Annotated in this window: 52 protein-coding genes, 8 tRNA genes and 1 rRNA gene (1 of these 61 running past the window's edge); 51 read left to right on the top strand and 10 right to left on the bottom strand. The window is 31.0% G+C overall.

Annotated features, from left to right (window positions below):
- The 4 genes from CLHOM_RS14115 to CLHOM_RS14100 form a co-directional block, all read left to right on the top strand.
- A protein-coding gene (locus tag CLHOM_RS14115; RefSeq protein ID WP_052222333.1) for an ABC transporter permease crosses the window boundary here: on the top strand, positions 1 to 656 show its 3' portion. The gene continues 109 nt to the left of window position 1, outside the view; only the last 656 of its 765 coding nucleotides appear in the window; the start codon falls outside the window, past its left edge; its stop codon occupies positions 654 to 656.
- Positions 657 to 673: 17 nt separating this feature from the next.
- Positions 674 to 1,687: an ABC transporter substrate-binding protein gene (locus tag CLHOM_RS14110; RefSeq protein WP_052222332.1), complete on the top strand. Its 1,014-nt coding sequence runs from the start codon at positions 674 to 676 to the stop codon at positions 1,685 to 1,687.
- Positions 1,668 to 2,420, top strand: a complete 753-nt coding sequence (locus tag CLHOM_RS14105; RefSeq protein WP_052222331.1) for an ABC transporter ATP-binding protein — start codon at positions 1,668 to 1,670, stop codon at positions 2,418 to 2,420. Before CLHOM_RS14110 ends, CLHOM_RS14105 begins: the two co-directional genes overlap by 20 nt.
- A 104-nt stretch (positions 2,421 to 2,524) precedes the next feature.
- Positions 2,525 to 2,722 carry a hypothetical protein gene (locus tag CLHOM_RS14100; protein ID WP_052222330.1) on the top strand — a complete coding sequence of 66 codons (198 nt, stop codon included), beginning with the start codon at positions 2,525 to 2,527 and terminating at the stop codon, positions 2,720 to 2,722.
- 1 nt (position 2,723) lies between these two features.
- Here CLHOM_RS14100 and CLHOM_RS14095 read toward each other — a convergent pair whose 3' ends face one another.
- Complete coding sequence (locus tag CLHOM_RS14095) at positions 2,724 to 3,335, bottom strand: DUF3298 and DUF4163 domain-containing protein (RefSeq protein WP_052222329.1); 612 nt, start codon at positions 3,333 to 3,335, stop codon at positions 2,724 to 2,726.
- Between the two features lie 176 nt (positions 3,336 to 3,511).
- Between CLHOM_RS14095 and CLHOM_RS14090 the strand changes: the two genes are divergently transcribed.
- The 5 genes from CLHOM_RS14090 (at position 3,512) to CLHOM_RS14070 (ending at position 9,880) form a co-directional block, all read left to right on the top strand.
- A complete protein-coding gene (locus CLHOM_RS14090) occupies positions 3,512 to 4,999 on the top strand; it encodes a spore germination protein (RefSeq protein ID WP_052222328.1) in 1,488 nt (495 codons plus the stop codon).
- A 5-nt stretch (positions 5,000 to 5,004) separates the two neighbouring features.
- Positions 5,005 to 6,153, top strand: a complete 1,149-nt coding sequence (locus CLHOM_RS14085) for a Ger(x)C family spore germination protein (protein WP_052222327.1) — start codon at positions 5,005 to 5,007, stop codon at positions 6,151 to 6,153.
- Between the two features lie 11 nt (positions 6,154 to 6,164).
- Complete coding sequence (locus CLHOM_RS14080) at positions 6,165 to 7,247, top strand: GerAB/ArcD/ProY family transporter (protein WP_052222326.1); 1,083 nt, start codon at positions 6,165 to 6,167, stop codon at positions 7,245 to 7,247.
- A gap of 121 nt (positions 7,248 to 7,368) precedes the next feature.
- On the top strand, positions 7,369 to 9,168 hold the full coding sequence (locus CLHOM_RS14075) for a heme NO-binding domain-containing protein (protein WP_052222325.1): 1,800 nt from the start codon (positions 7,369 to 7,371) through the stop codon (positions 9,166 to 9,168).
- 46 nt (positions 9,169 to 9,214) lie between these two features.
- Entirely contained in the window at positions 9,215 to 9,880 is a 666-nt protein-coding gene (locus CLHOM_RS14070) for a phosphatase PAP2 family protein (RefSeq protein ID WP_052222324.1), read from the top strand.
- 17 nt (positions 9,881 to 9,897) lie between these two features.
- Here the strand turns inward: CLHOM_RS14070 and CLHOM_RS14065 are convergent, their stop codons facing one another.
- Entirely contained in the window at positions 9,898 to 10,782 is an 885-nt protein-coding gene (locus CLHOM_RS14065; RefSeq protein ID WP_052222323.1) for a radical SAM protein, read from the bottom strand.
- 80 nt (positions 10,783 to 10,862) lie between these two features.
- Positions 10,863 to 11,921 (bottom strand): YkvI family membrane protein, encoded by a 1,059-nt coding sequence (locus tag CLHOM_RS14060; protein WP_423230641.1) that lies wholly within the window; start codon positions 11,919 to 11,921, stop codon positions 10,863 to 10,865.
- 138 nt (positions 11,922 to 12,059) lie between these two features.
- Here CLHOM_RS14060 and CLHOM_RS14055 point away from each other — a divergent pair, with 138 nt between their 5' ends.
- Together CLHOM_RS14055 and mnmL are read left to right on the top strand one after the other, a co-directional pair.
- Complete coding sequence (locus CLHOM_RS14055; protein ID WP_052222321.1) at positions 12,060 to 13,172, top strand: hypothetical protein; 1,113 nt, start codon at positions 12,060 to 12,062, stop codon at positions 13,170 to 13,172.
- Positions 13,173 to 13,244: 72 nt separating this feature from the next.
- Positions 13,245 to 14,192, top strand: coding sequence for a tRNA modification radical SAM protein MnmL/YtqA (gene mnmL, locus CLHOM_RS14050; RefSeq protein ID WP_052222320.1), 948 nt, complete (start codon positions 13,245 to 13,247; stop codon positions 14,190 to 14,192).
- 14 nt (positions 14,193 to 14,206) lie between these two features.
- Here mnmL and CLHOM_RS14045 read toward each other — a convergent pair whose 3' ends face one another.
- From CLHOM_RS14045 to murC, 7 genes are all read right to left on the bottom strand, one after another.
- Entirely contained in the window at positions 14,207 to 14,863 is a 657-nt protein-coding gene (locus CLHOM_RS14045; RefSeq protein WP_052222319.1) for an HAD family hydrolase, read from the bottom strand.
- Positions 14,864 to 14,899: 36 nt separating this feature from the next.
- On the bottom strand, positions 14,900 to 15,424 hold the full coding sequence (locus tag CLHOM_RS14040) for a phosphatase PAP2 family protein (protein WP_052222318.1): 525 nt from the start codon (positions 15,422 to 15,424) through the stop codon (positions 14,900 to 14,902).
- 126 nt (positions 15,425 to 15,550) lie between these two features.
- Entirely contained in the window at positions 15,551 to 16,897 is a 1,347-nt protein-coding gene (locus CLHOM_RS14035) for a [Fe-Fe] hydrogenase large subunit C-terminal domain-containing protein (RefSeq protein ID WP_052222317.1), read from the bottom strand.
- A gap of 123 nt (positions 16,898 to 17,020) precedes the next feature.
- A tRNA-Pro gene (locus CLHOM_RS14030) sits at positions 17,021 to 17,096 on the bottom strand.
- A gap of 42 nt (positions 17,097 to 17,138) precedes the next feature.
- Complete coding sequence (locus tag CLHOM_RS14025) at positions 17,139 to 17,741, bottom strand: hypothetical protein (protein WP_052222316.1); 603 nt, start codon at positions 17,739 to 17,741, stop codon at positions 17,139 to 17,141.
- 186 nt (positions 17,742 to 17,927) lie between these two features.
- Positions 17,928 to 18,239 carry a hypothetical protein gene (locus tag CLHOM_RS14020; RefSeq protein WP_052222315.1) on the bottom strand — a complete coding sequence of 104 codons (312 nt, stop codon included), beginning with the start codon at positions 18,237 to 18,239 and terminating at the stop codon, positions 17,928 to 17,930.
- A gap of 276 nt (positions 18,240 to 18,515) precedes the next feature.
- The gene (murC, locus tag CLHOM_RS14015; RefSeq protein WP_052222314.1) at positions 18,516 to 19,895 is read right to left on the bottom strand and encodes a UDP-N-acetylmuramate--L-alanine ligase; all 1,380 of its coding nucleotides are present in this window, start codon (positions 19,893 to 19,895) and stop codon (positions 18,516 to 18,518) included.
- A gap of 235 nt (positions 19,896 to 20,130) precedes the next feature.
- Here murC and purR point away from each other — a divergent pair, with 235 nt between their 5' ends.
- From purR to CLHOM_RS13815, 40 genes are all read left to right on the top strand, one after another.
- On the top strand, positions 20,131 to 20,949 hold the full coding sequence (gene purR / locus CLHOM_RS14010; protein WP_052222313.1) for a pur operon repressor: 819 nt from the start codon (positions 20,131 to 20,133) through the stop codon (positions 20,947 to 20,949).
- Positions 20,950 to 21,037: 88 nt separating this feature from the next.
- Positions 21,038 to 21,334, top strand: coding sequence for a septation regulator SpoVG (gene spoVG / locus CLHOM_RS14005; protein WP_052222312.1), 297 nt, complete (start codon positions 21,038 to 21,040; stop codon positions 21,332 to 21,334).
- Positions 21,335 to 21,540: 206 nt separating this feature from the next.
- Entirely contained in the window at positions 21,541 to 22,914 is a 1,374-nt protein-coding gene (gene glmU, locus CLHOM_RS14000; RefSeq protein ID WP_052222311.1) for a bifunctional UDP-N-acetylglucosamine diphosphorylase/glucosamine-1-phosphate N-acetyltransferase GlmU, read from the top strand.
- Between the two features lie 68 nt (positions 22,915 to 22,982).
- Complete coding sequence (locus CLHOM_RS13995; protein WP_052222310.1) at positions 22,983 to 23,939, top strand: ribose-phosphate diphosphokinase; 957 nt, start codon at positions 22,983 to 22,985, stop codon at positions 23,937 to 23,939.
- A gap of 148 nt (positions 23,940 to 24,087) precedes the next feature.
- On the top strand, positions 24,088 to 24,774 hold the full coding sequence (locus CLHOM_RS13990) for a response regulator transcription factor (protein WP_052222309.1): 687 nt from the start codon (positions 24,088 to 24,090) through the stop codon (positions 24,772 to 24,774).
- Positions 24,775 to 26,187 (top strand): sensor histidine kinase, encoded by a 1,413-nt coding sequence (locus CLHOM_RS13985; RefSeq protein WP_052222308.1) that lies wholly within the window; start codon positions 24,775 to 24,777, stop codon positions 26,185 to 26,187.
- A gap of 22 nt (positions 26,188 to 26,209) precedes the next feature.
- Positions 26,210 to 27,418: a S1C family serine protease gene (locus CLHOM_RS13980; protein ID WP_052222307.1), complete on the top strand. Its 1,209-nt coding sequence runs from the start codon at positions 26,210 to 26,212 to the stop codon at positions 27,416 to 27,418.
- Between the two features lie 128 nt (positions 27,419 to 27,546).
- Complete coding sequence (pth, locus tag CLHOM_RS13975) at positions 27,547 to 28,116, top strand: aminoacyl-tRNA hydrolase (RefSeq protein ID WP_052222306.1); 570 nt, start codon at positions 27,547 to 27,549, stop codon at positions 28,114 to 28,116.
- Positions 28,117 to 28,136: 20 nt separating this feature from the next.
- The gene (gene mfd / locus CLHOM_RS13970; protein WP_052222305.1) at positions 28,137 to 31,622 is read left to right on the top strand and encodes a transcription-repair coupling factor; all 3,486 of its coding nucleotides are present in this window, start codon (positions 28,137 to 28,139) and stop codon (positions 31,620 to 31,622) included.
- 53 nt (positions 31,623 to 31,675) lie between these two features.
- Entirely contained in the window at positions 31,676 to 32,695 is a 1,020-nt protein-coding gene (locus CLHOM_RS13965) for a peptidylprolyl isomerase (protein WP_052222304.1), read from the top strand.
- 143 nt (positions 32,696 to 32,838) lie between these two features.
- Positions 32,839 to 33,390, top strand: coding sequence for a stage V sporulation protein T (gene spoVT / locus CLHOM_RS13960; protein ID WP_052222303.1), 552 nt, complete (start codon positions 32,839 to 32,841; stop codon positions 33,388 to 33,390).
- A 125-nt stretch (positions 33,391 to 33,515) separates the two neighbouring features.
- Positions 33,516 to 35,045: a putative polysaccharide biosynthesis protein gene (locus CLHOM_RS13955; RefSeq protein ID WP_052222302.1), complete on the top strand. Its 1,530-nt coding sequence runs from the start codon at positions 33,516 to 33,518 to the stop codon at positions 35,043 to 35,045.
- Positions 35,046 to 35,074: 29 nt separating this feature from the next.
- Positions 35,075 to 36,529 carry a bifunctional methyltransferase/pyrophosphohydrolase YabN gene (yabN, locus tag CLHOM_RS13950; RefSeq protein ID WP_052222301.1) on the top strand — a complete coding sequence of 485 codons (1,455 nt, stop codon included), beginning with the start codon at positions 35,075 to 35,077 and terminating at the stop codon, positions 36,527 to 36,529.
- 90 nt (positions 36,530 to 36,619) lie between these two features.
- Positions 36,620 to 36,895, top strand: a complete 276-nt coding sequence (locus CLHOM_RS13945; protein ID WP_052222300.1) for an HU family DNA-binding protein — start codon at positions 36,620 to 36,622, stop codon at positions 36,893 to 36,895.
- Between the two features lie 63 nt (positions 36,896 to 36,958).
- Positions 36,959 to 37,231, top strand: coding sequence for an RNA-binding S4 domain-containing protein (locus CLHOM_RS13940; protein ID WP_052222299.1), 273 nt, complete (start codon positions 36,959 to 36,961; stop codon positions 37,229 to 37,231).
- An 88-nt stretch (positions 37,232 to 37,319) separates the two neighbouring features.
- Positions 37,320 to 37,610, top strand: coding sequence for a sporulation protein YabP (gene yabP, locus CLHOM_RS13935; RefSeq protein ID WP_052222298.1), 291 nt, complete (start codon positions 37,320 to 37,322; stop codon positions 37,608 to 37,610).
- Between the two features lie 7 nt (positions 37,611 to 37,617).
- A complete protein-coding gene (yabQ, locus tag CLHOM_RS13930; protein ID WP_052222297.1) occupies positions 37,618 to 38,013 on the top strand; it encodes a spore cortex biosynthesis protein YabQ in 396 nt (131 codons plus the stop codon).
- A gap of 78 nt (positions 38,014 to 38,091) precedes the next feature.
- Positions 38,092 to 38,361 carry an FtsB family cell division protein gene (locus tag CLHOM_RS13925; protein ID WP_052222296.1) on the top strand — a complete coding sequence of 90 codons (270 nt, stop codon included), beginning with the start codon at positions 38,092 to 38,094 and terminating at the stop codon, positions 38,359 to 38,361.
- Positions 38,362 to 38,414: 53 nt separating this feature from the next.
- Positions 38,415 to 38,819, top strand: a complete 405-nt coding sequence (locus CLHOM_RS13920) for a S1 domain-containing RNA-binding protein (RefSeq protein WP_052222295.1) — start codon at positions 38,415 to 38,417, stop codon at positions 38,817 to 38,819.
- Positions 38,820 to 38,977: 158 nt separating this feature from the next.
- Positions 38,978 to 39,066: transfer RNA gene (locus tag CLHOM_RS13915), tRNA-Leu, on the top strand.
- Positions 39,067 to 39,069: 3 nt separating this feature from the next.
- Positions 39,070 to 39,145 (top strand) — tRNA-Met (locus CLHOM_RS13910).
- Between the two features lie 8 nt (positions 39,146 to 39,153).
- Positions 39,154 to 39,230 (top strand) — tRNA-Met (locus CLHOM_RS13905).
- A 21-nt stretch (positions 39,231 to 39,251) separates the two neighbouring features.
- Positions 39,252 to 39,340, top strand: a tRNA-Leu gene (locus CLHOM_RS13900).
- 4 nt (positions 39,341 to 39,344) lie between these two features.
- Positions 39,345 to 39,420, top strand: a tRNA-Met gene (locus tag CLHOM_RS13895).
- A gap of 25 nt (positions 39,421 to 39,445) precedes the next feature.
- Positions 39,446 to 39,522: transfer RNA gene (locus CLHOM_RS13890), tRNA-Met, on the top strand.
- Between the two features lie 214 nt (positions 39,523 to 39,736).
- Positions 39,737 to 42,133, top strand: coding sequence for a stage II sporulation protein E (spoIIE, locus tag CLHOM_RS13885; protein ID WP_052222294.1), 2,397 nt, complete (start codon positions 39,737 to 39,739; stop codon positions 42,131 to 42,133).
- 119 nt (positions 42,134 to 42,252) lie between these two features.
- Positions 42,253 to 43,644: a tRNA lysidine(34) synthetase TilS gene (tilS, locus tag CLHOM_RS13880; RefSeq protein WP_052222293.1), complete on the top strand. Its 1,392-nt coding sequence runs from the start codon at positions 42,253 to 42,255 to the stop codon at positions 43,642 to 43,644.
- Positions 43,645 to 43,648: 4 nt separating this feature from the next.
- Entirely contained in the window at positions 43,649 to 44,188 is a 540-nt protein-coding gene (gene hpt, locus CLHOM_RS13875) for a hypoxanthine phosphoribosyltransferase (RefSeq protein WP_052222292.1), read from the top strand.
- A 66-nt stretch (positions 44,189 to 44,254) separates the two neighbouring features.
- A complete protein-coding gene (gene ftsH / locus CLHOM_RS13870) occupies positions 44,255 to 46,132 on the top strand; it encodes an ATP-dependent zinc metalloprotease FtsH (RefSeq protein WP_139205672.1) in 1,878 nt (625 codons plus the stop codon).
- 163 nt (positions 46,133 to 46,295) lie between these two features.
- On the top strand, positions 46,296 to 46,682 hold the full coding sequence (locus tag CLHOM_RS13865; RefSeq protein ID WP_052222291.1) for a thioesterase family protein: 387 nt from the start codon (positions 46,296 to 46,298) through the stop codon (positions 46,680 to 46,682).
- 71 nt (positions 46,683 to 46,753) lie between these two features.
- Positions 46,754 to 48,424, top strand: a complete 1,671-nt coding sequence (locus CLHOM_RS13860) for a formate--tetrahydrofolate ligase (RefSeq protein ID WP_052222290.1) — start codon at positions 46,754 to 46,756, stop codon at positions 48,422 to 48,424.
- A gap of 125 nt (positions 48,425 to 48,549) precedes the next feature.
- Complete coding sequence (locus tag CLHOM_RS13855; RefSeq protein ID WP_052222289.1) at positions 48,550 to 49,329, top strand: type III pantothenate kinase; 780 nt, start codon at positions 48,550 to 48,552, stop codon at positions 49,327 to 49,329.
- A gap of 8 nt (positions 49,330 to 49,337) precedes the next feature.
- The gene (dusB, locus tag CLHOM_RS13850; RefSeq protein WP_052222288.1) at positions 49,338 to 50,303 is read left to right on the top strand and encodes a tRNA dihydrouridine synthase DusB; all 966 of its coding nucleotides are present in this window, start codon (positions 49,338 to 49,340) and stop codon (positions 50,301 to 50,303) included.
- Between the two features lie 77 nt (positions 50,304 to 50,380).
- Positions 50,381 to 51,217: a hypothetical protein gene (locus CLHOM_RS13845; RefSeq protein WP_052222287.1), complete on the top strand. Its 837-nt coding sequence runs from the start codon at positions 50,381 to 50,383 to the stop codon at positions 51,215 to 51,217.
- Between the two features lie 160 nt (positions 51,218 to 51,377).
- Positions 51,378 to 51,857, top strand: a complete 480-nt coding sequence (greA, locus tag CLHOM_RS13840; protein WP_052222286.1) for a transcription elongation factor GreA — start codon at positions 51,378 to 51,380, stop codon at positions 51,855 to 51,857.
- A gap of 48 nt (positions 51,858 to 51,905) precedes the next feature.
- Complete coding sequence (lysS, locus tag CLHOM_RS13835) at positions 51,906 to 53,438, top strand: lysine--tRNA ligase (RefSeq protein WP_052222285.1); 1,533 nt, start codon at positions 51,906 to 51,908, stop codon at positions 53,436 to 53,438.
- An 85-nt stretch (positions 53,439 to 53,523) separates the two neighbouring features.
- Positions 53,524 to 53,598, top strand: a tRNA-Asn gene (locus CLHOM_RS13830).
- A gap of 288 nt (positions 53,599 to 53,886) precedes the next feature.
- Positions 53,887 to 55,278: a glycine--tRNA ligase gene (locus CLHOM_RS13825; protein ID WP_052222284.1), complete on the top strand. Its 1,392-nt coding sequence runs from the start codon at positions 53,887 to 53,889 to the stop codon at positions 55,276 to 55,278.
- 349 nt (positions 55,279 to 55,627) lie between these two features.
- On the top strand, positions 55,628 to 57,007 hold the full coding sequence (gene murD, locus CLHOM_RS13820) for a UDP-N-acetylmuramoyl-L-alanine--D-glutamate ligase (protein WP_052222283.1): 1,380 nt from the start codon (positions 55,628 to 55,630) through the stop codon (positions 57,005 to 57,007).
- Between the two features lie 543 nt (positions 57,008 to 57,550).
- A 16S ribosomal RNA gene (locus tag CLHOM_RS13815) occupies positions 57,551 to 57,671 on the top strand; the annotation flags it as partial.

The raw sequence follows: 57,671 nt of genomic DNA, 5'->3' as shown, positions 1-57,671 counted from the left end.
TATTGCCTTCTCCTACAGATGTGATAGATGCTTTATTTAAAATACTTCCAGCTATAAAAGGACATATATTTGTAACCTTAAAAGAAGCAATTTTGGGATTTGTCATGTCCATAATTATTGCATTAGTTTTGGCTATTTTAATGGATAATATTAAGCTAATAAGAAAAAGCCTATATCCAATACTAATTGTTTCTCAAACCATACCAACAGTTGTACTAGCTCCATTATTTGGAATGTGGTTTGGATTTGGTCTAACACCAAAAATCATTGTAGTAATATTGATATGTTTTTTCCCTATTGTTATAAGTCTTATGGATGGATTAGATTCTGTAGATAAGGATATGATCAATCTTTTGAAATTAATGGGAGCAAGTAAAATCCAAATATTTAAGCTGGTAAAGCTTCCAGCAGCAATGGTGAATTTTTTCTCTGGTCTTAGGATTGCAGCTACTTATAGTATTATGGGAGCTGTTATTGGAGAGTGGGTTGGAGGAGATGCAGGTCTGGGATTTTATATGATGAGAGTTAAAAAATCCTTTGCTATTGATAAAGTATTTGCAGTCACAATAATAATTATCTTATTGAGCATGTTATTATTCGGGGTACTATATTTTATTGAAAGATTGCTTACCCCATGGAATGAAAAAGAAAAATAATTTAGGAGGAATGGACTATGAAGAAAAAGATTATTGCATTAGCTGCCATAGCGATATTGTCCTTAGGAATAATTGCTGGATGTAGTAAAAAGGCAGAAGATAACAAGGCTGCTAAAGAGCCAAAAGAGCTGCAAAAGGTTACAGTTGTATTAGATTGGGTGCCTAATACTAATCACACTGGATTATATGTTGCAAAGGCTAAAGGCTTTTTCAAGGAAGAAGGACTAGATGTAGATATAATACAGCCTTCACAGGAGGGAGCAGCAGCTCTTATAGCAGCTAAAAAGGCTCAATTTGGAATAAGCTATCAAGAAGAGGTTACTTATGCAAAGACCGCAGAAAAGCCACTTCCTATTAAGGCTATAGCTGCCATAATTCAACATAATACCTCTGGATTTGCTTCTCCAAAGGATAAAGATATAGCAACTCCAAAGGATTTTGAAGGTAAAGTATATGGAGGTTGGGGATCTCCTTCAGAAGAAGCTATACTTAACGCTTTAATGCAAAATGCAGGAGCAGACTTTAAGAAACTTAAGATGGTAGATGCTGGTTCAGATGACTTTTTTACTGTAACTAAAAAGAACATAGATTTTGAATGGATTTTCTATGGTTGGACTGGAATAGAAGCAGAATTAAAAGGCTTCCCAATTAATTATATTGAATTAAGAAAACTAGATAAAAGAATGGATTACTATACTCCTTTAATAATAGCTAACGAAGAGGTTTTAAAGGATAATTCAGAGCTTGTTAAAAAGTTCTTAAAGGCGACTACTAAGGGATATGAATATTCAATTGATAATCCAGAAGAAAGTGCCAATATACTTGTAAAAGCTGTACCAGAAATAGATGCAAAGCTTGCTGTGGCAAGCCAGAAGTACTTAGCTAAAGAATACAAGGCTGATGTCAAAAGATGGGGAGAAATGAAAGAGGAAGTTTGGAATAACTATACTCAATTCCTATTTGAAAAGAAGCTTATTCCTAAAAACATGGATGCAAAAGAGGCTTTCACAAATGAGTATCTACCAGAGTAATGAAAAGATACGAGTGGAGAATTTAAAAAAGAGCTTCGGAGAAATTTCTGTTATAGATAATATTAGCTTTTATGCAAAAGAGAATGAGTTTGTAAGCATTTTAGGACCCAGCGGCAGTGGGAAAAGCACTATATTTAATATGATTTCTGGTCTTCTAAAGGCTGATCAGGGTAAAATACTAATTGATGGAGAAGATTTTACTGGAAGGCTTGGAAGAGTAAGCTATATGCATCAAAAGGACTTATTGTTTCCATGGAAAAAAATAATTGACAATGTAGCTATTTCTCTTGTTGTAAAGGGAGAAAAAGAACATGTGGCAAGAGAGAAGGTTAAGGATTATTTTAAAGCCTTTGGACTTGAAGGATTTGAAAATAAATATCCCTACCAGTTATCAGGTGGTATGAAGCAAAGAGCTGCTTTACTTAGAACCTATATGTTTTCAAAAGATATAATGCTGCTAGATGAACCCTTTGGGGCTTTGGATGCTATTACAAGAAGCAAAATGCATTTTTGGCTTTTAGAGATGGTAAAAGAATTAAAATCTACAGTATTATTCATAACACATGATATTGAGGAAGCAATTTTCTTATCTGATAGAATATATGTATTATCTGATAAGCCTGCTAGTATAAAGGAAGAGATAATAGTAGATCTTAAAAATAGGGAAGATAAGACAATGGTAGCTTCCCCTGAGTTCAATAATATAAAAAAAAGGATACTGAATATAATTTAACTGTTTTAAGCCAAAAGCTTAAAACAGTTTTTTATTTAGACATAAATTCTTTAATTTTGAAGATACTAAATTAAAGAAGCAAAATTAAGAAAGAGGAGATATCAGTGATATTAATAATTATATATTTAATAGCTGGGATTTCTCAAATAGTTATTTTGTATAAGAAAAATTTAGCCAAAGAAATGATTGTAAGTATAGTATTTACTATTATGTTAATTGCAATAAGTGTAGGCATATATATTGAGATAATACCAAGAAATATTGCAATCATTCTCTACAGAAGTATTTCTAAAAAACTTTAACCTAAAGATGTATCATTTTCCCTAAAGGGCTTTGCTGATCAATTATATCTTCAATTTCATAAACAGATATAGGGAAGCTAGGAAATCCAAAGGCATAAGAGGTAAGTTCATATAGTTGAAAATATAAAACTAAAGCTTTGTCCGCTATATAAAAATCTTGGTTAGATTTTATTCCAATAAAACTTCCAAGGACAAATATGTTTCTATCTTTAATTTGCTTTCTAACTATATCAGATAGAATTCTTTGATAATTAGAGTTAGGCTTAAACAAATCCTTAAGTTGATACATGGTGCCAGTATTTATATCATAGGTAAGTCCCTGCATTACAGTTAAGCCGTGTGCTCCACCAGAATAAGCATCATTAATTAAGTTTATGCTTAAAACCGCTCTCTCATTAGTTTTAACTTCGTAAGAACCCCACATGGTGGTGTTAGGATTTTGAAAGTATCCCTGCTCTTTTATCATTTTATCAACTGATTTCATGATATCATCATTTATCATTTGTTGAACTTGAATGTTTCCCAGTCTTACAATCTTAGGGTAGTCTATATACAAATTAGGTCTAGTAATGTGAATTGTATCAATATCTACAGGTAATTGTATACCAAACATATAAGGCACTCCTTCTAGTTTTCTATACTTACATCTTATTCAATAATAAAAATAGGGTTAATTTAAATTGATAAATATTATAAATTAATTAAAATTTCAATGAATTCTAATATTTATATAATTGGTTTATTGTATGGAAATTATAGTATTACTATAAGGATTAAGAGGATATTGTAATGGAAGAATTAGTAGTAAGTGAAAGCCTAAAAGAAAATATTAAAATAATTAAAAAGATATTTAGTAACAATGATTCAATAGTATATAGGGAATTAAAAAGTAAGAATGCAAGATCAAGTTATTGTCTCATTTATATAGACGGAATGGTAAACAATAATATTGTTAATGAAAATATTATTAAACCCATTATGGGCATTTCTTTAAAGCCAAGTGAAATAGATATAAGGTACATTGACTATATAAGTTTAAATATAATTGAAATAAATAATGTTCAAAAGAGCAAATCAATTACTGAAGTTGCAGAGTCAATTAATAGGGGTAAATCTATCTTATTTGTAGAGGGTAGTGAAGAAGCGTTAATTTTAGAGACAACAGATATAAAGGAAAGACAGATTACTGAACCACCCTCAGAAAGTGTAGTAAGAGGACCCAGAGTAGGATTTACAGAAGCAATTAATACAAATATTACTCTATTAACTAAGCTAATTAATAATACAGATTTGAAATTTCAGTATATTACAATTGGAAATGCTACGAAAACCAAGATTTGCATTTCATATATAGAAGGCATTGCCCATAATGAGGTAGTTAATGAAGTAATACAAAGGATAAATAATATTAATATAGATGGAATTTTAGAATCCTATTATATAGAAGAGCTGATACAAGATAACGCCCTATCAATCTTCAAAACTGTTGGAAGCACAGAAAGACCGGATGTTGTTGCATCTAAACTTTTGGAAGGAAGAGTGGCAATTATTTGCGATAATTCTTCTTTTGTATTAACAGTGCCATTTTTGTTTATAGAATATTTTCAGGTTAATGAAGATTATTATCATGGATATATGTTTTCTAGCTTTAACAGGATACTAAGGGCAATGTGCTTTTGGCTTACAATAAGTGTTCCGGCACTATATATAGGTATAGTAAATTTTCATCATGAAATTTTACCAACAAATTTGTATATTAGTATAGCACAGGCAAGGGCAGGAGTTCCTATACCAACCGTGATTGAAGCAGTAGTAATGTTAGTTACTTTTGAAATATTGAGAGAAGCTGGAGCGAGACTACCTAAGCAGATTGGGCAGGCGGTAAGTATAGTTGGAGCATTGGTATTAGGAGAGTCTGCTGTAAATGCTAGGCTTGTAAGTGCTCCTATGGTAATAATAACAGCTATAACTGGTATTTCAGGATTTACTATCCCAAATTTAATTACAACATCAATTATACTTAGAGTTTTGTTGATATGCTTATCTACTACATTAGGTCTATTTGGATATAGCTTTGGATTAATCGCAATTTCTTTCTATTTAGTTTCTATGAATTCTTTTGGAATAAATTATATGGAATATACTAGTTTAATTGATAGACACAATTTTCAAGACTCTATAATAAGAAAACCTTGGCCATATATGGATAAAAAACCTCAGTTATTAGCTAAAGATGCTATTAGACTAAGATTTAAAAATAGGAGAAAGGGTAAGTAAAAATTATGTGGAAAAAAGCATTGAGTGCCTTTCTTATAATCATTAATTTAATAGTAATGACAGGATGTTGGGGGTATAAGGAAATCAATGAATTGCCCATTGTGTTAGGTGCTGCTATTGATAAGATTAGTAAAGATGAGTATTTACTTACAATAGAAGTATTGAGAACATCTGAAATTTCAGGTCAAACTGCAGAAACAAAAACTACTATATTACAAATGACAGGTAAAACTGTATTTGAGCCTGTGAGAAAATTTATAGTGAAAAATGGTAGATTTCTTTATTGGGCAAATATGAAAGTTTTAATAATAGATAAAAAGATTGCAGAAGATGAAGGAATAATTTCTGTCCTTGATTTTCTTTATAGGGATATAGAAGCTAGGTCAGAAGGAAGGGTAATAATAGCTGAGGATAAAGCGGCAGATATATTTAAAGAGAACAAAACAAAAGGTGAAGCAATTTCAATGCACATACTAGAGACCATGGATAACGTTAAAAGACTATCGAAAATATATCCTGTGAAAATGTATGAAGTAATCGATACTGTGGCACTTAAAGGCAAGAATCTTGTATTACCTATACTATCTTCCAAGGATATTTATACAGAAACTCCAAATTTGAGCTTAAAGAGTGCTGTATTTAAGAAAAATAAGATGATAGGTACTATTATAGATGAAGAGGTTAGAAGCTACAGATTGTTAATAAATGAAGAAGATGGAGGCCTTAGAATAGAAAATGTTGTCTTTGGAGATGAAAATTCAAAGGTAACCTATGAGATAGAAGGAAGTAAGACAAAAATAGAACCTTTGTATAAAGATGGAAAATTTATTATGGAGATAGATATTACAACAGATGCAATTATTGCTGAGGTTATGAATTACAAATTAGACTTCATGAGGAAGGATGTTCAAGAATACATGAAAGAACAGCTAGAAAATACAATAAAGGATAATTGTACAGAATTTTTGTCAAAAATTCAAAAAGATTTCGATAGTGATGTTTTAGGCTTTGGGGAATTAGTAAAGAATAAGTACCCTAAGGTATGGAAAGAAAGTGAAAGCAATTGGGACAATATATTTCCAAATATAACTACAATTATAAATGTAAAAGTAAACCTTAAAGGAAGTGCACTTTACTCTAAAATTATTGAATAAAGGTGAGATTAATGAATAATAAAATTACTGATAAACAGGCTTTAACAATAGTGATTTTATTTACTATTGGTACTTCTATATCAAATACTCCTGGGCGTATTGCTAAAGAAAATGCATGGATATCTATAATACTAGCATTTATTATATTTATTCCAATAGCATTAATGTATTCTAGAATATTAGAAAAATTTCCAGGGAAAAATGCTTTCGAAATCTGTGATATAGTATTTGGTAAATTTTTTGGTAAAGTATTCAATATTATATTTACATTTCATTTTTTTGTAACTGTAGCAGCCTTACTAAGAAATTTAGGTGATTTCATATATGGAGTAGGACCTCAAGAAACACCTATGGAAGTTAATATGATTTTCTTAGGACTGCTAGGTATTTTGGGATTGTATGGTGGAATAAACATTTTAGGAAGATGGTCCATTATAATGTTTCCAATAATATTATTTATACTTTTAATCCCTTTTCCTTTTCTTATTCCACAAATGAAAATAGATAGAATATTACCAGTAATGTATAACGGAATGTCACCTGTAATCAAGGGTGCATTAAGTACCTTATCTTTTCCCATAACTCAAAGTTTTGTATTCTCAATGGTATTTGAAAATATACAAGATGCTAAAAGCTTTAAAAATATAATACTAAAAGGAGTTCTCATAGGAATGTTAGTATTGCTTATAGTAGTATTTTGTATTTTACTTATAATAGGTGGAGAAACCTATTTGAATTCTTATCTTACCACTTTTGTAACCTTAAGAAGGCTCACTATTGGAAAACTTTTTGAGAGGGTAGAGATAATTATATTACAAACTTTTGTATATACAATATTTTTAAAGTTCTCAATAATGTTTATTGCCACAATGAAAGGCATAGGCTATATTTTCAATTTAAAAAATTATAAAGCTATTTCATTAATAATAATTTTTTTAGCTGCTAGTGTAGGATATATTTTATATTCTAATTCAATGGAGGGAATAGAATTTATAATAAATGTTTGGCCACCATATGCATTAACCTTTCAGGTAGTTCTTCCTTTTATCCTATGGATTATATCTGAAATAAAAATAAAATCTTCTTTAGGTTAAATATATATAAAATTTACAATAGAGAGATTAACAAAAACCTAATAATAAGATATAATATTAGTTAAGATGTAATTCGTAGAATTAATTGAAAAATTGCCCATTTGTCTAAGGAGGGGTTAACATGAAAGGAACTGTTGTAGCTACATGGATGAAAACATGCAGGAAGATTTATGATGATGATGTAGTTAATAATGCCATGAGTTCAGTTGGTTGGAAGATAGAAAGATTGTTTTCACCTGCAGAAAACGTTGATGATGATGAAGTTAGAGAAGTAATTGGATACATTGCAAAAGAAAAAGGAATAGAAATAAAAGAGTTATGGAAACTTATAGGCAAAGATAATATAGTATCCTTTTTTGGTGATTTCCCTGCTTTTTTTGAACATGATAATCTATATTCATTTTTCAAGTCTCTTTTTGATATCCATGTGGAAATGGTTAAGAAATTTCCAGGAGCAAAACCACCTATTGTTGATATTAAACCAATAGCAAATAGAAAGGCTATTTTTACATACAATTCTAAAAGGGAAATGTTTGATTACTGCTTAGGTTTAATTGAAGGTAGTGCGGAGTTTTTTAAAGAGAAGTTGATTATTAAAGAATTATCTAAATCGGAAGGTACTTTAAAGCTAGAATTTACTTTTGAAAATGATATATTTTATAAGAAGACATATACATTTAATAAGGCTATTTCCCTAGGCTTTATTAGAAGTATACCAGCTAAGGTAGGAGTTTTTACTGCAATAATTTCTGCAGTAGTAAATATTTTTACCCTAGGAGCTTCCGATATTCCTAAGATTGCTATAGTTTCTTTAGTTCCAGGTCTTGTGGCAGCATTCATTATATCTATGATTTTAAGACCAAAGAGGCTTATAGAAGAGGAAATAAATAAAATAAATAAAAATGACTATACAGAAGAAGGACAAATTGTTACAGGAGACTTTTTCGAAGAGTTGTACGAGCTCTTAAAAGAACACAGAAAAGTTGTTAGGACAGATTTTGTAGGCTTTAAGGGTGTTACTGATGAAATGAATACCTTCGTAAAAAATATTAACATTATTTCTGATTCTATGAAAAGAACCTCAGAGGAAATATCAGGGGTTGTTGAGCAAGTGGCAAATGGTGCAGTAAGTCAAGCTGAAAATACACAGAATGCTGCATCTATTTTAAATGGAAACATAGAAACCTTAAAAGAAATTGTTAATAGCGAAAATTCTAATAAAGAAGAACTTGAAACTGCATTAGATAAGATTAATAACAGTTACTCTAATGTAGAAAGTACTAGTAAGAATATTATGGACAGCCTTCAGAAGTTCCAAGAAGTTAAAGATAAAGGAATTGAATTAGAGGAAAAGGCTAATAATATTACAAGCATTGTTTCCATTGTATCTCAAATTTCAGAACAAACAAATCTCTTAGCTTTAAATGCTTCTATTGAGGCAGCTCGCGCTGGTGAGGCAGGAAGAGGATTTTCAGTAGTAGCTGAAGAGGTAAGAAAGCTTGCAGAGCAGACTCAAGGAGCTGTTGAAGAGATTAATTCAAATCTAGCTGAGTTCGTTAATGAGATAAATATTTTAGTTGATAAGATAGGAATTCAGTATGAGGTTTTAGAAGGGGAAACAACCAATTTAGAAAAGGTTAGAGATATTAGTTTAGATGCAACTAAGTCTGTTCAAATAGTTGCCGCTTCTATGATTAAAACTATTAATGAACTTGATAAAGAGGCAGATTCTATTGCAAGTATATATGAGAACATTGAATCCTTATCTGCTATTGCAGAAGAAAATTCAGCTTCCTCTGAAGAAGTTAGTGCTAATGTCTCTAATTACACAAATGAAATTAAGAATTTAATTGATAATATTTACGAATTTAAAAAGCTTACTGAGGAATTTAAAGTACAGCTTTCTAAATATAAGATATAGAATTTCTATCAGTTTTATTGAGCACGCAGACATTAGGGGGATATTTATGAAAGTAATAGAAGAACAAAGGAAATTATGTACTAGAGAGTTTTGTTTTAGAGTTTCCTTTGCTTTTATAATACCAATGATAAGTATATTATACCCAATACTTAATAGATATAGAGGCATTGTATATGTCCAAAAGCTGCCTATTGATAATATAATACCATTTTTAAAAGTATTTATATTACCATATGTATCTTGGTATCCGTATGTAGCTATTTTTTTAATAGTACTTTGCCTTGTTGATAAGGACAACTACTTTAAGCTAGTTGGAGGCTTATGTATAGGTATGTTAACTTGCTACTTGATTTATTTCTTCTATCCTACATATGTGCAAAGACCTTCAGTAGAGGATAAAGATATATTTGATAAGATAGTTTTATGGGTTTATGAAAGGGATAATCCCTTTAATTGCTGGCCAAGTATACATGTGTTAAATGCATATTTAGTAGCATTGTATACAAGCATTTCTGATAAATTAAGTTCATTTATTAAGAGTATTAGCATTACTATATCAACGCTAATTATTTTATCAACAATGTTTGTTAAGCAGCATTACCTATCTGATGTAATAGCAGGACTTCTTTTAGGTACTATTGTATATTTAGCTATAGAGATATTTGTTAAATTAAAAGTTAATAATAGAATGGAAAACACCTTAACGGATTAATCTGTTAAGGTGTTTATTTATCTTAAATTAAAATCAGGTATAAAGCTTTCTGATGCAGTACCTTCTTCTTGAATAAAGACATTGTGCATTCCAATATCTATACAATAATCAATTAATGCTTTATAGTGTTTTTGATTTAAGATTTTACTGATTTCTGGATAATTATTTACTTTATGAGAAGGAGTAAATTGATTCATTAAGCTCATATATATGGATTCTCCAAAGCTGCTGTGCAAATAATCTACTATTTTTTTGGAGTCAAAAAGAAGGCTAGGAATCATAAGGTGCCTTACTATTAGTCCACTTTTCATTAATCCATTTTCATCAAAGCGTGGATGCCCAACCTGAGAAAACATTTCTTTGATCGCTTTTGAAGCCACACTAAAATAATTTGGTGCACTAGAATATTTTATTGCGTATTTATCATTAAAATATTTAAGATCAGGCAAATAAATATCTATATAATCGGCTAAAGATCTAATTGTTTCTATATTTTCATAGCTGTTTGTGTTATAAACTATTGGAAGTTTAAGCCCTTTTGATTTTGAAAGTTTTAGAGCTTCAATTATCTGTGGTACATAATGAGTAGGAGTAACCAAATTAATGTTGTGGGCACCCTTAGCTTGTTGTTCCAGAAATATATCACTTAGCTCTTCAACTGATATTTCTTCACCAATTCCAGAGCTGCTTATTAGATGATTTTGGCAGAAGACACATTTCAAATTGCAGTTAGAGAAGAATACTGTTCCAGAACCATTTGTGCCAGATATACAAGGTTCTTCCCAATGGTGAAGAGAAAATTTTGCTACTTTAACCTTAGCATTAGAATTGCAAAATCCAAGAACTCCGCTGCTTCTATTGACATTGCAATTTCTTGGACACAAAGTACAACCTTCTAACATCCTGTTCACATCCTTAAAAGTATTCAATTATTAATTTAAACACTAAAAAGAATGCTGTCAACCTATATTTTGTAACATTATTATTTATAAACTCTTTCTTTAAATCTAAATATAATACATTGTACCATAAATATTAAGCTAATAACGCCAAAGGCAGGATATACGTATCTAATGAGATTAGCAAAACCAAGTCTTGAAATAGGGATAGTAATCATCATAAGAATTATAGCACATTTTTTATAAGGTATTTTTGTTACACTTTCTAGGGTTCTACTTAGACTATAAATGTCGGAAACTTGAGTTGAAAACATTTCTAGCCACATAATTGCTAGAAGCATAATTTGAATAGCGATTCCAAATCTATTAGCTACATAAAGTAAAGGGATATCATACTTATATATATTTGGAACGTTAAGCAGCAACATAAAATTTATCATTATTGCTAGAAATGTAAGTACAAGGGCACCTATTAATATACCAGTTTTAAGAGATCTTTTATTATTTATTTCTTTACTTAATGGAACTAAAACTCCACTGCAGGACAGAATATTAAACCCTCCATATAATAAACAGGAAATAACCCAATTAGCATTACTAGCAGGAATAGCCTTAACATAAGAAACGCTTATTATCTCCCTAGAAAGGCTTGAAAATAGAACAAATATAGTCGTAACTATTAGTATCATGCATGGTACAATTATTGAATTTATCTCTATAAGACCTTCAGTATTTCGGAGAAGAACAAAAAGGGAAATAGAACACATAATAATAGTCCCAAACCAGGTAGATATGTGGAAATATTGATTTAATAAGGCACCACTACCAGCTAATATTATAGAGGCACTGCTAATCCAAAAGAAGCAGGTAATTATATCAATAACTTGCCCTAAAAAACCTGGACTAACTAGTTTAACGTACTGATTGTATGATGACAAATTATATTTTAGACTAATATGTACAACATTAAAGCCCATAAGTATATATATTCCCATGCATATCAAAATTCCTATAAAACTTTTATAACCATATCTAGTAAAAAAAAGTGTTATTTCCTCTCCAGAAGCTAAACCAGCCCCAACAATGGTGCCAATAAAAACGGCAGAAATCTGAAAAGTGAGATTTAAGGTTTTCCTCAAAATAATACCTCCGTAATATTGATAATAAAATTCTTTTTATAAATATATAAAAAATAATAAAAATAATGATTATATAAATTAAATTTTTATTTTGTGGGAAAATAACATTAAAGTATATTGCAAAGATAGGTGATGCTGTTCATGAGAAAGTATAAATTTTTTTTGCCAGCCATACTTTTAATTATAATGCTTACTGCATGCACACAAAAAAAAGCTGAAAATGTTAGAGAAAAAGACAGATTTGATATAAAAGTAGCTAATAATGTGGTAGAAAAATACCTTAAGTATGTTTCAGAAGAGAATTTTACAGAAGCTTCTAAGCTTTTAACTGAAAAACTTAAAAAAAGTACCAATGAAGTAAAGGCAAATGATTTAAAAATTAAGGGCTTTAGGGTAGAAGAAATGGGTGAAAGCGGAGGCAAGGGGAACTTTACTGTAAGGGTCATAAAAATAAATGCGTCAAAGCCAGAAACACAGTTATTGGATTATAAGTTTAAAGTTTTAAAAGACGGAATAGATTATAAAATAAATGAAATAAAACCAGCAAACAATAAAGAATCATTTAGAGAGTCTAACCAACTTAGACTAAGAAAAGAAAAAGAGGTAGAAACTTTTTTAATTACTGACTTTGACGGACTTCCTAAGTATGCTTACTCTAAGGATGATAGTGCTAACATGAAAAGCCAGTTAATTCCTAAAACAAACTATGGTATGATGACTTTAAATTATTCAGGGGACACAATAGCCTTAACTACTACAGGTGATGGCGTTTTTCTTGGAATTTTATCCTTTGATGATACTATGAAAACTCAAGGATCCCAAGGAGGAATGAAAGGCGGAGGTGGAGCTGGAGGCGGAGCAGAAGGTTCCGACCAAGGTGCAGGTGCAGGGAATGCAGGAACTAAAGGAAATAGAGAAAAGCCCATAGGAAAAGAAATGACAATATGCGATATTATACAGAATGGGAATATAGAGAATTTAATGTTTTCTAAGGATGAAAAGTTGCTTGCGGCTCAATATACAAAGGGAAATGCAAGGTGTATTCGTGTTTACACTATAGGAAGTGGTGAACTTATAAATGTAAAATTTGAGGAAGAATATCCTCTAAATAAAGTTGATGTAGTATTCGATAGATTCGAAAAGGAAAAAATGATATATAAGGTAGTTCCTAAAAGTGATCAAGATAAAAATAATGAGTTTGTAGGTCAATGGGAAATGAGTACAAAGAATTTTAAAATAAAAAAGGCAGAGTAATTTTTAAATAATATGTTCATAGTGTATAATAACTATGGACATATTATTTTATAAATTTTTAAGGAGCCATAGATTATGAAAAAATGGGGAGACAAGAGGTATAACAGCTTAAATTATTTTTTAAGAGAGAAATTCGGGGAAAAGGTTTTTAAAATTTCTCTTGATGCAGGTTTCTCTTGTCCAAATCGTGATGGAACTATAAGTAAAGGTGGATGCATTTACTGTAGTGAAAGAGGTTCAGGGGATTTTGCCGGAAATAGAAATTTTTCTATTGATAAACAATTTAAAGAAATACAAGAAGTTATGAGTAAGAAGTGGAAAAAAGGTAAGTACATAGCCTATTTTCAAGCATACACAAATACTTATGCAAGTATTAGAAAATTGAGAGAAAAGTATCAGGAGGCAGTAAGTAAAGAAGGGGTAGTTGCCTTGGCAATTGCTACTAGACCGGATTGCTTAAGTGATGAAGTTATAGAACTAATTAAAGAATATAATGACAGGCTTTACACATGGGTAGAATTAGGATTACAAACAGTAAATGAGGATACTGCAAAATATATAAATAGAGGATATAAACTTTCAGTATTTGAAGATGCTTTAGAAAGGCTTAGAAGTAGAAATATTGATGTTGTTGCGCATACTATTTTTGGCTTGCCAGGTGAGTCACATAAGGAAATGCTAGACACTATTAGATATTTAGCTACTAAGGACATTCAAGGTGTTAAAATGCACTTATTACATTTACTTAAAGGAACACCTTTAGTTAAAGTATATAACCAAGGGAAATTAACTTTTCTAGAAAAAGAAGAATATATAGATTTGATTTGTGAGGCTATAGCATTGCTTCCACCTAGAGTAGTAATTCATAGATTAACTGGGGATGCTCCAAGAGATTTAATAATTGGTCCTATGTGGAGCCTTAAAAAATGGGAGATTTTAAATGCTATAGAAGAAAAGCTAGAGAAGGATGATCTTTACCAAGGAAAGCTATATAGAGCAAATGGGTTTACTTCAAAGTAAACCCATTTTATATATTATATAGCATTTTGCATTAACTCTGAATATTCATAGATATACCTATCTGCAACCTTAGAGATATCTGGCATCTGGTTAATAGATGCAGTATCATGAATTCCTATTACCTTCATACCAGCAGACTTAGCTCCAATAACTGCTGGTAGAATATCTTCAAATACTATGCATTCTTCAGGAGCTACACCTAGCTTTTGGGCAGTAAGAAGATAAACATCAGGAAATTGCTTTCCACGAGTTACCTCATCGGTTCTAGTTATAGTATCAAAATAATCATATATTCCTGTTTGAGTTAAAGCCGCTTCAAGTAATAGTTGACAGTTACTAGTAGCTAGTCCGATTTTAATACCTAAGGACTTAAGAAAAGTTAAATATCTTTTTACTCCAGGTTTTAGCTTTACGTTATGCTTATATTCATTATAAGCCATTTGATTCCACTCATTTACTATTTCTTCAATACTTTCATGTAAGTTAAATCTATCTTTAAAATACACGGCTGTTTCATCAAAGCTTAAATGTTCTATCTCAGATTTTATATTTGTAGGACATTCTATATTTCTCTTACCTAAAAAATCTATATTGATTTTTATCCATACCCACATAGAGTCGATTAAGGTTCCATCCATATCAAAAATAGCACCTTTAATATTATCTAGCATTAAATCACCTTCTTGCATGTAAATTGTAATATTCTATTAGACAGCATAAAAAACTATAGTAGATACAATAGTACCTAAAAGCACTCCCCCAAGAACATCTGTAGGATAATGGACCCCTAAATATATTCTAGAAATACCAACTAAAGAGGCTGTAATAAGGGATAATATCATTAAGCTTGGGAAAATAAAGGATACTGTAGTGGCTATAGAAAAAGCAGCAGTTGTATGACCAGATGGAAAGGAATATTCGTCTATGCCGATTTTTTTTATTTTAAGATTACTCATTTTTATAAAAGGTCTAATTCTATTAACAGAAGTTTTTATAAGTTTAGAAACGAGGGTTGTAATTAATAAGGTGGATGAAGTCTTTATTCCGAGAATACGAATATTCTCGTTTGAACTTAGTAAGGTTGTTAGACAGAATATTATACAAAATGCCAAAGAACCAAGATAAGTTACAGGGATCATAACAAAATCCAAGGTTTTACAATTCATTGAATTATTTAGTGCTTTTAATAAAACTCTATCTTGGCGTTGTATTTTCTCAAATAAAGTATTCAAACTAGACCCCCCTCAAAATTACTACTTCAATTTTAACATAATTAATTAATGTATTACAAATATATATTAATTTTAGAGTATAATTTTTAACACTTTGTTTAGAGGGGGTTAATATTTATGTATTTTTTAAAATTCTCTATTGAATATTTTAGTTTTTTCTTTATTGTTAAAATCATCTGTTGAATCTAGAGATAATTTTTTTAGTATATTTTCCATCCATTCATTGTTTAGTGATATAGATACTTCCGAATCATCAGCGAATCTATCTAATATCTCTCTTCCTTTTTCTTTTGGAATTATAGCCTTAGGACCGCCTACGCATCCACCAACGCAGCCCATTCCTTCAATGAAGTTCGCGTCCAATTGACGATCCTTTGTTTTAGTAAGGATTTCACGACATTCTTTTACTCCATTTCCTTGAATGACCTTTACTAGTTTAGCCTTTTCTGGGAAAAGATTTTTAATAGCTTCGTGTATAGCAATAGAGACGCCACCTGTACGACCGTATAGTCTTCCTTCTCTAGAAGCATATTCTGTAGCTAAGTCATTTTCTAAAAGAGATGGATCGATGTCGAAAACATCAAAAATGTCTTTTAGTTCCTGAAAAGTTAGTACATAATCTATTATACCAACTAAGTCTTTTTCCTTTGCCTCAGATTTTTTAGCAATGCAAGGACCTATAAATACAACCTTGCAATCTGGATTAAGTTCTTTAAGTATTTTCCCAGCTGCTATCATAGGAGATATAGAAGGAGAAACATGAGGAAGAAGTTCTTCAAACTGTTTCTTTAGCATAGCAATCCACATAGGACAACAGCAGGAGGTTATCATAAAATCGTTTGTTTTATTAACTAGATGATCAAATTCCACTGCTTCTTTTATGGTAAGCATATCAGCAAAGAAAGCAACTTCAACCATATCGGTAAAGCCAAGTTGCTTAAAGGCAGCTCTAAGTTGGTCTATAGTTACATTTTCGCCAAATTGTCCGATTATGGATGGGGCAACTGCTGCAATTACTATGCTCTCCTTATTTAAAATATCTATTAAAGGAATAAATTCTACTCTATCTAAAATACTTCCTGTAGGGCAGCCATCTACACAAAACCCACAATCAGTACACTTATCTAAGGAAATATAACTTGAATTCGTATTTTGATCTATTAATATTGCATCAAAAGGGCAAGATTTTTGGCAGATAGTTTTTCCTTCTTCATCTAAGCAATCCATTGAACAATTCCTAATTTTATGCACAATTTTATGAGTTAATTCATAATTTCTTATAGCTTTTTTAAGATTTTCTAAAAAGTTGTCATCATAATTTACAGTAACACCGCAAAGTAAGGAAATGGTTTTTCCTAAACTATCTTTATCGATACTTTCATCATTCATGATGCTTAATATTGTTTCGTCAAAGTTATTGTTATAATATGATCTAACTAAAGACTTGAATAATTTGCCGTATTTTGGATTCATGTTGAAAACCTCCTTTTATTTAGAGTATTCGTACTTACTAAATGGAAGATATATTTATATTAAACAATATAGATGATAAATATGTAAAGGAAAATAAAAAAGGAATTGCATTACACAATTCCTTGGTCGGGGTAGCAGGGCTCGAACCCGCGGCCTCATGGTCCCAAACCACGCGCGCTACCATCTGCGCTATACCCCGTAAACATTAACATTATATACTCCCTAAGAATAAAAGTCAATATTATTTACTGTTATTAATGGTGTAACTGGTAATACCATTATTGTCACTCCAGTTGAAATAAGTCTTTTTTGTTTTGCTTATGTATAATGCATAGGTTATTCCGTTGGATCCATCCTTAGTAGCTTTAATTTCAAGTTTTCCTTTAGTTGGAATAGAGAAGGTTTTAGGTGAATTTTTAAGTTGAAAAGAATTTGAAACTGGTTGTCCGTTAAACGAAATTTGTATACTATCTCCATCTTCTTCAGCGTAGTCCCACAAGGCAATTTCCATAGTAGTATCCGTTGTACTAAGAGATATTTCGTAGTCTTTTTTAGGAATTGCTTGATCTTTTGAAAGCATAATTTGACCTGGAGATATACTTTTAACAGGACTAATAACTACTGCAGAAAGACCAGTTTTAGGAGTTAATATTAAAATAAGTATGTTACAGCTTATATTAATAAACCAAGTTATAGCAAAGAGGATGCATAGCTTGGCAATTATTTTTTCAATAAAGTGAACTTTGAAGATTTTAGCTACTAAGAATAATATTATGCAGGCTGCCGTACCAATTACGCTCATACCCAGTAATATGTTGGCAAGAATGATTACAATATCAAGCATCGATGGCTCTCCTCACCTCAAAATGTAAAAACCTAGTAAAAAATGTTGTTATAAGTAAAAAAATAATATAACAAAGAAATAATTGCTAATTTACTTATAGGTAATACAATTATATACCATAATTCTTAATTATGGTATATAATTTTAAATCTAAATTTTAATATATTCAAATAAAATTATTAATTTTTATTGCTTGCTCTTATCTCCCTCACCTCTTGTGGGAACTAAAGATATAATAAATCCAATGAATATTGATACGAGTGAAGGAGCTATAATATTTATATATACTATATAACGGGTCTTCGTAAGTACCAAGGCACATATGCCAGTTATCAGAACTGTAATAATAAAAATAGAAATAATAAATTTTGACATGGAGTGCAGATATTTTTCATATATCCTATGCCTAGTTGGACCACTTATTACAGCTCTAAAGGTGAAATATGAAATAAAAATGAGGACAATATCTATTACTGCAGAAATTAGAAAATTTTTCATCAACTAACACCCTCTCTAGAAAAAATGTTAGTTCTATTTTTCCCATATATTTATTTTTTAGACCTCTCTTTGGTGAAATTGTATGGATTAAGTTTAGAATATAAGAATTTTACGACGTAAAATTCTTAGTGACCAGTAACCAATTCCCAGTAACCAGTTTTATTAATTCTACTGGCAACTGGTTACTGGTTACTCAAGAAAAATGCGTCGCATTTTTCTTAAATTAAATAACAAAAAAAGCAGCCAGCATCTTAATGAAACTAACTGCTTAGTATGTTAAATTTTATTTTCTAAGTACATTTCTCCTACTTTATAAACATCCCCAGCACCTATAGTAATTAGTAAATCTCCATCTTTTAGATTATCCTGTAGATACTTTGTTATAGCTTCAAAACTGTGGAGGTTTTTGCAATCTACTCCCTTTTCTCTTAATTTGTTTCCAAGGTCATCAGAGCTTACAATGCCGGAATCTTTTTCTCTTGCTGCATAAATATCTGCAAGGATGAGAGTGTCTGCATCAAAAAATGCTTCGGAAAATTCATCAAATAAAGTAATAGTTCTAGAATAAGTGTGCGGCTGGAATACACAAAATATTCTATTATGTGAGAATTTTTTAGCTGCACTTAAGGCCGCCTTTATTTCAGTAGGATGATGAGCATAATCATCTACCACAGTTACTCCGTTTAACTTACCTTTAAGCTCAAAGCGTCTGTGAGTTCCATGAAAGCTTAAAAGACCTTCTTCAATAAAAGATTTTTCTATATTTAAAGCTAAAGCTGCGCTAATGCTTGCTAAAGCATTTAAGATATTGTGCTCTCCTGGAACATTAAGAGAAATATTTAATATTTTATTTTCCTTATAATAAACATCGAAACTCCCGCATCCATTATTAAAGGTTATGTTTTTAGCTCTAACATCTCCACTTTTAATTCCAAAGGTAATTACATTACAAGAAGATGCTTCTGCAACCTTCAAACATCTTGTATCATCACTATTAGTAATTAAGTATCCTTCTTTTGGTATTAAACTAGCAAACTTTTCAAAGGCTTCTTGTATTTCATAAATATCTTTGTAAAAATCCAAGTGATCTGCTTCTATGTTTAAAATAATACCTACAAAAGGATAAAATTTTAGAAAAGAAGCTTTATACTCACAAGCCTCAGTAATGAAATACTGGCTATTTCCAACCCTTACGTTACCATTTATAATATCTAAGTTTCCACCAACTAATATGGTTGGATCTAAATTAGCACAAAGTGTTATATGTGAGAACATAGAAGTGGTTGTTGTTTTACCATGAGTGCCTGAAACAGCAACATTATAGTTATGCCCTTTCATTATGCTGCCTAAAAATTCTGCCCTGTCCATTATAGGTATGTTAAGATTTTTTGCTTTTATAAGCTCAGGGTTGTCTTCAGGAATTGCAGCTGTGTAAACTAGAAGATCTACATTATTAATATTATCTTCTTTATGACCTATGTATATTTCTGCCCCCATTTGCTTTAGATGGTTTGTTAAAGGCGATTCATCTCTATCAGATCCAGAAACACTATAGTCGTTGTTAAGTAGTATTTCTGCAAGACCACTCATACTAACTCCACCGATTCCAACAAAATGTACTTTTTTATCTCTATCTTTCATATAATCAAATGTCAAGTTATTCATCTCCTTAAAAGCTTGATAAAAATACTTCTATTTAATCATTATATACAACTTTTAAGAAATGCAACACACATATGGAATAAATAATTAAATTATTTTTGTTCACAATATAATTAAATAACAGATTAGTGAAATTTAATGTTGATAATATCATATAATTAGACTAAAATAGTGAATAATAAAACGATTTCCTTAGTAAAAATTCGTAAAAAAGTAGTAGGAGTGTAATATGCAAAAATTTAATAGAAATCAAAGAATTACAGCAATTACAAAAATCTTAATCGAAAATCCCAATAAAGTAATTAACTTAAATAAATTTACAGAATTATTTAATGCTGCAAAATCTACCATAAGTGAAGATATTGTAGTAGTAAGAGAAACATTACATAGATTATCCATGGGCAATATAGAAACAATTTCTGGAGCGGCTGGTGGAATAAAATATATCTGTGGAACTTCAGAGGAAAATACAAACAAGTTTGCAGAAGAATTGTGCATAATTTTACAGGATAAGCAAAGAATAGTACCGGGTGAATTTATGTATATAAGTGACATAATGTTTAATCCACAAATTGTTCAAAAGGCAGCAGTTGTTTTAGCATCAAAATTTATTAAAGAGCAAATCGATTATGTAGTTACTATAGAGACAAAGGGTATACCATTAGCGTATGAAGTTGCTAAAATGCTAGGTGTCAATCTAGTAATAGTTAGAAGAGATAGCAAGGTTACAGAAGGACCAACTGTGTCAATAAACTACATTTCAGGCTCTAGTAGAAGAATTCAAACCATGTCTCTTTCAAAAAAATCAATTAATAAAGGAAGCAAGTGTATATTTATTGATGACTTTATGAAAGCTGGAGGAACTGCTCTTGGGATAATTAACTTGCTAAAAGAATTTGAAAGTGAACTTATTGGAATAGGTGTTCTTATAGACAATATCAATACCAGTAAAAAACTTGTGCATGAATATTTTTCTATTATAAAATTTAGTGGTATAGATGAAAATGATAATCCGATACTGCAACCAGATAAAATTCTTAAAAAATAAAATTTTCTAAAAATTTTCAAGTTAAAAGAAGGAAAAAGATAAATTATGGAGAATACTATATGTAAAGCATCATTGGAGGTGGAATTCAATGCAAATTACAGATGTTAGAATTAGAAAAATTTCTGCTGAAGGAAAAATGAAAGCGATTGTATCAGTAACTTTTGATAATGAATTTGTAGTTCATGATATTAAAGTTATTGAAGGACAAAATGGTCTTTTCATAGCTATGCCTAGTAGAAAAACTCCTACGGGAGAATTTAAAGATATAGCGCATCCAATAAATACTGATACAAGACAAAAAATCCAACAATCTATTCTAGATGAGTATGAAAAAGTAAAAAATAGTGATTCAGATAACGAAGAAATAGCAATTGAAGCTGAGTAATAAAAAGGAGTAAACACTCCTTTTATTACTTTTTTGTATTTTATGGCGGGTTTATTGAAAAAATGGATCGAAACTTTATTATATTATGATGTATAATAAGGTTGAAAAAACATTACATATAAAATATAATATAATAGGTGTGAAAGTTAAAGCGTAGCATATACGAGTTAATAGGATATATTATACCGTGTAAAGAGGTGTTGGGATTGTATCAAAGTGCTATAATTCTTGCGGCAGGCAAAGGGAAAAGAATGAAATCAAAACTGCCTAAAGTATTACACAAGGTATGCGGCAAGGAAATGGTAAATCAAGTAATAGATACTATAAAGAAATGTGATATAGAAGATGTTAATCTTATAATTGGTAATGGAGCAGAAGAAGTAGAAAAAGCTACAAAGGATAGAAACATTACTTATTCTATACAAGAAGAACAACTAGGAACTGGTCATGCATTAAAGTGTTCTAGGAATTTCTTAGAAGGAAAGGTTGGTGTTGTAGCTGTATTTACAGGAGATGCTCCTTTAATTACGGAATCCACAATAAGGAAATTTATTCACTACCATATAGATAATGGATTTAAAGCAACTATACTAACCTCCCTAGTAGATGATCCTACTGGATATGGAAGAATAATAAGAAATGAAAATGGGGAAGTTGAAAAGATAGTAGAGCATAAAGACTGTACTTTAGAAGAATTAAAAGTAAATGAAATAAATTCTGGAATGTATTGTTTTGAAATAAAAGAATTACTAGAAAACCTAGATAAGCTAAACAATAATAATTCACAAAAGGAATATTATTTAACGGATATTATTGAAATACTGAAAAGTATGGGATATAGAGTAGGCGCAATTAATGTAGATGAAGAAGAAGTTAAGGGAATCAACTCTAGAGTTCAACTTGCTGAAGCTGAAGAGATAATGAAACTAAGAGTAAATAATATACATATGGAAAACGGGGTAACAATAATTGACCCTAAAAACACATATATAGGAATTGACGTACAAATAGGGTCAGATACTGTAATATATCCAGGGAATATACTTGAAGGTAAAACAATTATAAAAGAAGGCTGCACACTTTATGCAAATTCTAGGATAAAGGATAGCATTATTGAAGATGGAGTTACAGTTCAAAACTCTGTAATTCTTGAAAGTAAGATTGGTAAAAATACTACTGTTGGACCTTTTGCTTATATAAGACCTGAAAGTAATATAGGAGAAAGTGTTAGAATTGGTGACTTTGTAGAAGTTAAAAAATCAACTATTGGAAATAATACAAAAGTATCACATTTAACCTATATTGGAGATGCAGAGATTGGTAAAGACTGTAACTTTGGATGCGGTACAGTAATTGTAAATTATGACGGTAAAAATAAATACAAAACAATAATAGGAGATAACTCTTTTATTGGATGTAATGTAAACTTAGTTTCTCCAATTGAAATAGAGAGCAACACATATATAGCAGCAGGCTCAACTATTACAAAGAAAGTTCCTAGTGGAGCCTTAGCGGTTGCAAGGGCAAAACAATCAAACAAGGAAAATTGGGTAAAGATAAAGGGACTTAATAAAGAATAAATTAAGAAGCAAATTTAGGAGTAAATAATAGAAAACAATATTTTGGAAAAATTTAAGGAGGTTTACACATGATATCCCATGGTAAGAATATTAAAATCTTTACGGGAAACGCAAATCCATCATTAGCAAAGGAAATTGCTGATATTTTAGGAGTTGCAGTTGGAAATTCTAAGGTTGGAAAATTTAGTGATGGAGAAATATCTGTAACTACAAATGAAACAGTTAGAGGTACAGATGTATTCCTTGTTCAACCAACACATGCACCAGTAAATGACCACTTGATGGAACTATTAATAATGATTGATGCTTTCAAAAGAGCATCTGCGGGAAGAATAACTGCAGTAATACCATACTATGGTTATGCTAGACAAGATAGAAAGGCTAAGGCTAGAGATCCAATTACTGCAAAACTAGTTGCAGACCTAATTACAACTGCTGGAGCAGATAGAGTACTTACTATGGACTTACATGCTGCTCAAATACAAGGATATTTTAATGTGCCTGTAGATAATTTAATCGGTGCACCTATTCTTGCAAAATATTTTATAGAAGAAGGATTCAAGGATAGAGACGATGTAGTAGTTGTTTCACCAGACCTAGGAAGTGTAACAAGAGCGAGGGATTTTGCAGATAGATTAAATGCTCCAATAGCTATAATTGACAAGAGAAGACCAAGAGCTAATGTTTGTGAAATAATGAATATAATAGGCGATATTAAAGATAAAACTGTAATCTTAATTGATGATATGATAGATACTGCTGGAACTATAACAAATGGTGCAAATGCTTTAGTTGCAAGAGGAGCAAAAGAAGTATACGCTTGTTGTTCTCATGGAGTGCTATCAGGACCAGCTTTTGAAAGAATAGAAGAAAGTGTAATTAAGAAGCTTATTGTATTAAATACTATAGGATTACCTAAAGATAAGATTAGTGAGAAGTATGAAATATTATCTGTTGCACCTATTTTTGCAGAAGCTATTAAGAGAATATATGAAGATGTATCAATAAGTAAATTATTTGTATAATTTTAATAAAGCATGTGGGGTACTATTAAAGCCTACATGCTTTTATTAATGAATTGTAACTTTTATTTAAACTTATTGTGTTAGTTATTTAAAACTCAATGAAATATGATACATTATAATTAAAAGAAATCTGGAGGTAAGTTAACTTATGGATGGGACTATCGGTAAAATACTAATTGTTGACGATGATGTGAACATATGTGAAGTAATTAAAATGTACTTAGAGAATTCGGGATATTCTACTAAAACCTGTTATGATGGGAAGGCAGCTCAAGAGGCATTTTTAGAATATAGACCGGATTTAGTTTTACTAGATATAATGATTCCACACATTGATGGAATTGATTTACTTAAATGGATTAGAAAGGATTATGAAACGCCTATAATAATGCTTACAGCTAAAGGAGAAACCTTTGATAAAGTATTATCTTTAGAGCTAGGAGCTGATGATTATATTGTAAAACCTTTTGAACCAAAAGAGATGATTGCTAGAATTAAGGCGGTTTTAAGAAGATATAATATTGAAGGAGAAAATAAGGAAGTTTTAGAGTTTTCAGGACTTTCTATTGATATAAATTCTTATACAGCTACATATGAAGGAAATGAGTTAAAAATGCCCCCAAAAGAATTTGAGCTTTTGTATTATCTTGCTAATAATAAAAATAAGGTTTTTACTCGAGAACAATTACTTTGTGAGGTTTGGGGCTATGATTATCCAGGAGATTCAAGGACAGTGGATGTCCACATTAAAAGACTAAGAGAAAAGATTCAAGGTGGGTCAAATTGGCAAATAGAAACAGTTTGGGGTGTAGGGTATAAGTTTGAGGTGAAGTAAATGAAAAAGAAAGGTTTATTTTCTAAGATGATGGCAACTTTTACCCTGATTATTTCCATTAGTTTTATTATATTAGCAGCATTTTTATCATTGTGGTTTGAAGGGTATTTTTTTGAACAAAGGAAAGTTCAGGTTATAGCAGAATCACAATTGGTAGCCAATGCCGCCATTCAATATCTGTATGGTGTAAGTCCTATTAGCAAGACCAATGAAATAATAGAATATGTTTCTAAATATTCTTCAACGGACATACTGCTTTTTGATAGGTATGGTTATGTTTATGCAGTATCTAATGCTGACCATAAAAAGTATATAGGTACACAACTTTTAACAAATGATCTTGAAAAATTAAGACAAGGTGAAGTTATTGAGAAGAAAAATAACTATGACAGTGTGTTTAATATGTCGGTGCATTCTTATGAAATTCCTATTTCTTATAGGGGACTTTTTCAAGGATCAATAGTAATGAATACACCTTTAAGTGAAATAAGGGAACCTTTAAAAAGAGTTTATCAAATTATATGGATGTCGGCTGTTCTTGCTATCATATGTTCAAGTATTATAGTATATTATTTTTCTCAAAGGATAATAATTAAACCTCTGGCTAAGATTAACGGTGTTGCAAGAAAGATATCCAGAGGTGAAGTAGGTAAGAGGGTAGACATTGAGTCTAATGATGAAATAGGAGAATTAGCTAAGTCTTTCAATTCCATGGCAGATTCTTTGCAGGAAGTTGAAAATAATAGAAGAGACTTTATATCTAATGTATCTCATGAACTCAGATCACCTATAACTTCTATTAAAGGGTTTATAGGTGGGATATTAGATGGAGTGATACCTAAGGAAAAAGTGGAATATTATCTTTCTATTACCTATGAAGAAATTCAAAGACTTACAAGACTTATTAATGATCTTTTAGATTTATCTGCTATTGAGGCTGGCAAGTTTACACTAAATATTAAAGAACATGACATAAACGAAATAATAAGAATTTCTATAATAAAATTTGAAACAGTAATAAAGAAAAAAAAGATAAATGTTGATATATGGCTAGAAGACAAGGCAATAAATGTATTTGCGGATAGAGATAAAATAGTTCAAGTACTAACTAATTTAGTTGACAATGCTACTAAATATGTTGAAGAAGGCGGAAAAATAGAAATAAGGACAAAATTAAAGGGACCTAAGGTATTTGTATCTGTTTATAACGATGGACCTAACATATCTGATGAAGATGCAAAACACATATGGGAAAGATTTTATAAAAGTGACAAATCAAGAACATCTAAAGCTAGTACAGGACTTGGATTAGCTATTGTAAGGAGAATATTAACTCAGCATGGTGAAGATATTTGGTTTGAGAATAAGGAAAATAGAGGTGTTATATTCACCTTTACACTAAAAAGAGCTTAAAGAAAGGTTGGGAGGTGATATTTTGGACGATAGAAATGATGGCGTTAATGAAAGAGACAATATTGAAGAAGTATCTTGGGAAGATGTTAATAAAAATAAATGTGGAGAGATAAAGTTTATAAAGAAAAAAAATCCTTTCAAAAATTTTTTTAGATTAGTTAGCTTTGTTTTAATAGCTGTTTTATCTGGAGCTATAACATCTAATTACATTATTGAAAAAAGATATTCTGAATTATTGGGAAATAGCAGCAAAAATACAGGTACTGCAAAAAATAATATAAGCTTAGAAGAGAGTAAAATAAGTTCATCTAATGATGAAATAGCTAAGGTGGCTGAAAAGGTTGGACCAACTGTGGTGGGGATAGTTAAAACTTCTAAGGGCAGTAATTTAGGCATACCAGATAAAAGCAGTGGTTCAGGGATTATTTTTGATACTAATGGGTATATAGTTACTAACTATCACGTTATTCAAGATGCTGAAAATATTTTAGTTAAACTAGCTAATGGAATAAATTATATAAATGCTAAGCTTATAGGTTCTGATCCAACTTCTGATTTAGCTGTAGTAAAAATAGATGCTAAAAATCTTCCAACAGCAAAATTTGGGGATTCTTCAAAGGTAAGAGTTGGAGATTTGGCAATTGCTATAGGGAATCCACTAGGAGAGGAACTTGCTGGTACAGTAACTGCAGGAATAATAAGTGCAAGAAATAGAAAGATACAATATGGAGGGGCTATATATAAAGTTCTTCAAACTGATGCTGCAATAAACCCAGGTAATAGCGGAGGCGCATTGTGTAATTCAAGTGGAGAAGTAATAGGAATAAATAGCTTAAAGTTAACAGATTCACAATTTCAAGATGTAGAAGGCATAGGTTTTGCCATATCAATAAACGAGGCAAATGGAATAATACAAGAAATCATGAAATATGGAAGGGTAGCAAGACCTAGATTGGGCATATATGGAAGAAATACTATTTTAGAAGATAGTAGTGAAGTAAAAGGTGTATATGTTAGTGAAGTCATAAAAGATAGCGGTGCAGAGAAAGCTGGAGTGATACCAGGAGATATTATCGTTCAACTGGATGGTAAAAGCATTACGCAGTTTGAAGACATTACAGAGATAATTGAGAAGCATAAAATTGGAGATGTTGTATCAGGTAAAATATGGAGAAAAGGTAAAACTATAAATATAAAAATAACTCTTACTGATATTAACATAGTAAAATAGAAATATAAACCCATGGATATGCATCCTGGGTTTATACTATTGTCACTTTATTAAATATGTTTTTTAATGTATTATATTTAAGTGAAGAAAACTGTATTTTAGGTAAAAAAGACCTTGGAGGGAAATTTATGTACTTGATAGTGGGTTTGGGAAATCCAGGTAAGGAATACGAGCACACAAGACACAATGTAGGTTTTGATGTTATTGATTTGATGTCAAAGAAGTATAATATTGATCTGAATAGGAAAAAATTTAAAGGTGTTTATGGAGACGGAAATATATGTGGTGAAAGAGTAATGTTTTTAAAGCCCATGACTTATATGAATTTAAGTGGAGAGAGCATAAGAGAAGTCTTAAATTTCTATAAGATTACAAATGATAATATTATAATAATATACGATGATATAAGTCTTCAGGTTGGGAAGATGAGAATAAGGGAAAAAGGTAGTGCTGGTGGGCACAATGGAGTAAAAAGTATAATATCAAATTTAAATAGTGAAATCTTTACCAGAATAAAAGTTGGTGTTGGAGAGCCAGAATACAGCAACTTGGTTTCACATGTATTAGGGAAATTTTCTGATGAGGAAAGAAGTAAGCTAGATAAGGTGTTTGAAGAAATTCATAAGGTAGTAGAAGTTATAATAACTAAAGGTGCCTCTGAAGCCATGAATAAGTTCAATGGATTTAAGGTAGAGTAGTAATTGAGAGGTGTGTACTTATGAGATTAAAGGGGCTTATGCAACCTTTAATGGAAAATGAAAAATTTAATAATGTAATGAATAGAATACATAATAACCAATTTCCAATTGAAATTACTGGTGTTTTAGAATCGGGAAGAGGATATTTAATTAATGGAATATATGAGAAGGAAAATAGCTCTATTTTTATTTTTACGAATAGTGATGTAGATGCTAAAAATCTTTATGAAGATTTATCTTTTTACATACCTAATACATATTATTTTCCTACTAAACAAGTGGTATTTTATAATATTTATGCTATTTCTGGTGACTTAAGATGGGAGAGACTAAAGGTTATTAGAGAGATGCTAAGGGAAGGAAAGAAAATTATTGTTACTTCTATAGAAGCGCTTGCATCTGCATATATTTCTCCAGAGCTTTATAATAAATATACTTTAAAATTGTCTGTTGGAGAAACAGAGGATCTTGAAGAAATAGGGAAAAAACTAATTCAAAGTGGGTATGAGAGAGTTAATATAGTAGAAGGAAAGGGAGAATTTTCAATAAGGGGAGGAATACTGGATATTTATTCTCCAATACTTTCTACACCATACAGAATAGAATTCTTTGGTGATGAGATTGATTCCATTAGAAGTTTTAATAGTGAATCCCAAAGAAGTATAGAAAAATTTAATTCTGTTGAAATTTTTCCTGCAAAGGAAATGATATTAACAAAAGAAAATATAAATAAGGCTTATAAAGAAATAGAAGAAGATTTAAAAAAGGTTCCAGAAGAAAAAATAAAAAAAGATACATTAAGCAATTTAGAATCGCTGATGGAAAACTGGAGTTTTGATAACATTGATAGTTTTTTACCATATTTTTATGATGAGACATCAAATCTACTAGATTATATGAAGAACAGCTTAATAATCATAAATGATTCTCAAAGGTGTATTGGAAAGTTTGAAAGTGTTTATTTTGAGTTTATAGAAAATTGTAAGGATTTTATACAAAAGGGCAGCATATTACCTAGACAATTAGAATTAATGAACAATAAAGACCTTATGATAGAAAAACTGAAAGAATCAAGAGTAGTATTATTAGATATTATTAGTAAAGGAAAAAACATCTTTAAACCTATCTATGCTGAAGAATTTTTTCAATCCAGCTTAAGTGGGTATAATGGAAAGCTAGAGTTGCTTTTAGATGAAGTTAAGGATAAAAAAGCTAAAGGGTATAGAACTATAATACTTAGTGGTACTAGACCTAGGGGAGAAAGGTTAGTTGAAACCTTAAAAGATAAAGATATTGAAAGTGTATACAAGGATGTAGTTGACAGCGTTAAATGTGGAGAGGTTATCATAACCTTTGGTAATCAGATAAAAGGTTATGATTTTCCTGAATTGAAATTAAGTATTATATCTGATAAAGAGGTTTTTGGAAAATCAAAGAGAAGGCATCAAAAGGTTAATAAAAAAGGCATAGGTAAAATTAAAAGTTTTACTGAACTTAAACCTGGCGATTATGTAGTTCATACAAATCATGGTATTGGTGTATATAAAGGTATAAAGCAGCTAGAAGTTCAGGGACATAAAAAGGATTATTTAGAATTAAGCTATAGCTCAGGTGATAAGCTTTATGTGCCTGTGGAACAATTGGATTTAGTTCAAAAATATATAGGTACGGAAGGTAAGGCTCCTAAGGTAAGCAAGCTTGGTGGAAGCGACTGGAGTAAAGCTAAGAGTAAAGTAAAAAGTGCTATCAATGAAATAGCTGAAGAATTAGTGAAGCTATACGCTATAAGGTCTACGCTAAAAGGCCACAAGTTTTCTAGTGATACAGTTTGGCAAAAGCAGTTTGAGGAAGAATTTCCTTATGAAGAAACTCCTGATCAAATTGTGGCTATAGAAGAAATAAAAAATGATATGGAATCTGAAAAGGTTATGGATAGATTACTTTGCGGAGATGTAGGTTATGGAAAGACAGAAGTGGCAGTGAGGGCTGCATTTAAGGCAGTGATGGATGGAAAACAAGTAGCTTTTTTAGTGCCAACTACCATACTTGCAGAACAACATTACAATAATCTAGTTCATAGATTTTCAGATTTTCCAGTAAGAATCGATATGATAAGTAGATTTAGAACTATAGCACAGGTAAAATCAACTTTGATGGAGGTAAAAGCCGGTAATGTAGATATTCTTATTGGTACCCATAGAATACTTCAAAAAGATGTCCAGTTTAAGGATTTGGGACTTTTAATTGTAGACGAAGAGCAGCGATTTGGAGTTACTCATAAAGAAAAGATAAAAAATCTAAAAAAGAACGTAGATGTATTAACATTAACTGCTACACCTATACCTAGAACACTTCATATGTCTTTAACTGGTATAAGAGATATAAGTGTAATAGAAACTCCTCCTGAGGAAAGGTACCCAGTTCAAACTTATGTTGTAGAGTTCAATGAGCAACTTATTTCAGATGCTATAACTAGAGAAGTAGATAGAGGTGGTCAAGTCTATTTTGTTTATAATAGAGTAGAAAATATTAAAGAAATGGCTTCCTATTTATCAAAACTTTTACCAGGGATTAGGATTGCTGTAGCTCATGGACAGATGCCTGAACGAGAGCTGGAAAAGGTAATGCTTGACTTTATGAATAAGAAATATGATATGCTGCTTTGTACTACAATTATTGAAACGGGTCTTGATATTCAAAATGCAAATACAATGATTATTTATGATGCAGATAAATTTGGATTATCTCAGCTTTACCAGTTAAGAGGTAGAGTAGGAAGAACTAATAGAATTGCATATGCTTACTTAACATATAGAAAGGATAAGGTTTTAACAGAGGTAGCAGAAAAAAGATTAAAGGCAATAAAGGATTTTACTGAACTGGGATCTGGCTTTAAAATAGCTATGAGAGATTTAGAAATAAGAGGATCTGGGAATATTGTAGGTGCAGCTCAACATGGTCACATGGCTTCAGTTGGATATGACCTGTATTGCCGAATGCTAGAAGATACTATTAAGTTAGTTAGAGGGGAGATAGATAAGGAACCATTTGAAACTACAATTGATCTAAAAGTGGACGCTTACATACCAAGCGACTACATAGATGATGAAGTCCAGAAAATCCAGGTTTATAAAAAGATTGCAAGTATTGATTCTAAAGAAAGCATGATGGACATTCAAGAAGAAATAGAAGACAGATTTTCTGATATTCCACTTTGTATATATAATCTTATAAATATAGCCTATTTGAAGAGTGTAGCTAATAAGATTGGCATCGAGGAAATAAAAGAAAGACCTGTGGAAGTTGAAATTAAGTTCCAAAGCAGAGATTTTGTTAATCAAGGATTAATAAAAAATATAATTAAAAAGTATAACAAAAGAATGAGTTTCAAGGTTGGGCAAGAACCAGTTTTGGGATTTTCACTTAAGGATGTTAAAAAGACAGAACTAATACAAAATTTGAAAGAATTTCTTGAATATATTCAATCAGTGGTTGAAACACCATAGAATTATGTTAAAATAAAGTTATGCCAAAATACAAGATAAGCGAGGGGAAAGAATTGAAAAATATAAAAAAACTAGTTGCTGTTGCAGCAGTGATGATCTTTGGAATATCTACAGTTGGATGTAATATGATAGAGAAAACTCCAGAAGCTATAGCTAAAACTGTAGTAGCTAAGGTAGGAGATAAGAAAATAACAAGAGGAGAATTAGATGCTAATTTCCAAACAGCGCAATTAGTAGCTCAATTAAAACAGCAATATGGTGAAAATTATCTACAAAGTAAAGATGCAGTAAGCTATTTACAGCAATCAAAGAAAAGTATAATAGAATCAATGACAACTGAAGAAGCACTTATCCAGGAAGCAGAAAAACTTAAAGTTGTTCCAACAGAAGAAGAATTGAATAAAACTGTTAATCAACAAATAGAAGATTATAAGAAGTCTCAAAACATAACAGATGATGCAAAACTTGAAGAAGCTTTAAAAGCACAAAATATTACTCTAGCTGGATTAAAGGATTTAATAAAGAGAAATGCTATTATTCAAAAGGTTCAGGAAGCTGCTTTTAAAACTATAAAAGTAGAGGATAAGGAAATCCAAGATTATTACAATAAGTATAAAGATAAATATCCTGTAAAGGCAGATGACTCTACAAAACTTCATTTAGCACACATATTAGTTGCTGATGAGGCAACTGCTAAAAAAATAAAGGCAGAAATAGATAAAGGTGGAGATTTTGCTGCACTTGCAAAACAATATGGAACTGATGCAACCAAAGACAAAGGTGGAGATTTAGGGACAGTAACAGTAGTAAATTCAGGCTTTGATGAAGACTTTATGAATGCAGCAATGCAGCTTAAAGAAGGTGAAGTGTCTGGAGCAATTAAAACTCAATTTGGATACCATATAATTAAATGTATTAAAAGAGAAAATAAACCTGTAAAAACTTTTGCAGAAGCAAAAGAACAAGTTAAAGCTACACTAGAGGACAGTAAGAAGAATGAAGTATGGAATAAAAAGATTGAGGAAGTAAAAACTAACGCAAATATAAAAATATATGAAGATAAATTAGTTTAATTTTAAAAAGATGATACAGTTGTATCATCTTTTTTTAGTATTAAAATTAAACCTATACATTTGTGTATAAAATTACATATTCGTACAGATAATATTACTGAAAATAATTTTTAATAAAAATAATTAAGGAGGTAAAAATCTAGATGAAAGCAACTGGTATTGTTAGACGTATAGACGATTTAGGAAGAGTTGTAATACCAAAAGAAATAAGGAGAACCTTAAGAATCAGAGAAGGAGATCCATTAGAAATTTTTACTGATAGAGAAGGCGGAGTAATTCTTAAAAAATATTCTCCTATAGAAGAATTAAGCAATTTTTCTAGAGAGTATGCAGAAGCATTACAAGCTACAACAGGAGATATTGTACTTATTTGTGACAAAGACAATATTATTTCTATAAGTGGAACTTCTAAGAAAGAATACATGGATAAGAAAATAAGTAATGAAGTAGCAAAAATAATGGAAGATAGAAAGAGTGTTCATTTGGGAGTAAATGGAAGTAAAGTAATACCTATTATAGAAGATGAAGATGTTGATGGAAAATACAATGCCCAAGTAATTTCACCTATAATAGCTGAAGGAGATGCCATTGGCGCAGTAATAATGATATCTAAAGAAGAAAATGCTAAGTTTGGAGAAGTAGAAGTTAAACTTGCTGATACAGCAGCTTCATTTTTAGGCAAGCAAATGGAATAATGATATTTTAATACTTCACTATTAAAAACGAAGGTAGCCTTATCTGCCTTTGTTTTTTTAGTAATAATATCTTCTAATTGCAAATATAAATATTTATACTCAATAAGCAATTTGGAGGTATTATATTGAAAAAACAATCTTTGATAAAAGGAACCTTTATACTAGGCTTTGCAGGTATATTTGCAAAGATTATAGGTATGCTCTTTAGAGTTCCACTAACCATGCTTATAGGAGATGAAGGCTTAGGATATTATCAAATAGCTTATCCCCTATATATGCTGTTTATTGCTGTGGCTTCAGGGGTTCCACTAGCAATGTCAAAAATGATATCGGAAAAGAGTGCAAAAGGAGACCGATTAGGAATATTTGAAGTCCTAAAGGAAGCGCTGCTCCTTATGAGTATATTAGGAGCGGGGACAAGTTTGCTTATGTTAGGTTTTTCAAAAAGCTTGATTAGTATATTTAGATGGGACTATAAGGCTTATTATTCATTGATGGCTTTAGCAGTAGCACCATTTTTCATTTCCATAATGAGCGTATATAGAGGTTTTTTTCAAGGGCTTCAGAATATGACACCAACTGCTGTTTCTCAGATTTTGGAGCAGATAGCCAGGGTTGTAATTGGTATTGGTCTAGTTATACTATTATTACCAAAAGGAATAGAGTATGCAGCAGGTGGAGCTACTTTAGGAGCTGCAGCTGGTGGAATACTAGGCTTAATGTATTTGTATAGTAAGTACAGAGTTTTAAGGAAAAAATCTAAAATAGCTAATATTAAGTACAATACTGAAACTATGGAAAGGCTGCTGAGGATAGCTATACCTATTTCACTTGGAGCTGCAGTAGGAACTGTAATGAATGTAATAGACTCCATAATGGTACCTCAGAAGCTCTTAGAGGCAGGTTTTACAACTAGACAAGCAGCAATACTCTATGGACAGTTAACAGGAAAAGCTGCTGTGCTAGTGAATGTGCCACTTACTTTATCAGCTGCTTTAAGTGCATCGGTAGTTCCAATAATTTCAGAAGCCTTTATACTTAAGGATAAGGCTAGAGCCAGTAAAAATATAATTTCAGCAATAAAAATATCAATACTTATAGCATTGCCATCACTTTGCGGGTTTTACTTTCTCTCGCATCCAATTTTAAGTTTAATTTTTAGGGAACAGGCAGAAGGAGCAACGATTTTAAAGTATTCAGCTCTATCAATTCCATTTATAATATTAGCACAAACCACCACAGTTATATTACAGGCAACCAATTCAAATAAAAGGCCTATAATTCATTTACTTATTGGATGTATAGTAAAAATAATAATTACAAGTAAATTGGTTCCTTTAGAAAGTATGAACGTATATGGAGCAATAATTGGAACTTTTGCAGCATATGGAACAGCTGTAATACTAAATTTAATGTTATTAAAGAAAACTTTAGGAATTAAAATAGATTTATATGAATTATTAATAAAACCAGCCTATGCTTCAATTGCAATGATATTAACTGTTGTTTTTGTTTATGTTAAGGTCTATAATTATACAATGAGTAATTCCATTTCTTGTTTAATATCAATATCAGTTGGTATAATAACCTATGGAATATTAATTATGCTATTTAAAGTATTAGATTATAAAGAACTAATAAAGAAAAAACTTTAAACTGATAAAAGTACAAAAGGAGATTAGAAATGATTAGGATTGTAGGGTTAGGACCTGGAAGCAAAGAATCAATTACTATTGGGACTTTTCAATTGTTAAAAAACAGTGAGAATGTTTTTTTTAGAACAGAGATTCATCCTAACATAGAATATTTAAGAGAACTTGGTGTTAAGTTTTCTACTTATGATAATAAGTATGAAAACCTAGATAGTTTTGATAGGGTTTACGAAGAGATAGCTAAAGATTTGATTCATAGACATAAAACCTTAGGAGATATAGTATATGCAGTACCTGGACATCCAATGGTAGCAGAAAAATCTGTAAGCATTTTAATTGAATTATGTAAGGATGAAAATATAGATATTGAAGTACTTCCGGCAATAAGCTTTGTGGATGCTATAATGGAAAGTCTAAAAATTGATCCTATAAACGGTGTTAAAATAATAGATGCTTTTGATATTGAAAATCAGATTCTTGATAAAAGAGTTGGTACAATAATAACCCAGGTATATAATAAATTTATAGCTTCTGAGGTAAAATTAAGATTAATGGAATATTTTAATGATAATATGGAAATATATTTTATAAGGGCAGCTGGAATAAGAGAACTAGAGAGCATAAGAAAAATATTTCTATATGAATTAGATAGGCAAGAAGATATAGATCATCTCACTTCCATATATATTCCTAAGAATTTAGATTCATCAAAGGATTTTTATGACCTTCTTGAAATAATGGATGTTCTAAGAGGAGAAGGAGGATGCCCTTGGGATAGAGAGCAAACGCATGAATCTCTTAAAAGATATCTTATAGAAGAATGTTATGAGGTTATAGAAGCTATAGATGAACAGGATGAGATCAAGTTAATAGAGGAACTTGGAGATGTACTGCTTCAGGTTGTATTTCATTCACAGATTGGAAAAGAAGATGGATATTTTAACATTCAGGATGTAATTAAAGGAATATGTATAAAGCTTATTGAAAGACATCCACATGTTTTTGGAGAAATACAGGTTAGTAACTCAGATGAAGTATTATACAATTGGGATGAAATAAAGAAAAAAGAAAAGGGATTAGAAACATATACTGATGAGTTGAAGCATGTTGCCAGAAGCCTTCCTGCTCTAATTAGATCAGAAAAGGTTCAGAAGAAAGCTGCAAAGGTTGGTTTTGACTGGGAAGATGCTGCTCCAGCTTTAGAAAAAGTAGTTGAAGAATGTGATGAAGTTAAACAGGTATATAAAACGCAAAATAGGGAAAAAATAGTAGAAGAAGTAGGAGATTTAATTTTTAGTACTGTAAATGTTGCAAGACTCCTTGACATTGACCCCGAAGTTGCATTAAATTATACTATAGATAAGTTTATTAGCAGATTTAGTTACATAGAACAAAAGAGCCTAGAAATGGGTAAGAAAATAACAGATATGACCCTAGAAGAAATGGATAAGTTATGGGAAATGTCAAAGAATACTAAGCTAGTTTAGTTAAAAGTTCATATAAAAAAGAGGATTTTTAATTTAAATGAAGAATTAAGTCTTATACTATTTATTGATTAAAATGAGGAGGTAACAAAAGTGAATAAAGCAGAATTAATAACAAGCATGGCAGAAAAAAGCCAATTAACTAAAAAGGATGCAGAATTAGCTTTAAAAGCGTTTATCGAAAGCGTAGAAGAAGCTCTTGGAAAAGGTGAAAAAGTTCAATTAGTAGGATTTGGTACTTTTGAAACTCGTGAAAGAGCAGAAAGACAAGGAAGAAACCCAAGAACTAAAGAAGAAATAACTATTCCAGCATCAACAGTTCCTGTATTTAAAGCTGGAAAAGAGTTCAAAGACATAGTTAATAAATAATAATTATTATAAAAAACCTGGGTGTAAATCTAGGTTTTTTATTTTATTAAGAGGTGGATAAAAATGAGACTAGATAAATATTTAAAGGTATCAAGAATAATCAAGAGAAGAACTGTTGCTAAGGAAGCTTGTGAAAGTGGAAGAGTTATAATCAATGGAAAAGTTGCAAAACCAAGCACAGATGTTAATGAGAATGATATTATTGAAGTTATGTTTGCTAAGGGTTCAATAAAAGCAAAAGTTGTTAATATTGCAAATCATGTAGTAAAATCAGAAGCAAAATTAATGTATGAAATAATTTATGATGAATCAGAGGAAGCACAAAAGGAAGAGTAGGTATTAGTGAAAAGTTCTTTACTCCCTTTTGATAACATAATATATATTTTTATAGCATATATATAGTTACAAAAAGGGAGGGGTGTTTATGGAATTAAAAAAAGAAATAATGAACAGTAAGAAAAGCAATTTAAACCTTGAAAATAGAAATAAGTTAATATTATCTGGAGTTGTCGAAGTAATAAGTTTTGATGATAAAACAATAATATTAGATACTTCCTTGGGAACATTAACAACTAAGGGAGAAAATTTAAAAATGCAAAAGCTGGATGTGCAAAATGGAGATGTAATAATTGTTGGACATGTAAATTCCTGTGTGTATACTACTACTGAAAGTAAAAAAGATAAAGACAGTATTATAGCAAAATTATTCAGGTAATAAAGCTATGATAATATCATTACAAAATCAATTTAATCTAATTATTCATAGTATACTAGCAGGGATAATTACAGGAGTATTGTTTGATATTTATAGAATTATTAGAGGATTTGAAAATCCTAACAGAATAATAACTTTTATTGAGGATATTTTATTTTGGTTTTTTGCAGGAATATTAGTTTTTATTTTCCTAGTGTATACAACCTATGTTTATGTAGGAGTATATTTATATCTTTATATAGCTTTAGGATTATACATTTATCTAAAAGTCTTTAGTAGATATTTCATTAGAATACAACATAATGTATTCAAAGTGAGCTTCTCCTTGGTAAGGATAACAATAAATATATTGCTATATCCTATAGAATTAATATTTTACAGGATAATAGATAAAAATAAATAAAAAAACTCCTTGAATAAAATCTAAAACGAAACTAAAATAGAAGGAGAGCCTAAAATTCAGTTTTAGAGGTAATTGATTATGAAAAAATCTAAGATAAAAATGATATCTGTTACTTTTATATTGCTATATGTATGTTACATATTGGTGAGCCAGCAAATTACAATAATGAATAAAAAAGCTCAACTAGAAGACTCCAAGTTAGAACTGGAGAGGGTAACTAATGAAAATCTTAAGTTGAAGGATGAAAAAGGAATGTCTGAGACTGATAGATATATGGAGAAGTTATCACGGGAAAGGCTAGGTTTTATAAAACAAGGAGAAAATGTTATAGTAGAGAAAAAGAAATAAACATTGCTAATTTATAATTTAATATAAACATATCAAGGAGGAATTTTATTAACATGGCCTTAAAGTTAGGTAGTATCCTAGATGGTACAGTAGTCAACATAACTAAGTTTGGAGCATTTATAGAAGTGGAGGGGAAGACAGGTCTAGTACACATATCCGAGGTGGCTGACTCCTATGTAAAGGATATTCGGGAGCATTTAAAAGAGCAAGATAAGGTAAAGGTGAAGGTAATAGCAGTTGATGATAGTGGAAGGCTTAGTTTATCTATAAAACAAGCTATGGTAAATAAAAAGTCATCAAGACCTGCAGAAATAGATTGGGCTAAGGAAAAGAGCAAAACAACCACAAGTAATTTTGAAGATGCAATTTCTAAATTTTTAAAAGATAGCGAAGAAAGATTCCTAGATTTGAAAAAACATCAGAATGTAAAAGGTAATAAATATTCCAAAAAGGGATGATAATTATATTTAAAGGGCTAATTATAGTCCTTTTTAATTTTAGTAGATATATCAATTAAAGATTTTAAAATAATTAGTTGACAATCACATTTGATTAATATATAATAGTCTATGTCGCTGAGGAACAGTAGAAGAAATTTGATCAGTAGACATACTATGCTGGAGTGGCGAAATCGGCAGACGCACAGGACTTAAAATCCTGCGGAGCTAACCCTCCGTACCGGTTCAAGTCCGGTCTCCAGCACCATATCGCGGGGTGGAGCAGTTGGCAGCTCGTCGGGCTCATAACCCGAAGGTCGTAGGTTCAAGTCCTGCCCCCGCAACCAATGAACGTGGCGGAATAGCTCAGTTGGCTAGAGCATTCGGTTCATACCCGAAGTGTCGTAGGTTCAAGTCCTATTTCCGCTACCATTATTAAAATCTATATGTCAAGCTGGAGTGGCGAAATCGGCAGACGCACAGGACTTAAAATCCTGCGGAGCTAACCCTCCGTACCGGTTCAAGTCCGGTCTCCAGCACCAATATCGCGGGGTGGAGCAGTTGGCAGCTCGTCGGGCTCATAACCCGAAGGTCGCAGGTTCAAGTCCTGTCCCCGCAACCATTTTTTTTTGATGAATATAAATTATGGCGGAATAGCTCAGTTGGCTAGAGCATTCGGTTCATACCCGAAGTGTCGTAGGTTCAAGTCCTATTTCCGCTACCAGATAAAAACACCATGAAATTTATTTCATGGTGTTTTCTATTTTAACTGGAAATTATACATTGAAGTAGAAAAAAATCGCTAGCGGTAAAAATTTGAATTAAATTTATGATATATGTCTTACGAAAAATGTAAAGAGAATTATTAAATGACAATTATTTCCATAAGCCTCTGATATAATTTTATATAGTTATTACTAAATTCGGAGGTGATTTATATGCAATATGGAGCTGGAATATCTACATATAAGAGAAAAGGTAAAATCAGTGATGATAATATAATGGAAAAACAGTTGCAACATATGTGGATCTTAAAGAACATAGGATATTCCATTGTAGGTGTATTTATTAGTAGAGTGTTATTGTTGAATCTAGATAATACTACAGCACCTTTTGGTATAGCTTTTTTAATTGTAATGGTATTATTCAAGGATGAATACATTATAGCTATCTCGGGCGGGTGCTTTCTTGGATACATATCTATATATAACAAAATTAGCAATCTGCCCGGATACCTAATATGTATTGGAAGTATTACTGCAATAAGCTATTTATTAAGCAGAAAATCTAAAAAGCTTATACTTACTTTTATATTTAGTATAGTTTTTATAGAATTACTATTAAGTGAATTTTTTATAAGAAGTCTAAGCTTTAAAATAGCATTTTTAACAGTTTTTCTTCAAATGATATGTATAATATCTTTATATTTTATTCTAGAACGTTCCTTAATATGCATAAAAGAATTTAACACAAAACATTTATATTCAAGCGAAGAAATAATAAGTCTTTCAATTTTAATTTCACTAATACTATCAGGTACTTGGGGTATAAGCATATATGATATTTCCTTGAGAAACATATTGGGATTATGCTTTATATTAATAATAAGTTACATAAATGGTGCAAGTGTGGGGGCTGCAAGTGGAATTGCTATTGGAGCTATCATAGGGGTATCCTCAAATAATATATTAATGTTTGTAGGAGTATACGGATTATGTGGATTAATTGCGGGTATTTTTAAAGATAGTGGAAAACTTATTACGGCTTTTACGTATATTACAGGATTTATTATATTAAAGCTATATTCTAATATCAGTATAGAATTCAAGTTAATAGAAATGTGCTTTGCAGTGTTAATATTTCTGTCAATTCCTAATAAAGTATATGATAAGCTAAACTTAGAATTAGATTGGGAAAAAAAGCAGGAGTATCTTAATGGAGATTATGTTGATAAAATAAAAGAAATGCTTTTAAAGAGATTAGATAATTTCTCACAGATATTATTTAACATATCTGATACTTTAAGAAATCTTGCTGATAATGATAAGCTAGTTATGAAGAATAAAAGCTTAGCTTTAGTTGAAAATTTAGCCGATAGAGTTTGCAGCGGGTGCAACATGAATTCAATGTGCTGGAAGAAAGAAGCTTATTATACATATATCGCTTTTTCTGAACTGATACAAAGTCATGAGAATGGTAAAAAAGAAAAAATGCCTCATGAGATAGAAAGAAAATGTATAAAAAGAACACTTTTATTAAAGAGCACAGAAGAGATAGTTAATAACTACGTAATAAATGAAATGTGGAGAAAGAGATTAAGTGAGGGAAGGGAAGTTTTAGCTGGTCAAATAAATAATATGGGAGAGTCTTTAAAGGAGGTTATGGCGGAGTTTAATTCTAACATAAAATTAAGTAGTGATACAGAAAGAAATGTAAGAAAAATTTTAGAGAAGAAAAATCTAAAATACAAGGATGTATTTTGTTTTAAGGATAAAAATGAAAGAGAAGTTGTGAAATTGTTCCTTGAAGCTTGCGGAGGGTCACAGCTTTGTGTTAAAACTATACTTCCATTAATTAATGAAGCCACAGGAAAGCAAATGTGCATTAGTGATGAGGGATGTATAATTGACCCTAAAACATCAATTTGCCAAGTGGTTTTTGAGGAAACACCTAAATATTATGTAGCTTCTTATGCCTCAAGGCAATGTAAGCATGGAGAAAAATACAATGGGGATAATTATAGTTTCGGAAAACTTGGAGATGGCAGTTATTTGTCTATAATAAGTGATGGCATGGGATCAGGTCCTAGAGCTGGACAAGAAAGTAAAGCAGCGGTTGAACTAGTAGAAAAGTTTACAAAGGCAGGTTTAAGTAAAGTAACTGCTATAAATACAGTCAATTCAATAATGTCTTTAAAATTTTGTGAATATGAAAAGTTTTCAACCCTTGATTTAAACAGTCTTGACTTGTATACAGGAGAAATTAGCTTCATGAAGGTAGGAGCTGTGGCAAGCTTTATTAAATCAGGAAATCAAGTGCAGGTAATAAATTCCAAAACTTTACCTTTTGGTGTTCTTGATAAGGTTGATGTAGATGTAATAAATAAAAAAATTAAAAATGGAGATATAATAATAATGTTAAGTGATGGAGTACTGGATTATGATAATCAAAATACAGGGAAATTAGATTGGCTTTTAGAATATTTAAAAGAAAGTAAAATATCAAATCCAAAGGAACTGGCAGATAGTATTGTAACTAGAGCAAAGGAGTTAAGTGGTGGCAAAGCAAAGGATGATATGACAGTTATTGTATCAAAGGTATATAGCCTTTATTAAGATTTAAGAGGCTATGTTTACAAAATATGCTTATATGAAAATAATATAAGTATATAATGCAAACATAGCCTATATTTATGTTATAATATTTGATATATAATTCTATAGGAGTGTTATTTTTGGTAGATAAGGTAATCAATACAATAAAGGCTAATAATATGTTTCAGCCGGGTGATAAGGTTATAGTTGCTGTGTCGGGAGGTCCGGATTCTATTTGCTTACTACATATATTGAATGACATAAGGGAATCTTTAGGCATAATATTGGTAGCAGCTCATGTAAACCACTGCTTAAGGGGAAAAGATGCAGATGAGGATGAAAGTTATGTAAAGGAATTTTGCCGTGGAATTGGTATAGAATGTTTTGTATTGAGAGAAAATGTTCATGAGATTTCCAAGGAAAGAGGCATTTCTTGTGAGATGGCAGGGCGTGAGGTGCGATATAAATTCTTTTTACAATTATTAGGGCGAATAAATGCCCAGAAGATTGCTATTGCTCATAACTCAAATGATCAAGGAGAAACTGTCCTTATGAGAATAATAAGAGGAACTGGGCTAGACGGACTTGAGGGAATTAAGGCTGTGCGGGATAATATATATGTTAGGCCTATTTTGGATGTTACAAGAAAAGAAATAGAAGAGTACTGTCAGAAAAACAATTTAAATCCAAGAATAGATAAAACTAATTTAGAAAGCATTTATGCTAGAAATAAAATCAGGCTGGAGCTAATTCCATATATTCAGAACAATTTTAATCCGGATATTATTGATAGCTTAAATAGACTTGCAAGCATTGTTAGAGTAGATAATGAATATATTAATAACGTATCAGTAGAAGCTTACAAAAAATACTGTAATAAAAATAAGGAGAAGGTTATAATTATAAAAGATGCTTTTAAGCAGCATGAAGCTGTATTAGTAAGACTTTTGAGAATGGCGTTAAGAGAAATTAAAGGAAACTTATATAATTTTGATAAAAATCATATTCAGGATATTATAAACCTTCAGAAGGGAGAAACTGGAAAAAACATTGCTTTACCTCAAAAAGTAAGAGTAATAAATGATTACGGGGATATTCAAATTACCTCTGTTATAGAGAAAAAAGCCATTGTTTATGAAGAAGATCAGTACATATTAAAAGTAAATGAAAAAGTAACAATAAAGAATTATAATCTAATTGTAGATTTGAAAATTATAGAGAATAATAAAAAATTTAACTTAAAAGATAAGACCTTAGTAAAGTATTTTGATTATGACAAAATACATGGAGAAATAAAGCTAAGACATAGAAAAAATGGTGATAGATTTACTCCAATTGGAATGAAAGGCAGTAAAAAACTTAAAGATTTATTTATAGATTTGAAAATTCCAAAAGATGAAAGAGATATAGTGCCATTAATTACGTTTAATGATGAAATTGCATGGGTTATTGGGTATAGAATAAGTGATAAATTCAAGGTTGATACTTATACTAAAAACATATTGCAAATAATAATTGAAAGAGAGGAATAATATAATGCTAAATGACATGGAAAGAATTCTGTTAAGTGAAGAAGAGATAAAACAGAGAATACAAGAAATGGGTAATCAAATAAGTAAGGATTATCAAGGAAAAGATTTAATTTTAGTAGGAGTGCTTAAAGGTTCTGTTCCATTTATGGCAGATCTTATGAAAAGAATAGAAATACCTTGCAGCATGGATTTTATGGCTGTATCTAGCTATGGAAACTCGACAGAAAGCTCAGGGATTGTAAGAATATTAAAAGATTTGGATTTTGAAATTGAAAATAAGGATATACTTATCATTGAAGATATAGTTGACTCAGGAACTACATTAAAATATCTTAAAAAATATTTGGCATCAAAAAATCCTAAAAGTGTTGAAATAGCTTGTTTATTAAATAAGCCTGAGAGAAGAGCTGTGGAAATTGATGTTAAATATTTAGGATTCGAAGTTCCTAACTATTTCTTGGTAGGATATGGTCTTGATTATGCTGAAAAATACAGAAATCTTCCTTATATCGGGATTTTGAAAGAGTGTGTTTACAAAAAATAAATAACTACTAATATTGTAAAGGAAAAATTGATATGATAAAATCAAAAATAAAACTACTAGAAAGAGATGGGGGGCTTTGATGTGAAAAAGGTTTCGAGTGCAACAGCCTGGATTATCGTATTAATAGTTGTAGTATTGGCAGCATTGGCGTTAGTTGAAACTAATAAAAATGTAACTACAATTTCATACGATCAGTTTAAAAAATATTGGGTAGAAAATAATATATCAAGAATACAAGTAAAGCAAGATAGAAGAACCGTAATAGGAGAACTTAAAGATAAAACGCAATTTGAGACAATTGCTCCTGAAGGATTATTAATAGATGATTTACTAATTAAAAATCCTAACTCTTCAGTAGATGTAAGGTTTGAGCCTCCAACATCTGTACCAATTTGGGTTAACTGGCTTCCAACAATTGTTCTTATACTAATGCTTGTTGGATTCTGGTTTATGTTTATGCAGCAATCACAAGGCGGCGGTGGCAGTAGAGGAGTAATGAATTTTGGAAAAAGTAGAGCAAAATTAGCTAACCCTGATAAGCAAAAAATTACCTTTAAGGAGGTAGCTGGTGCTGATGAAGAAAAGGCTGAACTTGAAGAAATAGTAGATTTCTTAAAGAATCCTAAGAGATATTTAGATATGGGAGCTAGAATTCCTAAGGGAATACTTCTTGTGGGTCCTCCAGGAACAGGTAAGACTCTACTTGCAAAAGCAATTGCCGGGGAAGCAGGAGTACCATTTTTCAGTATATCAGGTTCAGACTTTGTTGAAATGTTCGTAGGAGTAGGTGCTTCAAGAGTAAGAGATTTATTCGAGCAAGCAAAGAAAAACTCACCATGTATTATATTTATAGATGAAATAGATGCAGTTGGAAGACAAAGAGGAGCTGGACTTGGTGGAGGACACGACGAAAGAGAACAAACTTTAAATCAATTGCTAGTTGAAATGGATGGCTTTGGAGTGAATGAAGGTATAATCCTAGTTGCTGCAACAAATAGGCCTGATATATTAGATAGAGCTCTTTTAAGACCAGGAAGATTTGATAGACAAATACTAGTAGGTTCACCAGATGTAAAAGGAAGAGAAGAGATACTTAAGGTTCATGTAAAAAACAAACCTTTAGCAGAAGAGGTAAATCTTAAAGTTTTAGCTAAGAGAACACCAGGATTTGTAGGTGCTGACTTAGAAAATTTAATGAATGAAGCTGCTCTTTTAGCAGTAAGAAACAATAAAAAACTAATAGGAATGGAAGAGCTTGAAGAGGCAGTAACAAGAGTAATAGCTGGACCAGAAAAGAAGAGCAGAGTTGTGGATGAAGAGGATAGAAAGCTTACAGCATATCATGAAGCTGGGCACGCTATCGTTATGAAATTCTCTCCTCATGCAGATCCAGTACATGAAATAAGCATAATTCCAAGAGGTATGGCAGGTGGATACACAATGCATCTTCCTGAAAAGGATGCATCATATACTTCTAGGTCTAAGCTTAAGGATGAGATGGTAGGTCTTCTAGGAGGAAGAGTTGCAGAACAATTAGTTTTAGGAGATATAAGTACAGGAGCTTCTAATGATATAATGAGAGTTTCTACAATTGCAAGAAAAATGGTTATGGAATATGGAATGAGCAAAAAGTTAGGAACTATAACCTTTGGAACAGGTCATGACGAAGTATTTTTAGGAAGAGATATTAATAAATCTAAAAACTACAGTGAAGAAATTGCATCTGTAATAGATCAAGAAGTAAAGGCTCTAGTAGAAGAAGCTTATGATAAAGCTGAAAAAATATTAAATGAACATATCGACATACTTCATGAAGTTGCTAATACCTTACTAGAAAAAGAGAAAATAGGAGCTGATGAGTTTAAAGCAATAGTAGAAGGAAAGAAAATAGAGGATTCAAATCCTTCAGAAGACTTGACTTTAGAGAAAAAAGAAGAAATATAAATTTATAAATATAATAAGTATAGAGTTTGTTAAAAGCTCTATACTTTTTGTATTTTTTTATTTATAATTATGGATATTAAGATGAAATAATTTAATAATTTTCGTGGTTTATGTGCAGAATATTGTAGTAAATGAAGTCAAATTATTAAAAAGGGGTGAAAGTATGGATTTTAATGTACACGAAGGAACAAAAGGAACTATGGAACTTGTTGTAGCTGATGAGCATTCTGCAAGCAAAATAGGATCAGGATTAGCTGATGTATATGCTACTCCTGCAATGGTTGCATTGATGGAAAATACAGCTCAAACTAGTATTAAAGATGATCTTCCAGAAGGATATGCGACTGTAGGAATAGAAATAAACGTAAAACATATTAAAGCAACTCCGATAGGAATGAAAGTAAAATGTGAATCTATTCTAAAAAAAGTAGAAGGGAAAAAACTACTTTTTGAAATAGAAGCCTTTGATGAAGTTGGTAAAATTGGTGAAGCTACTCACTACAGGTATATAATAAATAGCAAAGATTTTATGAGCAAAATTCAAAAATAACAATTGAGCAGGAAGACGTTTTCGCTAAGGAATCCGTATTCCTGTTAGTTTTTATTAAGGGGTGAAATTCATTGAAAAGTGATATTGAAATAGCACAAAGTGCTAAAATGGAGAAAATAGTAAACATAGCTGAGAAGTTAGGTCTTGATGAGGATGATATAGAACTTTATGGAAAATATAAATGTAAGCTATCCTTAGACATATTGGACAAGAAAAAAGAGAATAAAGATGGGAAGTTAATATTAGTTACAGCTATAAATCCGACACCAGCAGGAGAAGGAAAATCAACAGTTACAGTAGGACTTGGACAGGCTTTGTGCAAATTAAACAAAAATGCTGTAATAGCTTTAAGAGAACCTTCTTTAGGACCAGTTTTTGGAGTAAAAGGCGGTGCAGCTGGAGGCGGTTATTCTCAAGTAGTTCCAATGGAAGATATAAATCTACATTTTACTGGGGATATGCATGCTATTACTTCAGCTAACAATCTATTAGCTGCTGCTATAGATAATCATATACACCAAGGAAACGAGCTTAAAATAGATTCAAGAAGAATTATATTTAGAAGAGTAATGGATATGAATGACAGAGCTCTACGTAATATTGTTGTCGGAATGGGTGGAAAGGCAAATGGATTCTTAAGAGAGGATGGCTTCATGATTACAGTAGCATCTGAGATCATGGCAATTCTTTGCCTATCTAATAGTTTGATGGATTTAAAAGAAAGAATGGGTAATATATTAGTAGCCTATAATTTAGAGGGTGGACCTGTTTACTGTAAGGACTTAGGTGTACAAGGAGCTATGGCATTATTAATGAAGGATGCTATTAAGCCAAATCTTGTTCAAACTTTAGAAAATACCCCTGCTATAATACATGGTGGACCTTTTGCTAATATTGCTCATGGATGTAACAGTATATTGGCTACAAAAGTAGCTTTAAAGCTTGGAGATTATGTAGTAACTGAGGCTGGTTTCGGCGCAGATTTAGGTGCAGAAAAATTTCTTGATATAAAATGTCGATATGGAGAATTAAAGCCTGATTGTGTAGTTATAGTTGCTACTATCAGAGCTTTGAAACATCATGGTGGAGCATTGAAAAATGAACTTTCTGTACCCGATGTAGAAAAACTGGAAAAGGGTATAGGAAATCTAGAAAAGCAAGTAGAAAATATTAAAAAATACGGAGTTCCAGTTGTTGTAGCAATAAATAAATTTATTACTGATAGTGATGAAGAAGTAAAAGTAATAGAAGATTATTGCAATAAACTAGGCGTAAAAGTAGCACTAACAGAAGTTTGGGAAAAAGGCGGAGAAGGCGGTATTGAACTTGCACATAATGTTTTATCAGTTTTAGAAACTGAGAAGAGCAATTTTAAATGCTTATATGAAAAAGAATTATCTATAAAGGAAAAAATAGAAACTGTTGCAAGAGAAATTTATGGAGCTGATGGAGTACAATATGATAATAATGCTGAAAAACAAATTATTGAGATAGAGAGATTGGGATTAGACAAAGTGCCAATATGCGTAGCTAAAACTCAATATTCCCTATCGGATAATCCATCTCTTTTAGGAAAACCAAGTGGATTTAAAGTAAGTGTTAGAGAAGTTAGAGTGTCAAATGGAGCTGGGTTTATTGTTGTTTTAACAGGAGATATAATGACAATGCCTGGACTTCCTAAAGTTCCTGCAGCTAATAAAATGGATATTTTAGAGGATGGAGTAATAGTAGGTCTATTCTAAACTAACTTTTACTTGACAAATCATCACTAGTTGTTAAAATTAAATTGTCATTAGGATGTTTATTTTACTTAACTTAAAAGAGCAGTGATAAGCTGCTCTTATAATTTTATAAGGAGTGTATTATCGTGATATTTGTTCTAGATGCAGGAAATACAAATATTGTACTAGGTATATTCAAAGAGAAAGAATTAATTGTAGAATGTAGAATAGGAACTGACTCGAAAAGAACGGCAGATGAGTATGGAATACAAGTACTGGAATTATTTAATCATAACAAAATAGACGTAAAAGAAATAGAAGGAGTTATAATTTCTTCAGTAGTACCAAACATAATGTATTCTATTGAACATATGATTCGTAAATATTTCAAAGTAAATCCTATTGTTGTAGGGCCGGGAGTAAAAACAGGTATAAATATAAAATATGATAATCCAAAGTCTGTTGGAGCAGATAGAATAGTAAATGCTGTTGCCGCTCATGATATATATAAGAAGCCATTAATTATAATTGACTTTGGAACAGCGACTACTTATTGTGCAGTAACTAAGAAAGGAGACTATCTTGGTGGAGCTATTTGTCCAGGAATAAAAATTTCTGCAGATGCTCTTTTTGAAAAAGCTGCAAAGCTGCCTAGAATAGAACTTATAAAGCCTTCTCATATAATTTGTAAAAATACTGTATCAAGTATGCAATCAGGTATAGTTTATGGATATATTGGGCAAGTTGATTACATAGTTACTAAGATGAAAGAAGAAATGAAGAGCTTTGGTGAAGAAGATCCATATGTAATAGCTACAGGAGGACTTGCAGGGTTAATATTCCAAGAATCTGCAACTATTGATGAGGTTAACCCATTTTTAACCTTAGAAGGACTAAGAATTATATATGAAAAAAATAAAGAGTAGGGATTTTAATGAAAATAGCCAATTTAGATTTTAGCAATAATGTATTTTTAGCACCAATGGCTGGAGTAACAGACATAGCCTTTAGGGGACTATGCAAAGAAGCAGGCTGTGGGTTAGTTTATACAGAAATGGTAAGTGCAAAAGCCATTTATCATCAAAATAATAATACAAAACAATTACTTAAATTGAGTAACGAAGAAAAACCAGTGGCAGTCCAAATTTTTGGTAAAGAACCTTTAATAATGGCAAAGGCTGTAGAAGGTTTTAATAGTAATCAGGATATATGTTTAATTGACATTAATATGGGATGCCCTGCACCTAAAATAGTTAAAAATGGAGAGGGTTCCGCTCTTATGAAAAATCCTAAATTAGCAGCTGAAATAGTAAGAGAAATGAAAAAGGTCTCTACTAAGCCAGTTACTGTAAAATTCAGAAAAGGCTTCGATGATATGGACATAAATGCAGTTGAATTTGCAAAGGAAATGGAACAAGCTGGTGTGGACGCAATTACCATTCATGGTAGAACAAGAGCTCAAATGTATGAAGGAAAAGCTGATTGGGATATCATAAAAAGAGTTAAAGAAAGTGTCAAAGTTCCTGTTATAGGCAATGGGGATGTTTTTTGCCCAGAAGACGCTTTAAGGTTAGCTCAGATTAGTAAATGTGATGGAATTATGATAGCTAGAGGGGCTATGGGAAATCCTTGGATTTTTAAACAAATAAATGATCTTCTAATGGGGAAAGAAATAACTTACCCAAGCGATGAAGAAAAAATTGAAATGAGCATAAGACACTTAAATCTTGCAACTCATTATTTTGAAGAAGATAGAGCAGTAAGAGAAATGAGAAAACATATTGCGTGGTATATAAAAGGAATTAAAAACTGCACAAGTATTAAAGATAAGGTTAATTCGGCAAAGAAAAGTGAAGAGGTTATAAAAATATTAAATGAATATAAAAATTACTTACAGTAAAATTAGATTTAATATTAGTAATTTATTGTAAAACTATAGAATAGACTATTTTAAGAACAATAAAATAGGTGCAATAAATGAATAAGGTTTTATATGTGGATGCAATTTTGGATAAAGCATATAAAAGTAATACTTTTTTAGGAAGACTAAAGGATAATTTTTATAGAAGTTTTGAAGGTAAAAGTTACATAAGTGACTTGGATACTGTTATATACAAAGTAAAATTGCCGCCTAATTTTAATGAACAGGCATTTAAAAGAAATATTAATAAGATTAGAAAAAAATTTAATAATAATTATAATATATCAACTATGGCACTTAGCACTAATAGATTTTTAGACTATAATTTTTACACTGAGTTTCAAAAAAGATTCCTTGCATACAGCGTTGTAAAAAGTATACAATTACTCCTTAGAACTAGAAACAAGAGTATAAGAAAAAATTATATAGCAGTATATGATTCAACAGATATTATAAATAAGTATATAGTTTTAGAATTATGCAAAAATAGCAAATGCCTTATATTAGTATCGAATAATATGAGGGAAAATAGGGAATTATGTGATCATATAACTAGAGATTATGGCGTTTCACCAATTATTACAGATGATATAAAATATGTCTCTAAGCATTCGGATTTCATTATTTCATCAAAGCCATTGGAGTGTTTAGTTGAATGTCCTTTATGGTGCCTTGATAATATGTATATACCGAAAGAAAGAAAGGATATAGTTGTAAACAAGGTTACATATACAACTCCTTGGAACTTTGATGATTTAGAAATAACTTCAGAGTTGCTAGGAGGTATATTTAATAATTATAAGTATAAGGAAAAAGAACAAATTGATCAATTCCTTTATAACAATGGTATATTACTAAAGGATGCTAAATTTGAAAGTTTTAGAAACTTATAATTTATAAAAGAATTATATAAGATGAACATGGGAAAAAAAGGATGACCGTGTTGACATTGAAATACTACTGTTTTATAATAACTTAAATAACTTTGAAACCAGAAATAATTTAATTTAAAAAAGCATATTCAAATAAAATATATTCAAAGGGGAGTAAAACATGAGCGATTCAAAAAAGTTTATAATGACTGCAGAAGGTGTAAAGAAATTAGAAGATGAGTTAGAATATCTTAAAACAATAAAAAGAAGAGAAATAACTGAGAAGATCAAAGTTGCTCTTTCATATGGAGATTTAAGTGAAAACTCAGAATATGATGAAGCCAAGAACGAACAAGCCTTTGTAGAAGGTAGAATAGTTCAGCTTGAAAATACACTTAGAAATGCTAATGTAGTTGACGAAAGTGAAATATCTTTAGAGAGTGTAAGTGTTGGTTCTATAGTAAAGGTAAAAGATTATGATTTTGATGAAATCGTTGATTTTCATATAGTAGGTTCTGCAGAGGCGGATCCAATTAAAGGGAAAATATCAAACGAATCTCCTGTAGGAAAAGCTTTAATTGGCAAAAAGGTAGGGGATGTTGTTGATGTTCCAGTGCCAGATGGAGTAAGTAAGTTTGAAATATTAGAAATAAGAGTATAAAGTAGTTAGATAAAGAGGGTACAACTGAATAAATGGAGGGATGCACTTATGTCAGAAAAGCAATTGACTAAGGAAGAGATAAAGCAAAAAAAATTAGAAGAAAAGCAAGAACAGGAATTTAATGCCTTAATTAAAGAAAGAAGACAGAAGTTAACTAATCTTCAAGAAGCAGGCAAAGATCCGTTCGATGTATATAAAGTTGAGAGAACACATTCATCAAAGGATATTAAAGAGCGTTATGATGAGCTTGAAGGAAAACAAGTTACTGTAGCTGGAAGATTAATGTCAAAAAGAGTTCATGGTAAAGCTGGATTTTCTGATATACATGATAGATGTGGCAAAATACAGTTATATATTAAAGTAGATGATGTGGGAGAAGAAAAGCTAAAAGAATATAAAACCTTTGATATAGGTGACTTTGTATCTATAACAGGTAATGTATTTAAAACAAAAACAGGAGAAGTTTCTGTACATATTTTAGATTTTGAACTTTTAACTAAATCTTTAAAGCCGCTACCTGAAAAATTCCACGGACTAAAAGACCCAGATTTAAGATATAGACAAAGATATGTAGACTTAATTATGAATGAAGAAGTAAAAGAAACTTTTATAAAGAGAACAGCAATTATAAAGGCTATAAGAGAATTTTTAGATAATAGGGACTTCTTAGAAGTTGAGACTCCTATACTTTCTCCTATTGCTGGTGGTGCTGCTGCAAAACCATTTATAACTCATCATAATGCTTTAGATATCGATATGTATCTTAGAATTGCTACAGAACTTTACCTAAAGAGACTTATAGTTGGTGGCTTTGAAAGAGTATATGAAATAGGTAAAAACTTCAGAAATGAAGGAATTGATATAAGACATAATCCAGAATTTACAGCTATGGAGTTATATGAAGCTTATGCTGATTATAATGACATGATGGAAATTACAGAAAATATGATAGCTTATGTATGTGAGAAGGTTAATGGTACAACTAAAGTTATGTACGAAGGTACAGAAATAGACTTTACTCCACCATGGAGAAGAGTAACAATGGTTGACGCTGTTAAAGAATATGCTGGCGTGGATTTCAATGAAGTTAAGACAGACGAGGAAGCTAGAGAAATTGCTAAAGCTAAGGGAGTAGAACTTAAAAAAGAGCTTAAGGATTGTTCAAAGGGGGATATTCTAGTAGCTTTATTTGAAGAATTCGGAGAAGATAAATTGATACAACCTACCTTTGTATGTGATTATCCTGTAGAAAACTCACCTCTTACAAAGGGTAAAAGAGGCGATGCAGAATTAACTGAAAGATTTGAAGGATTTATTTATGGAAGAGAAGTATGTAATGCTTACTCTGAATTAAATGATCCTATTATTCAAAAGGATAGATTTATGCAGCAGCTTAGAGAAAGAGAACTAGGAGACGATGAAGCTTACATGATGGATGAGGACTTTATTAATTCCTTAGAAATAGGTATGCCTCCAACAGGAGGACTTGGAATAGGAATAGATAGATTAATAATGTTCTTAACCGATTCTCGTTCTATTAGGGATGTTATACTATTCCCAACAATGAAGCCTACAAAATAATAAAAAAACAATAAAAATTATATCAGTTTTACAATGAAGTGTTGCATTTTATTATAAAACTGATATAATGTTATTGTAATATTATTCCGCGATAGCTCAACGGTGGAGCACTCGGCTGTTAACCGATAGGTTGAAGGTTCGAATCCTTTTCGCGGAGCCATTTTATTTTTTTGAAAAATTTCTTGACATGTGATTATATTTTGATAAAATACTTTTAAGAAAACTTAAAATGCATTATGAAAAAGAAGATTAGTAGTAAGTCTTTTTTAGAGAGGTTGTGAATGGTGAAAACAACTAAAGGTTTATTATGAAGGGAGCTTTTGAGTGCACATTTTTATAAGGAGGGCTAATTGCCAAGAAGGGTGGAACCGCGGAATTTTAATTTCGTCCCTTTTAGGTAAAGTTAGGTCTTTTTTTATTTTCAAAATTATTTTAGGAGGTAATAAAAATGAGTTTTGAAAAAACTATGGATAAAGTGGTTGCTCTTTGCAAAGGAAGAGGTTTTATATTTCAAGGATCTGAGATATATGGCGGATTAGCAAATTCTTGGGACTATGGCCCTCTAGGAGTAGAATTTAAAAACAATGTAAAAAAAGCTTGGTGGAAAAGATTTATTCAACAAAGCCCTTACAATGTAGGACTTGATTCAAGCATACTTATGAATAGAGAAGTTTGGGTTGCATCAGGTCACGTAGGAGGTTTTTCAGATCCACTTATGGATTGCAAAGAATGTAAAGCTAGATTTAGAGCAGATAAAATTGTTGAAGAACATATGGCTTCAAAGGGAATAGATGATGTAAGTGCAGACGGGTGGAGTAATGAAGAACTATTAAAATATATAAATGAAAACAATATAGTGTGTCCTAAATGTGGAAAATTAAATTACACAGATATTAGAAGATTTAATCTTATGTTTAAAACATTCCAAGGAGTAACTGAGGATTCCTCTGCTGAAATATACTTAAGACCAGAAACAGCCCAAGGTATATTTATAAACTTTAAAAATGTTCAAAGAACATCTAGAAAGAAAGTTCCTTTTGGTATTGGACAGATAGGAAAATCTTTTAGAAATGAAATAACTCCAGGAAATTTTACCTTTAGAACTAGAGAATTTGAGCAAATGGAATTAGAATTCTTCTGTGAACCAGGTACTGATCTTGAGTGGTTCAAATATTGGAAGGATTACAGCTGGAAATTCTTGTTAAATTTAGGAGTTAATGAATCAAATCTAAGATTTAGAGATCATGGAGAAGAAGAATTATCTTTCTATAGTAATGCGACCTCTGATATAGAATTCTTATTCCCGTTTGGATGGGGAGAACTTTGGGGAATAGCTGATAGAACTGATTATGATTTGAAACAACATATGGAGCATTCAGGACAGGATTTAAGCTATTTAGATCCTAATACAAATGAAAAATATGTACCTTATGTTATAGAACCATCTCTTGGAGCAGATAGAGTTGCCCTTGCATTTTTAGTTAATGCATATGACGAAGAAGAGCTTGAGGGTGGAGAAGTTAGAACTGTTCTTCACTTACATCCAGCGTTAGCACCTTTTAAAGCAGCTATATTACCTTTATCTAAGAAGCTATCAGAGAAATCTTTAGAAGTATATGAAAAGTTAAGCAAAAAATTCAATGTGGATTATGATGAAGCAGGAAGTATTGGTAAGAGATATAGAAGAGAAGATGAAATAGGTACTCCTTACTGTATTACAGTTGATTTTGATACTTTAGAAAATGATACTGTAACAATAAGAGATAGAGACACTATGACTCAAATAAGATTAAAAATAGATGAACTAGAAAAGTTTTTAGAAGAAAAAATAGAATTTTAGTAAAAGAAAAGCTGCCCATTTGTCGGCAGCTTTTTTATATATAAAAAAAGCACCGGAATTTTTTTCCGGTGAAAATAAGGTTTAATTATGGGGATATGTTATGTCGCTAAATAAATTTGGGGAATCAAATTTTATTCTTTGACATGCTGAAAGTATAGCATAAGTAAAATAAAATATGCAATAGATTATGATGAAGTCTTTATTTTTTATAAATTCTAACAATTTAAAATATAAAGTAGGGTCAAAAGATTAATAAATATATACAATAAATTATGTAAAGTGTTATAATTTAAAAAGTGAAAAAAACAGACTAAGAAGGTATTCCAATTAATCTTTTGGAGGTTCTATTATGAAAAAAAATTTCAGTGAATTTAAAGAATTCATTATAAATAAAAAAGTTGCAGTTGTAGGAATAGGGGTAAGTAATATACCCTTAATAGATTTTCTATTTGAACTTGGAGCTAAAGTAACTGCCTTTGATAAGAAGGATATAAATGATCTAGGGGAAATTGGAGAAAAATTTATTAATAGAGGTATCAAATTAGAATTAGGAGAAAATTACCTAAGTAAATTAGAAGGATTCGATGTGATTTTTAAGACACCATCTATGAGAATAGATAACCCTGCTTTAGCTAAAGCAAAATCTGAAGGCAGCTACATTACTTCGGAGATGGAGGAATTTGTAAAATACTGCCCAGCTAAAATATTTGCTATAACAGGAAGCGATGGGAAAACTACTTCCACTACATTAACATATAATATTCTCGAGAAACAAGGATATAAAACTTGGATTGGAGGCAACATAGGATACCCTCTTTTTTCTAAAATAGAAGAAATAAAAAAGGAAGATAAAGTTGTCTTAGAACTTTCAAGTTTTCAACTTATGACAATGAAGCTTCCAATAGAGTGTGCTTTAATAACTAATATAACTCCTAACCATTTAGATGTTCATAAAGATATGGAAGAATATATTGAAGCTAAAAAGAATATTTTTAAGTTTCAAGATGAAGATTCTCTTTTAGTATTAAATAGAGATAATGAAATAACAAATTCCATTGTAAGTGAAGCTAAAGGAAGAGTAATGCAATTTAGTTTGAAAGAAGAGTTAAAAGAAGGTGCCTACTTTAAAGATAATAGTTTAATGCTTAATAATGTTGAGGTTTGTAAACTAGACGAAATTAAACTCAAAGGAATGCACAATGTAGAGAACTTGCTTGGAGTATTTTGTCTCGTATCAGAAGATGCAACTATAGAGAGCATGAGAAATGTAGCGATTACTTTTACTGGGGTAGAACATAGGTGTGAATTTGTAAGAGAATTAAATGAAGTAAAATTCTATAATGATTCCATAGCTTCTAGCCCTACAAGAACTGTTGCAGGTTTAAAATCCTTTGAAAAGCCAGTAGTTTTAATAGCTGGTGGATATGATAAACATATTCCTTTTGAACCTCTAGCTGATGAGGGATACGATCATATAAAATTACTTATTCTAATGGGAGCTACTAAAGAAAAAATTAAGATAGTTTTTGAAAATATAATGAAAGATAAAAAAATAAAAATTCCAATAGTTATTGTAGATAACATGGAAGAAGCAGTATATAAAGCAAAGGAATTATCTGAGCAGGGGGATATAGTTACCTTATCTCCGGCTTGTGCAAGTTTTGATATGTTCCCTAACTTTGAAGTCAGAGGTAACAAATACAAAGAAATTGTTATGAATCTTAAGTAGTAATGCATTTATATATTGATACTCCTCCTGGAGTATCAATATGCGAAAATCACAGGAATATATAAAAATTTAAAGAAAATAAGACTTATTTTAATATAAAATACAATAAGAATTTTACTAACATAAAATAGTTTTGATAAGATACTACTTGTCGTCACGAGAGCGATATAAAATAATCTCTAATTACCAATCGCTAGTTACTAGAGGAAACTTTGCAAAAGTAGAGATTAGAGACTAGAGATTAGAAATTAATAAAAAAAGTGTTGACAAACAAAAATTAAATTGATATACTGAATAAGCTGTCTGAGGATAGCGAAACGAATGGTCTTTGAAAATTAAACAGAATTAAGGTAAATAAATGCCAGTCAATAACTGTAATTGAGTAAGGATACTCAAAATGAAGTTATAGAGAAGCGAAGGAAACTCGCTCAGCGAAGCTGAGGAGTGCTCAAAGAGTAAGCGACTATCATCAAATCATAGATTTGAGATATCTGCTTAAGCGATTCGCACCAAATTATAAATTTGGGCTCTCTGCTTAACTTTTAAATTGAGAGTTTGATCCTGGCTCAGGACGAACGCTGGCGGCGTGCCTAACACATGCAAGTCGAGCGAGGGGAGTTCTTCGGAACAAACCTAGCGGCGGACGGGTGAGTAACACGTGGGC

Source organism: Clostridium homopropionicum DSM 5847, assembly GCF_001263795.1.
In the GTDB taxonomy this organism is placed as follows: Bacteria; Bacillota; Clostridia; order Clostridiales; family Clostridiaceae; genus Clostridium_H; species Clostridium_H homopropionicum.
The sequence above is the reverse complement of the archived record's forward strand: the minus strand, read 5'-3'. Positions and strand labels throughout refer to the sequence as shown.

Excerpts from the sequence above, each read along its gene's own strand:
- CLHOM_RS14110 (WP_052222332.1), top strand. The coding sequence starts at position 674 with ATGAAGAAAAAGATTATTGCATTAGCTGCCATAGCGATATTGTCCTTA.
- CLHOM_RS14105 (WP_052222331.1), top strand. The coding sequence starts at position 1,668 with ATGAGTATCTACCAGAGTAATGAAAAGATACGAGTGGAGAATTTAAAA.
- CLHOM_RS14095 (WP_052222329.1), bottom strand. The coding sequence starts at position 3,335 with ATGTTTGGTATACAATTACCTGTAGATATTGATACAATTCACATTACT.
- CLHOM_RS14090 (WP_052222328.1), top strand. The coding sequence starts at position 3,512 with ATGGAAGAATTAGTAGTAAGTGAAAGCCTAAAAGAAAATATTAAAATA.
- CLHOM_RS14085 (WP_052222327.1), top strand. The coding sequence starts at position 5,005 with ATGTGGAAAAAAGCATTGAGTGCCTTTCTTATAATCATTAATTTAATA.
- CLHOM_RS14080 (WP_052222326.1), top strand. The coding sequence starts at position 6,165 with ATGAATAATAAAATTACTGATAAACAGGCTTTAACAATAGTGATTTTA.
- CLHOM_RS14075 (WP_052222325.1), top strand. The coding sequence starts at position 7,369 with ATGAAAGGAACTGTTGTAGCTACATGGATGAAAACATGCAGGAAGATT.
- CLHOM_RS14070 (WP_052222324.1), top strand. The coding sequence starts at position 9,215 with ATGAAAGTAATAGAAGAACAAAGGAAATTATGTACTAGAGAGTTTTGT.
- CLHOM_RS14065 (WP_052222323.1), bottom strand. The coding sequence starts at position 10,782 with ATGTTAGAAGGTTGTACTTTGTGTCCAAGAAATTGCAATGTCAATAGA.
- CLHOM_RS14055 (WP_052222321.1), top strand. The coding sequence starts at position 12,060 with ATGAGAAAGTATAAATTTTTTTTGCCAGCCATACTTTTAATTATAATG.
- CLHOM_RS14045 (WP_052222319.1), bottom strand. The coding sequence starts at position 14,863 with ATGCTAGATAATATTAAAGGTGCTATTTTTGATATGGATGGAACCTTA.
- CLHOM_RS14035 (WP_052222317.1), bottom strand. The coding sequence starts at position 16,897 with ATGAATCCAAAATACGGCAAATTATTCAAGTCTTTAGTTAGATCATAT.
- CLHOM_RS14025 (WP_052222316.1), bottom strand. The coding sequence starts at position 17,741 with ATGCTTGATATTGTAATCATTCTTGCCAACATATTACTGGGTATGAGC.
- CLHOM_RS14020 (WP_052222315.1), bottom strand. The coding sequence starts at position 18,239 with ATGAAAAATTTTCTAATTTCTGCAGTAATAGATATTGTCCTCATTTTT.
- purR (WP_052222313.1), top strand. The coding sequence starts at position 20,131 with ATGCAAAAATTTAATAGAAATCAAAGAATTACAGCAATTACAAAAATC.
- spoVG (WP_052222312.1), top strand. The coding sequence starts at position 21,038 with ATGCAAATTACAGATGTTAGAATTAGAAAAATTTCTGCTGAAGGAAAA.
- CLHOM_RS13995 (WP_052222310.1), top strand. The coding sequence starts at position 22,983 with ATGATATCCCATGGTAAGAATATTAAAATCTTTACGGGAAACGCAAAT.
- CLHOM_RS13990 (WP_052222309.1), top strand. The coding sequence starts at position 24,088 with ATGGATGGGACTATCGGTAAAATACTAATTGTTGACGATGATGTGAAC.
- CLHOM_RS13985 (WP_052222308.1), top strand. The coding sequence starts at position 24,775 with ATGAAAAAGAAAGGTTTATTTTCTAAGATGATGGCAACTTTTACCCTG.
- pth (WP_052222306.1), top strand. The coding sequence starts at position 27,547 with ATGTACTTGATAGTGGGTTTGGGAAATCCAGGTAAGGAATACGAGCAC.
- mfd (WP_052222305.1), top strand. The coding sequence starts at position 28,137 with ATGAGATTAAAGGGGCTTATGCAACCTTTAATGGAAAATGAAAAATTT.
- spoVT (WP_052222303.1), top strand. The coding sequence starts at position 32,839 with ATGAAAGCAACTGGTATTGTTAGACGTATAGACGATTTAGGAAGAGTT.
- yabN (WP_052222301.1), top strand. The coding sequence starts at position 35,075 with ATGATTAGGATTGTAGGGTTAGGACCTGGAAGCAAAGAATCAATTACT.
- CLHOM_RS13940 (WP_052222299.1), top strand. The coding sequence starts at position 36,959 with ATGAGACTAGATAAATATTTAAAGGTATCAAGAATAATCAAGAGAAGA.
- yabP (WP_052222298.1), top strand. The coding sequence starts at position 37,320 with ATGGAATTAAAAAAAGAAATAATGAACAGTAAGAAAAGCAATTTAAAC.
- yabQ (WP_052222297.1), top strand. The coding sequence starts at position 37,618 with ATGATAATATCATTACAAAATCAATTTAATCTAATTATTCATAGTATA.
- CLHOM_RS13925 (WP_052222296.1), top strand. The coding sequence starts at position 38,092 with ATGAAAAAATCTAAGATAAAAATGATATCTGTTACTTTTATATTGCTA.
- CLHOM_RS13920 (WP_052222295.1), top strand. The coding sequence starts at position 38,415 with ATGGCCTTAAAGTTAGGTAGTATCCTAGATGGTACAGTAGTCAACATA.
- spoIIE (WP_052222294.1), top strand. The coding sequence starts at position 39,737 with ATGCAATATGGAGCTGGAATATCTACATATAAGAGAAAAGGTAAAATC.
- hpt (WP_052222292.1), top strand. The coding sequence starts at position 43,649 with ATGCTAAATGACATGGAAAGAATTCTGTTAAGTGAAGAAGAGATAAAA.
- ftsH (WP_139205672.1), top strand. The coding sequence starts at position 44,255 with ATGGGGGGCTTTGATGTGAAAAAGGTTTCGAGTGCAACAGCCTGGATT.
- CLHOM_RS13865 (WP_052222291.1), top strand. The coding sequence starts at position 46,296 with ATGGATTTTAATGTACACGAAGGAACAAAAGGAACTATGGAACTTGTT.
- dusB (WP_052222288.1), top strand. The coding sequence starts at position 49,338 with ATGAAAATAGCCAATTTAGATTTTAGCAATAATGTATTTTTAGCACCA.
- CLHOM_RS13845 (WP_052222287.1), top strand. The coding sequence starts at position 50,381 with ATGAATAAGGTTTTATATGTGGATGCAATTTTGGATAAAGCATATAAA.
- greA (WP_052222286.1), top strand. The coding sequence starts at position 51,378 with ATGAGCGATTCAAAAAAGTTTATAATGACTGCAGAAGGTGTAAAGAAA.
- lysS (WP_052222285.1), top strand. The coding sequence starts at position 51,906 with ATGTCAGAAAAGCAATTGACTAAGGAAGAGATAAAGCAAAAAAAATTA.
- CLHOM_RS13825 (WP_052222284.1), top strand. The coding sequence starts at position 53,887 with ATGAGTTTTGAAAAAACTATGGATAAAGTGGTTGCTCTTTGCAAAGGA.
- murD (WP_052222283.1), top strand. The coding sequence starts at position 55,628 with ATGAAAAAAAATTTCAGTGAATTTAAAGAATTCATTATAAATAAAAAA.